Origin of the sequence: Clostridium fungisolvens, assembly GCF_014193895.1 — a bacterium.
GTDB lineage: Bacteria > Bacillota > Clostridia > Clostridiales > Clostridiaceae > Clostridium_AR > Clostridium_AR fungisolvens.
In genome coordinates, this window is the sequence record NZ_BLZR01000001.1 from 4,786,725 (window position 1) to 4,844,395 (window position 57,671).

47 protein-coding genes and 1 riboswitch (2 of these 48 cut by a window edge) are annotated in these 57,671 nt (G+C 31.6%); of the genes, 18 read left to right on the forward strand and 29 right to left on the reverse strand.

What is annotated here, in order from left to right:
* The 3 genes in view from bsdtw1_RS21200 to bsdtw1_RS21210 are tightly spaced (at most 5 nt apart) and all read right to left on the reverse strand, a layout consistent with a single transcriptional unit that may run on beyond the window.
* A protein-coding gene (locus tag bsdtw1_RS21200) for a Ger(x)C family spore germination protein (RefSeq protein ID WP_244638201.1) crosses the window boundary here: on the reverse strand, positions 1-765 show its 5' portion. Its footprint begins 363 nt before the window's first position; only the first 765 of its 1,128 coding nucleotides appear in the window; its start codon is at positions 763-765; the stop codon falls past the left edge of the window.
* A gap of 5 nt (positions 766-770) precedes the next feature.
* Positions 771-1,841, reverse strand: coding sequence for a GerAB/ArcD/ProY family transporter (locus bsdtw1_RS21205; protein ID WP_183279480.1), 1,071 nt, complete (start codon positions 1,839-1,841; stop codon positions 771-773).
* The gene (locus bsdtw1_RS21210; RefSeq protein WP_244638202.1) at positions 1,834-3,300 is read right to left on the reverse strand and encodes a spore germination protein; all 1,467 of its coding nucleotides are present in this window, start codon (positions 3,298-3,300) and stop codon (positions 1,834-1,836) included. The genes bsdtw1_RS21205 and bsdtw1_RS21210 overlap by 8 nt, the downstream gene beginning before the upstream one ends.
* Before the next feature lie 309 nt (positions 3,301-3,609).
* Between bsdtw1_RS21210 and bsdtw1_RS21215 the strand changes: the two genes are divergently transcribed.
* The gene (locus tag bsdtw1_RS21215; protein ID WP_183279481.1) at positions 3,610-4,086 is read left to right on the forward strand and encodes a Dps family protein; all 477 of its coding nucleotides are present in this window, start codon (positions 3,610-3,612) and stop codon (positions 4,084-4,086) included.
* 262 nt (positions 4,087-4,348) lie between these two features.
* Here the strand turns inward: bsdtw1_RS21215 and bsdtw1_RS21220 are convergent, their stop codons facing one another.
* Positions 4,349-4,906 carry a rubrerythrin family protein gene (locus bsdtw1_RS21220; protein WP_183279482.1) on the reverse strand — a complete coding sequence of 186 codons (558 nt, stop codon included), beginning with the start codon at positions 4,904-4,906 and terminating at the stop codon, positions 4,349-4,351.
* A 171-nt stretch (positions 4,907-5,077) separates the two neighbouring features.
* Here bsdtw1_RS21220 and bsdtw1_RS21225 point away from each other — a divergent pair, with 171 nt between their 5' ends.
* Positions 5,078-5,674: a superoxide dismutase gene (locus bsdtw1_RS21225; protein ID WP_183279483.1), complete on the forward strand. Its 597-nt coding sequence runs from the start codon at positions 5,078-5,080 to the stop codon at positions 5,672-5,674.
* A 310-nt stretch (positions 5,675-5,984) separates the two neighbouring features.
* On the opposite strand, the gene bsdtw1_RS21230 is transcribed toward bsdtw1_RS21225, so the two are convergent.
* The 6 genes from bsdtw1_RS21230 to bsdtw1_RS21255 form a co-directional block, all read right to left on the reverse strand.
* Positions 5,985-6,737: a nitroreductase family protein gene (locus tag bsdtw1_RS21230; protein ID WP_183279484.1), complete on the reverse strand. Its 753-nt coding sequence runs from the start codon at positions 6,735-6,737 to the stop codon at positions 5,985-5,987.
* Between the two features lie 62 nt (positions 6,738-6,799).
* A complete protein-coding gene (locus bsdtw1_RS21235; RefSeq protein WP_183279871.1) occupies positions 6,800-7,696 on the reverse strand; it encodes an MBL fold metallo-hydrolase in 897 nt (298 codons plus the stop codon).
* 193 nt (positions 7,697-7,889) lie between these two features.
* On the reverse strand, positions 7,890-8,864 hold the full coding sequence (locus bsdtw1_RS21240; RefSeq protein ID WP_183279485.1) for a 2-hydroxyacid dehydrogenase: 975 nt from the start codon (positions 8,862-8,864) through the stop codon (positions 7,890-7,892).
* 337 nt (positions 8,865-9,201) lie between these two features.
* Positions 9,202-11,442: an ABC transporter permease gene (locus tag bsdtw1_RS21245; protein ID WP_183279486.1), complete on the reverse strand. Its 2,241-nt coding sequence runs from the start codon at positions 11,440-11,442 to the stop codon at positions 9,202-9,204.
* On the reverse strand, positions 11,442-12,140 hold the full coding sequence (locus bsdtw1_RS21250) for an ABC transporter ATP-binding protein (RefSeq protein ID WP_183279487.1): 699 nt from the start codon (positions 12,138-12,140) through the stop codon (positions 11,442-11,444). The genes bsdtw1_RS21245 and bsdtw1_RS21250 overlap by 1 nt, the downstream gene beginning before the upstream one ends.
* Before the next feature lie 26 nt (positions 12,141-12,166).
* Entirely contained in the window at positions 12,167-12,814 is a 648-nt protein-coding gene (locus bsdtw1_RS21255) for a TetR/AcrR family transcriptional regulator (protein ID WP_183279488.1), read from the reverse strand.
* A 226-nt stretch (positions 12,815-13,040) separates the two neighbouring features.
* On the opposite strand from bsdtw1_RS21255, the gene bsdtw1_RS21260 reads away from it, so the two are divergent.
* A complete protein-coding gene (locus bsdtw1_RS21260) occupies positions 13,041-13,442 on the forward strand; it encodes an RrF2 family transcriptional regulator (protein WP_183279489.1) in 402 nt (133 codons plus the stop codon).
* 76 nt (positions 13,443-13,518) lie between these two features.
* On the opposite strand, the gene bsdtw1_RS21265 is transcribed toward bsdtw1_RS21260, so the two are convergent.
* From bsdtw1_RS21265 to bsdtw1_RS21300, 8 genes are all read right to left on the reverse strand, one after another.
* Entirely contained in the window at positions 13,519-14,178 is a 660-nt protein-coding gene (locus bsdtw1_RS21265; protein ID WP_183279490.1) for an HAD family hydrolase, read from the reverse strand.
* Positions 14,179-14,494: 316 nt separating this feature from the next.
* Positions 14,495-15,502 carry a hydrogenase expression/formation protein HypE gene (hypE, locus tag bsdtw1_RS21270; protein ID WP_183279491.1) on the reverse strand — a complete coding sequence of 336 codons (1,008 nt, stop codon included), beginning with the start codon at positions 15,500-15,502 and terminating at the stop codon, positions 14,495-14,497.
* Positions 15,503-15,593: 91 nt separating this feature from the next.
* Positions 15,594-16,676, reverse strand: a complete 1,083-nt coding sequence (gene hypD / locus bsdtw1_RS21275) for a hydrogenase formation protein HypD (RefSeq protein WP_183279492.1) — start codon at positions 16,674-16,676, stop codon at positions 15,594-15,596.
* Positions 16,663-16,887, reverse strand: coding sequence for a HypC/HybG/HupF family hydrogenase formation chaperone (locus bsdtw1_RS21280; RefSeq protein ID WP_183279493.1), 225 nt, complete (start codon positions 16,885-16,887; stop codon positions 16,663-16,665). Before bsdtw1_RS21280 ends, hypD begins: the two co-directional genes overlap by 14 nt.
* Before the next feature lie 129 nt (positions 16,888-17,016).
* Entirely contained in the window at positions 17,017-17,358 is a 342-nt protein-coding gene (gene hypA, locus bsdtw1_RS21285) for a hydrogenase maturation nickel metallochaperone HypA (RefSeq protein WP_183279494.1), read from the reverse strand.
* 38 nt (positions 17,359-17,396) lie between these two features.
* Positions 17,397-19,730 (reverse strand): carbamoyltransferase HypF, encoded by a 2,334-nt coding sequence (gene hypF / locus bsdtw1_RS21290; protein WP_183279495.1) that lies wholly within the window; start codon positions 19,728-19,730, stop codon positions 17,397-17,399.
* Between the two features lie 207 nt (positions 19,731-19,937).
* Entirely contained in the window at positions 19,938-21,299 is a 1,362-nt protein-coding gene (locus bsdtw1_RS21295) for an MATE family efflux transporter (RefSeq protein WP_183279496.1), read from the reverse strand.
* Between the two features lie 111 nt (positions 21,300-21,410).
* Positions 21,411-21,956, reverse strand: a complete 546-nt coding sequence (locus bsdtw1_RS21300) for a MarR family winged helix-turn-helix transcriptional regulator (RefSeq protein WP_183279497.1) — start codon at positions 21,954-21,956, stop codon at positions 21,411-21,413.
* 236 nt (positions 21,957-22,192) lie between these two features.
* On the opposite strand from bsdtw1_RS21300, the gene bsdtw1_RS21305 reads away from it, so the two are divergent.
* Both bsdtw1_RS21305 and bsdtw1_RS21310 read left to right on the forward strand, forming a co-directional pair.
* On the forward strand, positions 22,193-22,807 hold the full coding sequence (locus tag bsdtw1_RS21305; protein WP_183279498.1) for a TMEM175 family protein: 615 nt from the start codon (positions 22,193-22,195) through the stop codon (positions 22,805-22,807).
* Positions 22,808-22,893: 86 nt separating this feature from the next.
* A complete protein-coding gene (locus tag bsdtw1_RS21310; protein WP_183279499.1) occupies positions 22,894-23,775 on the forward strand; it encodes an SPL family radical SAM protein in 882 nt (293 codons plus the stop codon).
* Between the two features lie 70 nt (positions 23,776-23,845).
* Here bsdtw1_RS21310 and bsdtw1_RS21315 read toward each other — a convergent pair whose 3' ends face one another.
* From bsdtw1_RS21315 to bsdtw1_RS21330, 4 genes are all read right to left on the reverse strand, one after another.
* Entirely contained in the window at positions 23,846-24,712 is an 867-nt protein-coding gene (locus bsdtw1_RS21315; protein WP_183279500.1) for a DUF4179 domain-containing protein, read from the reverse strand.
* Between the two features lie 223 nt (positions 24,713-24,935).
* Positions 24,936-27,392, reverse strand: coding sequence for a GxGYxYP domain-containing protein (locus bsdtw1_RS21320; RefSeq protein WP_371874742.1), 2,457 nt, complete (start codon positions 27,390-27,392; stop codon positions 24,936-24,938).
* 201 nt (positions 27,393-27,593) lie between these two features.
* Positions 27,594-28,973 (reverse strand): HAMP domain-containing sensor histidine kinase, encoded by a 1,380-nt coding sequence (locus tag bsdtw1_RS21325; protein WP_183279501.1) that lies wholly within the window; start codon positions 28,971-28,973, stop codon positions 27,594-27,596.
* A 1-nt stretch (position 28,974) separates the two neighbouring features.
* Positions 28,975-29,655, reverse strand: a complete 681-nt coding sequence (locus tag bsdtw1_RS21330) for a response regulator transcription factor (RefSeq protein WP_183279502.1) — start codon at positions 29,653-29,655, stop codon at positions 28,975-28,977.
* 313 nt (positions 29,656-29,968) lie between these two features.
* Between bsdtw1_RS21330 and bsdtw1_RS21335 the strand changes: the two genes are divergently transcribed.
* Both bsdtw1_RS21335 and bsdtw1_RS21340 read left to right on the forward strand, forming a co-directional pair.
* On the forward strand, positions 29,969-30,397 hold the full coding sequence (locus bsdtw1_RS21335; RefSeq protein ID WP_183279503.1) for a helix-turn-helix domain-containing protein: 429 nt from the start codon (positions 29,969-29,971) through the stop codon (positions 30,395-30,397).
* A gap of 52 nt (positions 30,398-30,449) precedes the next feature.
* The gene (locus bsdtw1_RS21340) at positions 30,450-30,881 is read left to right on the forward strand and encodes an EamA family transporter (protein WP_183279504.1); all 432 of its coding nucleotides are present in this window, start codon (positions 30,450-30,452) and stop codon (positions 30,879-30,881) included.
* A 54-nt stretch (positions 30,882-30,935) separates the two neighbouring features.
* On the opposite strand, the gene lacZ is transcribed toward bsdtw1_RS21340, so the two are convergent.
* From lacZ to bsdtw1_RS21355, 3 genes are all read right to left on the reverse strand, one after another.
* A complete protein-coding gene (lacZ, locus tag bsdtw1_RS21345) occupies positions 30,936-33,959 on the reverse strand; it encodes a beta-galactosidase, LacZ type (RefSeq protein ID WP_183279505.1) in 3,024 nt (1,007 codons plus the stop codon).
* A 348-nt stretch (positions 33,960-34,307) separates the two neighbouring features.
* Complete coding sequence (locus bsdtw1_RS21350; protein ID WP_183279506.1) at positions 34,308-35,576, reverse strand: ferredoxin reductase family protein; 1,269 nt, start codon at positions 35,574-35,576, stop codon at positions 34,308-34,310.
* Between the two features lie 34 nt (positions 35,577-35,610).
* A complete protein-coding gene (locus tag bsdtw1_RS21355; protein ID WP_183279507.1) occupies positions 35,611-36,204 on the reverse strand; it encodes a CDP-alcohol phosphatidyltransferase family protein in 594 nt (197 codons plus the stop codon).
* A 214-nt stretch (positions 36,205-36,418) separates the two neighbouring features.
* Between bsdtw1_RS21355 and bsdtw1_RS21360 the strand changes: the two genes are divergently transcribed.
* A complete protein-coding gene (locus bsdtw1_RS21360) occupies positions 36,419-37,189 on the forward strand; it encodes a carbonic anhydrase (RefSeq protein ID WP_280514158.1) in 771 nt (256 codons plus the stop codon).
* A gap of 56 nt (positions 37,190-37,245) precedes the next feature.
* On the opposite strand, the gene bsdtw1_RS21365 is transcribed toward bsdtw1_RS21360, so the two are convergent.
* The gene (locus bsdtw1_RS21365; protein ID WP_183279508.1) at positions 37,246-37,572 is read right to left on the reverse strand and encodes a DUF6054 family protein; all 327 of its coding nucleotides are present in this window, start codon (positions 37,570-37,572) and stop codon (positions 37,246-37,248) included.
* Positions 37,573-37,879: 307 nt separating this feature from the next.
* Positions 37,880-37,970: riboswitch (cyclic di-GMP riboswitch) on the forward strand.
* 85 nt (positions 37,971-38,055) lie between these two features.
* On the opposite strand from bsdtw1_RS21365, the gene bsdtw1_RS21370 reads away from it, so the two are divergent.
* A complete protein-coding gene (locus bsdtw1_RS21370) occupies positions 38,056-43,422 on the forward strand; it encodes an OmpL47-type beta-barrel domain-containing protein (protein WP_183279509.1) in 5,367 nt (1,788 codons plus the stop codon).
* Positions 43,423-43,598: 176 nt separating this feature from the next.
* Here bsdtw1_RS21370 and bsdtw1_RS21375 read toward each other — a convergent pair whose 3' ends face one another.
* Together bsdtw1_RS21375 and polC are read right to left on the reverse strand one after the other, a co-directional pair.
* Entirely contained in the window at positions 43,599-44,213 is a 615-nt protein-coding gene (locus bsdtw1_RS21375; RefSeq protein ID WP_183279510.1) for a DivIVA domain-containing protein, read from the reverse strand.
* Positions 44,214-44,605: 392 nt separating this feature from the next.
* Positions 44,606-48,949 carry a DNA polymerase III subunit alpha gene (gene polC, locus bsdtw1_RS21380; RefSeq protein WP_183279511.1) on the reverse strand — a complete coding sequence of 1,448 codons (4,344 nt, stop codon included), beginning with the start codon at positions 48,947-48,949 and terminating at the stop codon, positions 44,606-44,608.
* Between the two features lie 421 nt (positions 48,950-49,370).
* Between polC and ahpC the strand changes: the two genes are divergently transcribed.
* A complete protein-coding gene (ahpC, locus tag bsdtw1_RS21385; RefSeq protein WP_183279512.1) occupies positions 49,371-49,934 on the forward strand; it encodes an alkyl hydroperoxide reductase subunit C in 564 nt (187 codons plus the stop codon).
* A gap of 9 nt (positions 49,935-49,943) precedes the next feature.
* A complete protein-coding gene (gene ahpF / locus bsdtw1_RS21390; protein WP_183279874.1) occupies positions 49,944-51,473 on the forward strand; it encodes an alkyl hydroperoxide reductase subunit F in 1,530 nt (509 codons plus the stop codon).
* A 176-nt stretch (positions 51,474-51,649) separates the two neighbouring features.
* Here ahpF and bsdtw1_RS21395 read toward each other — a convergent pair whose 3' ends face one another.
* Positions 51,650-52,156: a sterol desaturase family protein gene (locus bsdtw1_RS21395; RefSeq protein ID WP_183279513.1), complete on the reverse strand. Its 507-nt coding sequence runs from the start codon at positions 52,154-52,156 to the stop codon at positions 51,650-51,652.
* A gap of 260 nt (positions 52,157-52,416) precedes the next feature.
* On the opposite strand from bsdtw1_RS21395, the gene bsdtw1_RS21400 reads away from it, so the two are divergent.
* The 7 genes from bsdtw1_RS21400 to bsdtw1_RS21430 all read left to right on the forward strand — a co-directional run.
* A complete protein-coding gene (locus tag bsdtw1_RS21400; protein WP_183279514.1) occupies positions 52,417-53,970 on the forward strand; it encodes a glycosyltransferase family 39 protein in 1,554 nt (517 codons plus the stop codon).
* A gap of 24 nt (positions 53,971-53,994) precedes the next feature.
* The gene (locus bsdtw1_RS21405) at positions 53,995-54,180 is read left to right on the forward strand and encodes a hypothetical protein (protein WP_183279515.1); all 186 of its coding nucleotides are present in this window, start codon (positions 53,995-53,997) and stop codon (positions 54,178-54,180) included.
* A gap of 212 nt (positions 54,181-54,392) precedes the next feature.
* Positions 54,393-56,096, forward strand: coding sequence for an AMP-binding protein (locus bsdtw1_RS21410; RefSeq protein ID WP_183279516.1), 1,704 nt, complete (start codon positions 54,393-54,395; stop codon positions 56,094-56,096).
* Positions 56,089-56,316 (forward strand): acyl carrier protein, encoded by a 228-nt coding sequence (locus bsdtw1_RS21415; RefSeq protein WP_183279517.1) that lies wholly within the window; start codon positions 56,089-56,091, stop codon positions 56,314-56,316. Before bsdtw1_RS21410 ends, bsdtw1_RS21415 begins: the two co-directional genes overlap by 8 nt.
* A gap of 59 nt (positions 56,317-56,375) precedes the next feature.
* Positions 56,376-56,855 carry a 4'-phosphopantetheinyl transferase family protein gene (locus bsdtw1_RS21420; RefSeq protein WP_183279518.1) on the forward strand — a complete coding sequence of 160 codons (480 nt, stop codon included), beginning with the start codon at positions 56,376-56,378 and terminating at the stop codon, positions 56,853-56,855.
* Between the two features lie 15 nt (positions 56,856-56,870).
* Positions 56,871-57,575: an ABC transporter ATP-binding protein gene (locus bsdtw1_RS21425; protein ID WP_183279519.1), complete on the forward strand. Its 705-nt coding sequence runs from the start codon at positions 56,871-56,873 to the stop codon at positions 57,573-57,575.
* 1 nt (position 57,576) lies between these two features.
* A protein-coding gene (locus bsdtw1_RS21430) for an ABC transporter permease (protein WP_183279520.1) crosses the window boundary here: on the forward strand, positions 57,577-57,671 show its start. 3,160 nt of this gene lie beyond the right edge of the window; 95 of the gene's 3,255 nt are visible here — the first part of the coding sequence; its start codon is at positions 57,577-57,579; its stop codon lies off the right edge, out of view.

Genomic DNA, 57,671 nt, shown 5'->3' on the forward strand with positions numbered 1-57,671 from the left:
TCCACTTTTATTATTTTCACCTTTTGGGTTTAATGCATTCTTTGAAATAAATACAGATTTTTTCGCTTTCCCCATCATTGCTAATAATAAGGCTGTTTGCTCAGTGTCAATCTTTCCCACCATCTTATCATCTAAAAAAAGAGCAGAACCAATAATTGCAATCCCTTTGCCCTTTTTGCGTTCAATTTTTATAATAGGCGTTATTGGATCTATACCTGGCGCAAAATAATCAGTAGTAAAACGAAAAATTCTTGTTTCTGGTATATTTGATGATTTAATATTGCTTCTAATTAATTGATGAAGATATATTGAAGGCAAAGGTGGCTTATCACCAAATGTTTGTGCCTGTTCAAATAAATCCTTGGGACTTCCTTCTACTACCACTACATGCGCAATAGTTGGATCTGTTGGTTCACGTTCAAGTATTTCTAATAAACTATGAACTCCTCTTTCAGCCAGTGAATCAGATATGAGAACTTGTTGAATTTTTCCGCCTTCAATATATTTAGATGATGTCTTTCTTGCTTCTTCTCTAAATTCCCTCAATAAATTAGCAGTACCATATATTAGTTCTGTTTTTTCTGTTGCCCTTTCATCAAGTACAGGTATAGTAAAACACATTAGCAGCTCATCTTCATCTGCTATTTCAAAACCTACTTGTAATGCAAAACCAGATTCCTCATATATCTTTTGATCCCAGCATCCAGTAGTATTCAATAGCATTATTACTATTAATATAAGGCAAATCATATTTCTTATTTTCAATAAATTCACCGCTTTCTTAAATGAGATATAAAAAATGTTACTATAGTCATAACTATAAAAATCATACCCATTATTCCCGAATATGCTGAGTATCTATATGTAGCTTCAAAACTTTTTGGTATTCTACTTGCTATTATTTCTAATAAAATTATAAAAGTAATTAACCATCCTTGTCTTTTTATTTTAAATAGCATGGATGCACTATAATATGTTGCATAAAGGTAAGCTCTTGCTGCTCCGCCCATCGTTGGAAGCCAAAATAGCATATATACTGTATCTAACCTTTCAATAACAGGCATGGCTATTGATTGTTCTATATTATAGATAGGAAATACTAACATACCTAACTTTACTTCTCCGAAAAACATAGTTGATATCATTACTATTCCAGTATAATATGCTATAGTAAATAGCATACCTATTACTATTTTCTTGCTGATATTTTCCTTATCCTTTATTTTCGGATAAAATAATGTTACTAATTCAAAACCAAGGTACGCATATATGGTTAGATTTACATTTTTTATTATGGGAATTAACCCCGCTTTACCAATTGGCATTATATAAGTAAATCTTAAATCCTTAATTATTAGAAAAAGAGTCATAACTAATATCAAATATGCAATAAACAGCAAAGTAGCAAACCTGCATATTAATTTTAGACCCTTTATCATAGCATAAATCGTTGGAATTAAAATTACTATTGTTGTTACAAGCTGCGGAGTAAACCTAAGAATAATAATACTAACTGTTTCAGTGAAAATTCTTATAGTTATTGCGGTAATAAACATTAAGTATAATTCAGTAAAAATATTTAATGCATAGCCAAGAATATTGCCGTATACTAGTATATTTATTTCAAAAATCGTCTTATTTTTATATTTTTTCAATAGGGAAACAATTAATAAAGCTAAAATTAAACATAGAATTCCACCAAAAAGCACTGAAATCCAACCATCATGCCCTACTTCAGCTACAATGGTGGATGGCAAAGACAAAATTCCTATACCAATTTGCGCAGATATTATAAAGGCTGCTAATTGTTTGGATGTAATATCTAGTCTTGTATCACTCATCTTTATTTCCTCTTTTTTTATCTATAGGATTTGGCATATGTGGTCTTCTTTTCATAAATTGAACTGGTAATCTTATAAAACTATCTTTTAAATCACTTAGTTTGAAAGGTAATATTGGCATAAAATATGGCTGGCCTAAAGATTCTAAAGATAATAAATGCATAAGTAACACTACTAAACATACTATTAGTCCAATTATTCCAAATAAAGATGACATAAACAATATGCCAATTCTAAGTACTAAAGTGCCTAACCCAAACTCATAGCTCGGAATAATAAAAGAAGCTATTGTAGTTATCCCAATGATAATAATAAATAGATTGCTAACTATACCTGCTTCTACTGCTGCCTGACCAATTATAATACCACCAACTACTCCTATTGTTGATCCTATATAAGTTGGTAACCTAATAGCTGCCTCCTTCAACATTTGAATTGTAAGTTCCATCAAAATGGCCTCTACAATTGGAGGAAAGGCAACTTTTGACCTTGATTGTCCAAGTTGCACCAGCAGGTTTAGAGGAACTAGATAATAATGAAATGAAGTAATTGCAATATATAAACCTGGCAATATTAAAGTTATTATTAATCCTAATATTCGGACTAGTCGTATCAATGTAGATGATATCCAATTACTACTATAATCATCAGGGCTTTGTAAAAAAGAAAAAAATGAAACTGGTGCTATTAATGCATGGGGAGTTCCATCAAGTAATATTACAATTCGCCCTTCCAAGAGAGCTGCTAAAGTTTTATCAACCCTCTGAGTCGATAAATATTGTGGAAATATTGAGTATTTTGAATCTGTTATAAATTGCTGAACACTACCTGATGACAGTACCCCATCAGTATCAATACTAGTAATTTTATTATATAATGTATTTATTAACTCTGGGTTTGCTATTCCTTTAATATACACGATCGATATACTTTGATTAGTAATAGTTCCTAATACAATAGTTTTAATCTTCAAATTATGATTTTTTATGTTTCGTCTTAAAAGTGTTATGTTAGTATCCAAAGATTCAATAAAACCATCATGAGGGCTGCGAACATTTTTTTCTCCAATTGGCTCGCTTATAGCTCTATCCTTAATCTCTATCATATTGCATATAACTGCAAAACTAGCACCTTCCACAAGGAACACAGTCTTTCCGTCCATAATTGCTTTAACTACAGTATTAATATCATCGCCTAGTGAAAGATTTGATGATGGCAGATAGTCAATAATTTCTTTACTACATAATATAGAGTAGTCCATAGCCATCAATGGCTTTATAAAATCTCTTTGAAGTAAATCATTATTAACAAAATCTTTAATAAATATAAAACATCCTTTTTTCATCTCTTTTAACATTATTGTTTTCTTTACAATATCTGGACAGTCATCTATATATCTATCTATTGTGTTTAAGTTATCGAATAGGTTAAGTGATATACTTGTTTTGGGAAACATCATTACTCACATCCTCAAATAAGTAAATTAGGGCATTAATATTATATTTTCTCAATTACATGAATTTATTCTAAATTCTATTACGCCATTATAAACCTTACTTGATTTAAACACTTTAACGATACTCTCTCTCATTTCATTAATTTTATCCTATCCCAGCGTATTCAAATTAAAATTATTATAAAGTTATAATTAACATAAAATAGTGTTAGCTTTAATTTACTACTATATTACGCAAATATTACGAGTGCTAAATGGTTATACTTTATTATGTCTTCATATAAAAAATAGTAATTAATAAGGAGGGTTTTTATGGGTAAAAATTATATTGGTTTAGAAAAAGATGGTATAGAAACTGTTGTTAGAGAATTGAATAAGTATCTTTCGAACTTAAATATTATATATACTAAACTTCACAATCTTCATTGGAATATAAAAGGTGCTGCTTTCTTTGAACTTCACACAAAGTTTGAAGAATATTACGATAAAGTAAATACAGATCTAGATGCCGTTGCAGAAAGAATATTAACTTTAGGTCATACTCCAGCTGCTTCTTTAAAAGAGTATCTAAGTCTATCCACAATAGCTGAAAGAGAAAGCAAAGATGTTACACCTGAAGATTCGATAGAAGTTATAAGAAAAGATTTTTCATTATTATTAGAAGCTTCAAGAAATATACTTAAACTTGCAGAGGATGCAAATGACCAAGGTACAGTTGATCTTATGTCAGGATTTATATCTAAATATGAGAAGAATTTATGGATGTTAACCGCATTTACTAAAAGTTAGACTTCGGATTAAAGTGTTTCATCTTTAGATGAACCACTTCATAATTAAATTTATATTTTCAAATTCTCCTCTCAGAACCCAGAGGAGTTTTGAAAATAAGCTTCAGATTAAAGTGTTTCATCTTTAATAAAAGCACTGCTATATCTTTAAAAGATTTAGTAGTGCTTTTTACTGCATAGCTTTAAAATCTAGATTCATTCTCAAAGATATCTAGCTTATTAATATACAATTTTGTTCAAATTATGAATACTTATTATCTTATTTATTCAAAAGCCTTAAACACATCTCTACCAGCACCACAAATTGGGCACTTTTCAACATTATCACCAATTTCAGTATAGCCACAGATTGGGCAAACATACATTGTAGCTATATCTAAATCTTTGCCTTGTTTTGCAGTTTCTTGCGCAAATTCAAATATCTTTGCATGAACTTTTTCTGCTTCTAATGCATAATTGAAGGATCTTTGCGCATCTTTCTCTTCTTGATATCTTGCTGTTTCAAGATAAACAGGATACATTTGCTTTATTTCATGCAATTCTCCATCAATAGCACCTTGTAGATTCTCAATAATATTTGTGTGACCAAACACTGCTCCTGCTACGACAGTATTATCTCCCACTTGTTCTTTTAATACATTAAAGTGATTCTTTGCATGAGCCCATTCTGCATAAGCAACAGCTCTAAATAGCTTACCTATATTAGGATACCCGTCCTTTTCAGCTGAATCTCCCCATATAAGATATCTCATATGAGCCATACTTTCTCCACCATACGCTGAACGTAAAAAGTCAGCAGTCATTGCATTGTTTACTGCCAATATAGACACATCCTCTCAAATTATAATTACATTGGTATTATTAACTACGACAAAAAATATATACCTGATTATGTAAACCTAATTTGTAATATCCAAAGTTATAATTTTGCTTATAACTTTCTATATAGTGGGTAATATATTAGGGACTAAATTTTATTAAGAGGTGATATTATGCCATATACTTTACCAGATCTACCTTATGCCTATGATGCACTAGAACCACATTATGATCAAGAAACTGTTAAAATTCATCACGATATACATCATAAGGCTTATGTAGATGGATTAAACAACGCAGAAACAAAACTAGCTGAGGCTAGAGAAAAAGGAGATTTTGCTTTAATAAAACATTGGGAAAGAGAATATGCCTTCCATGGTTCTGGTCATATTCTACATACAATGTTTTGGCAAAACATGAGTCCAAATGGCGGTGGAGAGCCTACTGGAAATCTTGCAGACCAAATTAAGAAAGACTTTGGCAGTTATGATGCTTTCAAAAAACAATTTAGTGCTGCAGCAGTAGCTGTAGAAGGTTCTGGTTGGACTGTTCTTTGCTGGAACAAACTATTTAGCAAACTAGTTATTCTGCAAGTAGAAAAGCATCAAAACTTGACTCAATGGGAAGTATGCCCTCTTCTTATTGTTGATGTATGGGAACATGCTTATTACTTAAAATACCAAAACAAGAGAGCAGGCTTCGTAGAGGCTTGGTGGAATATAGTTAATTGGGAAGATGTTAATAGCAGACTTCAAGCTGCATTAAAGTAATAAAGATGAGCCACTTCGATCCGAAATCTATTTTTAAAACTCTCACGGTTTCTGGTGAGAGAATTTAAAAATATAAATTTTATTACGAAGTGGCTCATCTATAAAAAGGAGTTATTACAATATAAACAATGTTAGTTTATACGTAGTAACTCCCTTTTTCGTGCTTTCATTATTAACATAAATAGCCCAGTTCCATTGAATACTATACGTTTGAAGATATATTAATTATTAATAGCAAATTAACTATCAAGTTTTGATTTTATTCTGAACTGGCTTATCTATAGAAAACCTTTTTCACATTGCTATATATCTATATTTCTACACTTCCAATACTAAAGTATCCCTTTGGAACATTATCTTTTGCAGATTCATTTAGCAAAAACTTAAATTCTTTACCTGAATGCTTAGCTGCTATTGATAGATGACATAATCCTATTCCCATATCAATTTTATTCATCTTTTCCATAATGAGCGCTTTGATAGGATTAAGCTTTATGCAATTAACATATAACTTGGTTCCTTCTATATCAAAATGCCATGGCTGACTATTTGTAGCAGATGGTGCTATTCTTACAGATTCTAATAACTCATCAAAATCAGCTTTATCTCTTATAGTTTCTATCGAGTTTCTTTTGAACTCTGATATGTCACTTCTATATAAACTCTCAGCTGGTTTTCCAAAAGCTAGCATTATAACAAACTCTAGATCCGATTTACTTACTATATCTTTTGCTGGTTTAGCCATTCCTTGCCAACAAGCACCTAACCCGTTAGCTGACAAGTATAAATCTAGTTGTTGAAGCATAAAACCTATATTGGTTAAATATCCATCTTTGTTCTCAGAAAATACTACCACATAATGAGGCGCTTTTATAGACATAAAGCTTTTAACATCATTTTGAGATATAACCTGTAAATCAGTCTTAATTCCAGATACTAAAGGATTAATCTCACTTATAAAGCTTTTAATATCATTTAAAGTCTTATCATCTAAAGAACCCATATCATATTTTCTTATAGATTTTCTTTTGTACATGGTCTCATAAAACTTTTCATTATTCATTCATATTACCTCTCAATAAAATATTTCTATATTCATAATAAGCTTTCTATTTAACACACTAATTAATCATTAACACTATAGTAATATAATCTTCCATTCTCTACAGAGGAATTGATCTTTCCTTTGTTGTAGAGGTACGATAAAAATGCTGACATTGATGAATAGTTTAAATGATATTGCCTAAAATCAATATCTAAATCATTAAGTATTGTTAGATTTTCTAACAACTCCTCTTTTGTTAAAGGCTTTTCTAACAGCTCTATGATCTGGTTGCAATAATCTTTGATATTATCAATATTTTTATCTACTAATTCTATAATGTCATCTTTCTTAACAATGTCTTCTGCATGGCTTATAACAAAGTAGTCTGCATCTATTTCTTTTATCTTTTCTAAAGAAATAAGTGCACTACCTACATCAAACAAGTATGGGAAAGAATATTTTTCTAATATTGTTCCACTATACAAAGCATCTCCTAAGAAACATACCTTATCTGAAGTAACTATTGCTATACTTTGTGGAGAATGTCCTTTTAAATCAAAAACCTCAAATTTATCATCATTTATCTTGGTATTGCCTTGATCTAAAACATAGTCTACATTTGAGTCTTTGCAGTCATCTGAAAGATTCTTAGGACTAGTAGCTGTATACAACATATTTGCCCTTAGTTCTATGTTTTCCATATATAATTTTTCTTTTTCTGAGGTATAGACTATGCATCCAGTATAATTATTTTTGAAATAATTGTTACCCCCACAATGATCAGGATGACTGTGGGTATTTACTATATACTTAACATGAAGATTATTTTCTTTTAATACTTCTTCAATTTTTCTTGCTGCAGAATTATTTATTCCAGTATCAATAAGAAGACAATTTTTATTTTTATAACTATAAACTCCGATATTAGTTGGAGCATTAATATAATAAGTATTTCCGTTTATTTTGGTAAGCTCCATATATAAATTCATTCCTTCCTGCGTTTAAAAGTACATTTAGTTCTCTAAATAGTCATTTAATTATTAAATTAAATAATTATAAAAACATATAATCATATAAATATATAGTAAACATGCCGATTTACATATATACTTACTCAATTATATTGTTATAAAACCTATTAAATAAAATTTTTAATATCTTAATTAAATCTTACTCTTTTAACTCTGGAACAATATTAGGTGCAGTTCCTTCAGTTAACGCCTTTACAAGATTCTTAGCGGCTAATCTAGCCATATCAAGTCTTGTGTCTTCATTAGCAGACCCTATATGCGGAAGCGTAACTACATTATCCATCTTTAATAATGGGTTATCAGCTTGCACTGGCTCCACATCAAATACATCCAATCCAGCTGCTTTTATTTTTTTATTTTGAAGCGCTTTAATCAGTGCTTTCTCATTTATAGTTTTTCCTCTTGAAGCATTAATAAATATTGCACTAGGCTTCATTAAATTGAATTGGTCCTCATCTATAAGATTGAAAGTTTCTTCTGTCAATGGAGTCATGATAACTACAAAGTCCGATTTCTTTAAAAGCTCTTCCATGGTGCAATACTCTGCTCCTAGTTTTTCTTCAACCTCTTTCTTTCTGCTTCTGTTGTAATAAAGTACATTCATATCGAATCCTAAACTTGCTCTTTTGGCTACAGCTTCACCTATTCTTCCCATTCCAATAATCCCAAGGGTTTTATGATGAACATTTGCACCGTAAAGCTCAAGATCATCATCTTTATTCCATCTTCCTGCTTTTACATATCTATCTAATTCAGTTATTCTTCTTGCACAAGCAAGCATAAGTCCAAATATTAAATCAGCAACAGTATCATCAAGTGCACCAGCTACATTGGTACCTATTATATTTCTACTTTTCATTGCTTTTAAATCAAAATTATTATAACCTACAGACATATTGCTAACTACTTTAAGGTTTGGGGCTTTTTCTAATAACTCTTCATCTATCTTAGTGCCAGATGTTAAAAGCCCATCCATATCCTTCAACTTTTCTAAAAGTTCTTCCCTAGTTATGTCTTCATCTGAACCACATTTTTCTAAATCACAATACTGTGATATATACTCCTCAACCTCTTGTGGAATTGACTTTGCTATATATACTTTTGGTCTACTCATAATATACCCCCAATTTACTTTACATAAATTATTTATAGATCTAGTTATTATCTAAAAAAATACTTTACAATATCATCAAATAATCCCAGAGGATTATAACATTATTTTATAATACCCAAATCTCCACTGGAATTGAATTGGTATAATCATAATTATACTCTTATTTAAAGTTAGTTAACAACAAAACTAAAGTTATATGGCACATTTTTCTTAAAATGAAAACCAGTCTCCACGCTTTGAGACTGGTTTATAATTAATAATTAAGTTTTCAACTTACATCTCGGTTAAAGATCTTATTGAAATTAAGTGGTTATACAGTAGAGGCTCTATGATATTCTTACTCTACTCTAGATTTTAGTGCCTCTGTCATAGAAACTCTATTAACCTTTCTTCTGCTAAAGGCTTTTGATACTTCATAGGTTAAGTAGATTACTATAAATCCTATTAAAACATAAATATAATTAATTCTTATAGGCATTACTAGATTCATACTTTTTGTAGCTGAGCTTATCATTTGATTAACCGAAGCTAAAAGCAGCGGTATTCCTATTAGATAACCTAGCACCACAATAAAGGAAGAACTGTTTAATATAAGTGAGTAAACTTCTTTTTTTCTATAACCTAGTACCTTCATTAGAGATATATTTTCCTTATTTTCTTCTATTATCAAAGAAGTAACTACATATATAACTATAAGCCCTATAATAAATGCCATGAAGGATATTGCTCCAACATAAGCCTGCATTGGCTTTGTTAAGGCATCAAAGGCATTTTTGATTTCATCAAGAGTAGCAGTACTTAGGAGTTTCTCTTTAGGTATATTTAATGCTTCCTTACTCATAAGTCCCATGTAACTATCTTTAGGATAACTTAACATAGAGTTAAAATTACTTATTGGCATATAAATATACTCACCAATATAGGTATCTGCAATACTATCCACGGTTATATCATACTCTTTTGAATCAAGCTTATTGATAAGTTTCACCTTATCACCTATCTTAAGCTTTAGGTTATCAGCTAGAGGTTTTGTGAAAACAACCTTGTTTGTATCAAGTTTACTACCTTTCGAATCCTTAAGAACTATATACCTAGAATTTCCTTCTATCCCATATATATTAAAACTGTGTTTTTCATCTGATTTTAAACTAAATGGTGATATAGAAAATCTTTCTGCATTATCGTTTTTACCACTCTGGAGTGAATTGAACAAGTACTGATATTGATATTTATATGTGCTCTCGTAAGTGTCCTTTATAAGGTAATCCATAGAACTCTTCATTACAAAACCCATCAAGAGAAGCATAGTTGCAAAAGCTATTCCAAGTAGCAGAAAGATGCTTCTAGGTATACTTCTAAGTTGCTCTCTTATTTTAAACTTTGTAGAAAATCCTAGTTTATCGAGCTTTAATCTCTTTTCAATGAATCCAACCTTATTCTTCTCTCTCCCACCTCTAATTAAATCTAACGGAGAATTTTTCAGAGCCTTATTAATTACAAAATATCCACATAGTCCTAAGAATGCTATTGGGAGTAGTAAGCTTATAATAATATATTTAGGATCGTACTTCATTGGCCCCATAGGCATATTAAAATAAGCTAACATTACCTTAAGCATTGGTTTAACTGTAAGTGTTCCTAAAAAGGTACCGATGATTCCACCTACAACTGCAACTGATAGCGGATAAGTTATATAATGCTTCATTATTTCTTTCTTTCTATACCCAAAGGAATAAAGAGTTCCTATTAATCCAAACTCCTTTTTTAACATTCTCCATATAACTATACCTGTAAGTATACATGTTAAAAGTAATACAAATATAGGCATTGAAGTACTCATTTGCTCTATTCCATCTACCTTTGCAGTTTCATACGTTACTCTTGGATTCTCAGTGACATTACTCCATTTGAGAACTATTATATTTTGTTCCTTCAAATAATTCTTAAATTTTGCTATATTATCATCTATATTTCCTCTATTATTAAATCTTATTGCGTAGGAAATATTTCCTTCACCGATACTCTTTAAGTCTTCTTTACTAATAACTGCTATTCCAAAACTCTTTGGATCATTTAATATGTCACTTTCTTGCTTTATAACATATATATAGTTAGGTATAGACATAAAACCAGAAACCTTAAAACTTTTAGAAGCAATAGTTACGTTATCTCCTATCTTAATAGAATTAGCTTTTGCATATGATGGATCTATAATTATATCTCCACCTTTTAAGGTAGTTCCTTCAATAGCGGCAGGCACATTAACCTTTTTGTTTTCGCTAAATATTCTAAGAGTCTTTCCTTCAGAAACGTTATAATCAAAAGTCTTTACTTCTTCCATACGGAGGTTAAATTTTGATTCTAATTCATCTATGTTTTTGATTTGTTTGTCAGCAATAAAGCTAGCATCTTCTTGATAATAATTACTTTCAAAAGCTGCTGAAGTATTCTTCATACTTACAGTTAGCTGATTAAACATCGTATAAAGCATACAACTTATAATAATTAATAATAATGATCCAATATATTGAGATTTGTTTTCTAGCATGGTTCTCTTTATCTTATTATTTATAACCATTACCACTCAATCCTTTCTGCTGGTAAGATCACTTTATTTTCAAGCTGTTCCACTATCTCGCCGTTTCTAACCTTGTATACCTTATTTGCCATATCACTTATTGCATTATTATGAGTAATCATAAGTATTGTAGTGCCAAACTCTTTGTTTACCTTTTGCAATAGCTTCAATATATCTCTTGAAGTACTGAAGTCTAGAGCACCTGTTGGTTCATCACATAAAAGAAGCTTTGGATTTTTCACTACTGCTCTAGCTATAGCTACCCTTTGCTGCTCGCCTCCGCTTAACTCCTTTGGAAATCTGTACTTTTTCTCAAACATCCCCACAGCTTTAAGTACCTCATCTGTATTTAGAGGATTCTTGCTTATATTAGAAACAACCTCAATATTTTCTCCAACAGTCAAATTAGGAATTAGATTATAAAATTGAAATACGAAACCTATCTTTTCTCGCCTATAATCTGTAAGCTTGTCATCATTAAGAGCTATAATATCTTCATCGTCTACTATAACTCTTCCAGAATCACTACGATCTATACCTCCGATTATATTAAGTAGGGTTGATTTTCCTGAACCAGAAGGCCCAAGGATAACCCCTATCTCTCCTTTATTTAACCCCATACTAACACCTTTAAGTACCTGCGTTACAATATCTCCAGTTACATAACTCTTTTTTAACTTAGAAATCTCTATAAACATAATCTATCTCATGCCTCCCTATCTATTTAAGACTTAGTTCCTAGTCCATTTTTTAATAACTCAATCATACTTTTAATATCTTTTTCTATGACCTCAAAGCCTTCATCCACAATATCTTCTCCAGCTTCCCTTGCTCTATTCATCATGCGCTCTTTAATCTTCATTGATACACCAGTAATGAATAAAGCTATTATTTCATCTTCTATATCTGTTCTTATACTCCCATTTCTCTTTCCATCCTGAACAATCTTTAATATATACTCATCCGAAACCTTCATCATATATTTCATCGATTCGTTAGTTAAATGATTATACTTTCCTAAAAAAACATCCTGAATGAAGATAATCACTTCTCTTTCATCATTTATCTGAGACCACATATCCTTAGAACTTTGATATAAATAATCAAAAATATTTATATTGTCATCTGCTAATACTAAGTATTTACCATATTTATTCATGACAAGTTCTAAAGACCATTGTAGTGAAAATAAGAATAACTCCTTTTTGTTCTCAAAATATTGATACATACTACCTTTTGCTACAGAGGCATTCTTTGCAATATTTCCTATATTGGCATTTTCAAAACCATTATTAGAGAACTCACTTACAGCCGTTCTCATTATCTTTTCTTGTTTTTCTTCATTTAGATTAAAAAAAGTATCCTTCGGCATATAATCCCACCTTAAATTTAAGATAAAAATCATGACTCTTAAGTCATGTGACTCTTTAGTCATATCATATGACTAAAGAGTCACTTTGTCAATATATTAATATTAAGTATTTTATCTCATCATGATTGAAATTACCTTCTACTAGCTAAAGCATTGACAGACGCAAGTATTAAATTTAAAATTATAGACAAACGAGGTCTGCGATACCTTTTAAAGGAGGTATATTTTGAAATATACGAAGGCAACAAACTATGCATTACATACAATTGCATTCATGATGAAACACGATAAAACTGACAACTTAGGCTTACAAACACTAGCAAAACATTTCAATATATCTTCTACTTATCTTTCGAAAATTTTAACTCAGTTAGTGAAAGCAGATTTAATTCAATCAACTCCAGGTGTTAACGGTGGTTATATCCTACGTAAAAAGAAAGAAGAGATTTCATTTATGGATGTAATCAAAGCGATCGAAGGAACCGGAGCACTGTTTAACTGTGATTTACAAGAGGAAGGTATATGTTCCATTCTCAAAGTAATGGAAGAAGCAGAAAATGTAATGGAAGCTTATCTGAAGAATAAAAAAATCTATGAAGTAATTCAAAATCATTCAACAAATGAATAAGTGAAAAGGGATGTAAAATCACAAACGTGATCTTACATCCCTTACTTAAACTGCATAAATATTATATTTAAGGGATTTAAACATTTTTTATTATATCTATAATTTCATTTGGAGTATCAATTATATATTTTGGGTTATACTCTTCCAGTTCCTCACGAGTTCTAAATCCCCAAGTAACTCCAACTACATCCATTCCGGCTCCAATACCAGTCTTCATATCTGTATTAGTATCTCCTATATACAAACATTCTTTAGGTGTCAGCCCAAGATTAATAGCTGTATTAATTGCTCCTTCAGGATCTGGTTTTCTTCTAACTCCATCTTTTTCTCCAGAAATGCTATCAAAATACCCTGTTCCAAATATTCCCTCAATGTTATCAATAGTCCTATCATGAGGTTTATTCGATAAAACTGCAATTTTGACATTATTTAATTTTAAATAATCTAACATTTCTTTAATTCCATCATACGCCCTGACTTCATACATACAATGAATTTTAAAATATTCAGTATAAGTGATAAGTGCATCCTCGTAATTTATTAAATCTTTATCACCACAATAAATTAAAACACGCTCTATTAGTTTCTTGTACCCATCACCAACAAATATCTTATAATGATCTTCATCCACAGGACCTAGTCCATATTTTTTCAAAGTTAAATTTGTAGTATAGGCTATGGCTTTAATTGAATTTATTAAAGTACCATCTAAGTCAAAAACACAGCATTTATACATTCTTAACACTCTCCTAACATCAATAATTAAAACTTGAATTTTATTTAAATAGGTAAATAAGTGCCCATTTGTTTCTACTTTCATTTAATAAGCAAGTAACTCATTCTTAAGATGGTATTATGCTTAACTCTTATTCTAGGTTAACTATATTGTTATAGAATAATTTTGTCAACAATCGAAAAGCAAAAGGATCGCTGAAGCAAACTTCCTCAGCGATCCTTTTAAATATCTATCTTTAATCTACAAAGTAGTTAATTTGCACAAAAAAACACTTTTCCTTTAGCATTAGTACTTTTCTTATATCCACACATTACATCTAACATATCCTAGGCAACTGCTCTCCTGATGGCATATCTAAAATTCTCTTGCTTCCAATCATGGTCTCAACAAAAACTCTATTTTTTATATCATCAGTTACCCTGCCTATAATATAGGCATCTTGCCCTAGCGGATGCTTTTTCATTACTGACAGTACCTCTTCAGCATGCTCCTCTGGAACAAATATACAAACCTTACCTTCATTAGCAACATAAAGTGGATCAAGTCCAAGCATTTCGCAAACGCCTCTAATTTCTTCTTTAACGAGAATACTTTCTTCCTTAAGAATTATTGAAACCTTACTAGCTTCAGCAATTTCATTAAGCACAGCTGCAACACCGCCTCTTGTAGCATCTCTCATCACATGAATATCTTTGCATACATTGAGGACTTCATATATTAAGGAATTTAACGATGCACAATCGCTCGAGATATCCCCTTCTATTCCAAGGTTGTGTCTTTTACACATTATTGTTATTCCATGGTCAGCAAGGGTTCCATTAACTATAACAACATCTCCAGGTTTAGCATTACTTGCACTTATATAGATTTCTTCATATATTACGCCTATTCCCGTAGTGTTAATATATATGCCATCTACACTTCCTCTTTCTACTACCTTAGTATCTCCTGCTACAATTTTCATTCCAGCCTTTTCAGCTTCTAAAGCCATAGATTTAACTATTTCCTCTAGTTTTTCTAACTCAAAGCCCTCCTCTATAATAAATGCAGAACTTAGATATAAAGGTCTAGCTCCGCTTACTGCTAGATCATTTACTGTTCCGCAGACAGCCAACTTTCCAATGTTTCCGCCATTAAAAAAGATAGGATTAACTACAAAAGAATCTGTGGTAAAAGCAACTCTATTGCCTTCCAGTGTCAGTTGTGCCGCGTCATTCATTTGACTTAATACAGAATTATTAAAGTGTTTTATAAAAATTTCACTTATTAGTCCGTTGGTCTGTCTTCCGCCACTGCCATGACTAAGAAGTACCTTTCCAATCATCCAAAAACACCTCCACCCTTGATATACATTTTATTTTTCCAATATATCTCATAAGACACCAAAGAAGCTTTAAGTTTAAATTTATATGTTCTTAACTATGATATTTAAAATAAGCCGCACAGGTACCTTCTGAGGATACCATGCAGGATCCAACTGGATTTTCTGGAGTACAACATTTCTTAAAAAGAGGACATTCTATTGGAGTAATCTTTCCCTTTAATATTTCTCCACATCTACAGCCAGCACTCCCATCATAGTCTTTGTACTTAATTTTGAAATGCTTCAAAGCATCATACTGCTCAAATTCCTGTTTAAACACATACCCACTGTTTGGTACATTCCCGATACCTCTCCAGCGAGTCTCTACTATATCAAACACCTGATTTAGCTGTTTTATAGCTCTTTGATTTCCTTCTGTTTTCACAATTCTTGTGTAATTATTAACTATCTTGGATTCTTTTTTATCTATAAGTTCTAGTAAAGTATCTATTCCATGTAGTAAGTCTATAGGTTCAAAGCCTGTTATTACCGCTGGTATATGATATCTTTCACTTAAAAATTCATAAGGCTTGCTTCCTATAATTGCACTTACATGACCTGGGAGTAAAAAGCCATGAATCTTCAACTCTTTATCCTTAACCAATTCCTCCATTATAGGAGGAACAATCTTGTGGGCTGTAAGAAAGAACAGATTATTTACTTTAGCTTTCTTAGCTTCAAGTACTGTTATTGCTGTCATTGGAGTGGTTGTCTCAAATCCTACAGAAAGAAATACAACTTTTTTCTCTTTATTATTTTGAGCTACTTTTATAGCATCCATTGGTGAGTATACAACTCTGATGTCAGCACCCTCAGATTTTTCACTTAACAAAGAGGCACTTTTACCTGGTACCCTCAGCATGTCTCCAAAGGTGGTTATGATAACATTGTCCATTGAAGCAAGTTCAATAGCTGTATCTATGTAGCTTTGTGGAGTTACACATACGGGACATCCAGGTCCAGAGATAAGGTTAACATTCCCTGGAAGTATATCTCTTATACCATACTTAAAAATCGCCATGGTATGGGTACCACATACCTCCATAATGTTAATAGGTTCACAGCTATTAATCCCTATCTTTTTTGCCAGCTTTCTGGCTAGTTCCCCATCTCTGAATTCATCAATAAACTTCATCCTCTATCAGCTCCTTAATTATCTCCAAGGTTTGCTTTGCTTCTTCCTCATCTACAATCTGAATGGCACACCCAGCATGAACTAATACATATTGTCCTAAGGAAACCTCAGGTACAAGATGTATATAAATTTCTCTTCTTACATTTCCCACTTCTATGATTGCCTTATTACCATCAGTTTCTATCACTTTTCCAGGCACAGCAACACACATCTATTCCACCTCCTTAATCTTCTTACTTAAAGATTTTTCCTACTCTACAAGATAAGTTATCTTAATATCATAATCAATCTCATCACTTACTTGATATATATTGGTTACTACTTTAATTTGTCTCGTACTCTATTCTCCTTCTATTGTCTCTATATAGAGTTCATATCCACTTATGACATTATTGCTAAATTCATTACAAGTTGGACACAACCTATTGAAATGATCAATTTTAAAAATAATGTCACAGTTATCGCATTTTGCTTTAGCTTCAACCTTAATAAATTCTAATTCTGAAGTTTCCACTAAAGTTCCTTGGCGAATGATATTAAATGCAAACACTAGTGAATCTATCATTGCACCTGAAAGTTCACCTATCTTCAAGGTTATTTTATCTACTCTTTTCATGTTGTTTTCAGCTGCCGTATTTTGTGTTATATTAATCACTTCCTGTATAATTGAAACTTCATGCATAATATTTCTCACCTCAAGTTTCCATTACTTTATATACATTATAATCTTAGGCTATGTTTAAGATTATTATTGAAATTACTGCTTTTTATTATCTCATTTGCTATACATAATTGACCTACCGATATCCCTCCATCATTACATGGTATAGAACTTTGAGTATAAACTTTAAAATTATTCTCCTTAAGCCTTCTTATGATGTTTCTTAAAAGGTAGGAGTTTTGAAAGACTCCGCCACTAAGAGCTACTTCTTTAAGCCCAGATGCGGTACTTACTTTCATGCACATATCAACTGTAAGCTTTATTATTGTATTGTGAAACTTAGCAGAAATAACACCTTTTGAAATCCCAGAGTGCATATCTTCTAATATTTCAGTGATAATCGAATAGGGTTTTATGATATTTACGTCCTCATCTACTACCTCATAGCTATAAAAACCTTCTACACCTTCTTCTATACAAGCCTCTAGTTCCATGGATGCTTGCCCTTCGTAAGTAACAATATCCCTTATTCCAAGTAGGCTTGCTACTGCATCGAAAAGTCTCCCCATACTTGAGGTTATAGGAAAGTTAAACCCTGAGTTCAAAATTCTTATCAAGGTTAACCCTTTCTCTTTAAAAATCTTATATACTGCAGACTCTACGCTATCATTAGAAGTTGTATAGTTACTTTTGTTTTGAGAATTGAAGCTATCAATCAAGGACTTATGAACATAAGCCACACCCATTCGCCAAGGTTCCTTAATGGCTTTATCTCCTCCAGGTAGTTTTATATAATTTAGATGTCCTACTCTTTTAAATTCTTTCATATCACATATTAAGAATTCTCCTCCCCAAATTGCTCCATCTTCTCCATATCCAGTTCCGTCATAACAAACCCCAATAATCTTGTTTTTTATGTCATTCTCCATCATGCAGCTAGCAATGTGCGCATGATGGTGCTGTACTGCGATTTTTTGCACTGAATAATTCAAAGCATATTGAGTAGATAGATAGGCAGGATGCAGATCATGTGCTATATAACTGGGCTTAAAAGCGAAGATTCTGTTAAAATGTTTTATATTATTTTCATAATGGTTAAGAGTTTGAATATTTTCCAGATCGCCATTGTATTGGCTAACAAATAAAAACTTTTCCTTAGTAAAACTAAAGGTATTTTTCATATCAGAACCACAAGCCAATATGCTTTCTATACCATTGAACTTAAAAGGTTCTGGCACATACCCTCGTGCTCGCCTTATCATACGAACTTTTCCACCTATAAATCGCACAACTGAATCATCTACTGGAACATATATTTCTCTATCATGCATTAAAAAATAATCTACAACATCCTTAAGACTATCTCTTGCATTTTGATCCTTGTACTCAATAGGAAGACCATTAACGTTGGCACTAGTCATTATAAGCATATCTAGTTCATCATCAAAAAGAAGTATATGTAGTGGTGTATATGGCAGCATTACTCCAAGAGTCTTTTGAAATGGTGCTATATTTTCAGGTAAGTTAAATTGATCGCTTCTATTTAAAATTACTATAGGCTTAGTTATTCCTTCTAATATTTCTTGCTCAACTTCATCAACCTTACAGTACTTACTTATGGTTTTCATATCTTTTGCCATTGTGGCTAGAGGCTTATGTGGCCTTCTTTTTCTATCTCTTAATTCTTTAATAGCTTCACCATTCTTTGCATCACATGCAATATGAAACCCTCCAAGTCCCTTTATAGCAAATACATTACCTTCCTTTAACTTATTGCGAGTCCACTCTATAGGATCATTTACAGATATGGTATGTCCACATTTATCCTCTATCCATAGTCTAGGCCCGCAATCATAGCAGGCATTAGGTTGGGCATGAAACCTTCTATCTTTTACATTCCTATACTCTTGCTCACATTGAGAGCACATTCTGAAACTTTTCATGGTTGTTTTATCTCTGTCATAGGGAATATCCTTAATTATGCTAAATCTAGGACCACAGTTAGTGCAGTTAGTAAAAGGATATCCATACCTTCTGTTTCCTTTATCAAGAAGCTCATCAGTACACTCCTTACATATTGAAACATCTGGAGAAATTAAAGTGATTTTTTCTTTTACTTTTTCACTTTCCCTTACATTAAAAACTTCGTAGCCTATTAAAGGCTTTTCCTGTATATCTATACCCTGAACTTTTGATAATGCAGGCGGGTTGGTTCTTAATTCCTTAAGAAACTGATAGATTGAGTCAGCATCACCTTCAACATCTATATATACTCCTTCTGAATTGTTGTTAACCCAACCTTTGAGCCCTAAGTCTATGGCTTTTTTATAAATGAAAGGTCTAAACCCCACTCCTTGAACAATACCATCTACCTTAATAAATAATCTTTTCATTTTTTACTTACTCCCAATTTCTTTTACAGTAAAAAAGCTGTCTTTAACATTTATGCTAAAGACAGCTTTACTATAACTAAGGGATGGATTTTACACCTTAAGTTTTCCTCTTTTTTAAGTTTATAGATGAACCACTTCATAATAACTAATATCTTATATCCACTTAACAACATATATCGCGTATAAATATCAAATAGGATACAATTATTAAACTGAAACCTTCATTGAAGGATCTTTCTTAAAATGTAACCATAACAGTGCACCTACTAAGCAAGCTAAAACTTCTGATGCAGTTAAAGACCATATTAATCCATGGAGTCCCCAAAAAGTATTAGATAAAATCATTATTGGGATTACAATCAATCCTTTTGCTACCGACATAATTGCAGCTTCTTTTTCTCTTCCAACACCTTGAAATATCCCTACAATCAAACCAGAAAGACTTGTAAATAAAGAAGATAAAAGCATTGCCACAAAAATCAAAGTCCCAATTACAAGAACTTCATTATCTTTACTAAACAACTGGAAAACCTCAGTTCTAAATATCAGTAAGGTTCCAGAAATACCTCCAATTAAAATCATAATATACGATGCTGTAGTACGAATTATTTCTTGCATCCTTTTTATATTCTTTGCTGAATATGAATATGCTACGAGAGGTATTACTCCCATAAATAACCCCATACCTATAAAATCTGATAACTGTACAACTCTTTGTGATATACCAAAGCCTGCAACCACATAATCTCCATACCTGATAGAGAGGTTATTAAATAGTAGTCCTGAAATAATTAAAAATACATCCATTAGTAAAGATGTTACCCCTATTTTGAAAATGTCCTTAGTTATTAATGAAGTTGGCATAAATTCCTTAAAAGAAATACTTAGTGCAGAGCTTTTCCTCTGTATATAATAAATGAAATACAACACAGCACAAAGATTTCCTAAAACAGTTCCTAAGGCTGCACCCATAATGTTCAAATGACAAGTGAATATTAAGATTGGGTCAAGTATAATATTTGCTATAACACTAATACCCATTCCATACATGGATACTGTAGAAGCTCCTTCTGCACGGACAAGCTGCTCTAATACAAAATTTGCGATTATTATAGGACTTCCAATGGTGAAAATTAAAATTATACTTTTAGTAAACTCTATATTGTTTCCTTCTGCTCCTAACAACTTCAATATTGGCTGAATCATTGGTATAGAAAGCATTATAAGTATCAAACCTGTGATTATACTAAAATAAAAGGATACTGAAGCAACCTTTTTAGATTCCTGAAGATTCTTTTCTCCCAGAAGTCTAGAGATAAAGGTTCCTCCTCCTGTTCCAAATAAATTTCCTAGTGCCATTAAAACTGTAATAAATGGTAATGCTAGAGTAATTGCTGACATCATCTCTGTATTGTTTAACTTCCCAATAAAATAAGCATCAATAATGTTATAAATTAGATTCAGCGACATACCAAGCATCATCGGTAATGACATATGTGCTATTGCTTTCCAAATAGGTGACTTTTCAAAATAATATGAGTCAATTTGATCTATTTCAACTTGTTCCATTTCCTTATCCTCCTTTAAAGTGCCCATAAATCAATAATCGATAAAACAACAAACTTTACTACTTTTAGTTATAAGGAATGGTTGTAAAACTCAATTTATATTAATATACTTTTAACGTTCACGCTGATGATCTCTAAAGAAATTAGCTCCTCCAGGAAAATCCTGATCTCCTCTAATGCCGTGATGCTCTTTACGTAATTTCTCAATATTTTCACCTGAACTTTGTTCAATTGAGTCAATTAACTTACTCATTAGACTAGAAAGTTGATTCATTTCTTCTTCTGATAAACCTGAAAAAACATTATCAACTAGCTGCATTCTAGCCTGCATTACTTCATTGGCTGAATTTCTGCCATGCTCTGTGAGATATACGTTGGAAACTCTTTTATCCTTTTCATTTAACCGTCTCTCCACATAACCATTTTGTTGTAATTTATCAACCAATTCGCCAAGAGAAGCAGGTCTTATCTGCAACTGTGAACTTAATTCCTTTTGAGTTAAACCATCTTTCATTAATAATAATCCTAATAGATGGCCCTGAGCCCTACTAACCATGATTTCATTATCTTTAGAATTGGAATTATGCTGTTGTCGATTAACAAGATTAGTAAAATAATTTATTTGTTGCAACAATTTTTCTGAAGTTATATTATACATGTATTTATCTCCTTCAAAACTAATAAGGTACCTTAATATATTCATCATATACCCAGCTATTTTTATTGTCAACAATTTTATTAAGGTACCTTAATTTATTTTTGTTTAGTCATTTCTTTTCTTGTATTTGCTAAATTTATAGAATATAATCTTTGTATTTCCCGATATGAAATGATTTTAATACAGTTATAACTCGATTATAAATAGATTTAGGTAAAAAGAAAGTGAGGTTACAAATGAAAATTTCAAAAAATAGACTTGAAGCCTTTAGCGACGGAGTAATTGCAATTATTGTTACTATAATAGTTTTAAATATCCCTACACCAAATACCTTTGACACTGCTTCAATTTATGGATTAATTAATTCAATTGTTGTATATCTAGTCAGCTTCTTGGTTGTAGGAAACTTTTGGAACCAGCATAGAAGACTTTTTGATGAATTAGAACATGTTACTAATAGAGTTGTGTGGATAAACATAATATTCCTATTTTTCTTATCACTAGTGCCACTGTTTACAAAATGGGTTATTCAGAACCCTAATGCAGTTGCACCAGCAGTTGGGTATGCAATAGTTTTTTTATGTGTCAATTTTAGCATGACTTTTATGTTTTTACTTATAATACCTACTACACTATTTGAACATAAATATAAATTATATTCACGCATATTTATGATGCCAGTTATAAGCTCAATTATAATCCTAATTGCTTTCTATTATCCAAGGATATCAATAATACTGTTTATAGGCCTACCAGTTGCATCTTCTGTTTTAAATCTATTGTTTGAGGTAGACCCACAACATCATGAAAGACAAAAAAGAAGAAGACCTCATTTTCACGATAAACATTAAGTTTATTTATAATATGACATGCTTATGTCTTATTGGATGATGTACAATCAAGTATAAGATTAAGGATTTAAATGGAGGTTAATAAAATGCCGAAAGAAATAGATGCGAAGATGCTGCTCTCTACAAGTAAAAATCCTAGCAGTTGGTTTGGTACTAATTATACCTTCAATACTTATAGAGGTTGTGAACATCATTGTATATATTGCGACTCAAGAAGTTTATGCTACAGAATAGATAACTTTGATGAGCTAATAGTCAAAAGAAATGCTGTAGAACTTTTAAATAAGGAACTTAAAAATAAAAGAAAAAAAGGGGTAATCGGCACTGGTGCTATGAGTGATCCTTATACTAGATCAGAAAAACACTATCAGTTAACCCGTGGATGTCTTGAAGCAATTGCGCAATATAGATTTCCAATTCACATTACAACCAAAAGTAATCTTATACTCAGAGATATAGATATTCTTCAAGAAATAAATAAGATTTATGCTTCAGTAGCTATAACTATAACAACTACTGATGATAAACTTGCAAAGATAGTGGAACCTGGTGCTTCTTCTTCTACAGACCGACTTAAGGCACTGGGAATTCTATCTGAGCTTGGAATTCACACAAGTATTACAATGATGCCTATTTTACCTTTTCTTGAAGATACCGAGGAAAACATTTTAGACATAGTAAATAAAGCGAATTACTACGGAGTTAAAAACATTGTTCCTTGGCTTGGAATGTCACTTAGAGACAGGCAGCGAGATTACTATTATAAAAAACTAGATAAACATTTCCCAGGAATTCGTGAAAAATATGAGAAAAGTTATGGCGATATATATAGCTGTTCTACTAAAAATATGAAAAAGTTAAGTTATGCTCTATCAAATGCATGCAGTAAGTATGGCATAAGCCTTAAGATGCCTACTTATCAAAGCGAGGTAACTGCTGTGCAGCTGAGCTTTTTTAATAACAAATAAAAAAACACTAGAATTAAAAGATGCTATTCTTGGAATTTTTGTAGTTTATCTTTTAATTCTAGTGTTTAATCTATTTATCTACATTAATATCAGTCGAAAGTATCACTTTAGTCTGGTCGGCAGTTTTTATAACTAAATTAAATTTATCTGTCTTCGTCAAAGGAGGATAATAGAGTTTAAAATCCTTGTTTAGTTCCATTTCTCCAGAAATTTGTCCAACTTTATCACCATTACTATTTGAAAGAACTGAATAAATATCAATATTGCTTCCCTTCATGTTCCCTTCCAGAATCGTATACGTTCCCGTAATCTTTACATTTGTTATAGAGAGTGTTATTTTACCATCATCATAAACTCCACTTGCTTTATAACTTTCAATGGAACTAGGATTAATATCCAAGTCAAAATTCCAACTTCCATTAATATTATTTATACTACCTATATTAAGCTTAGCAGTTGTCTTTTTAGAAGGAGAGCCCTTGAACTCAATTGCAGTTTCAAAACTATATTGCCCTTTCTTAGTTATACCTTGACCATACTGAGATATTTCGTATTTTTTTCCGTCACCATCTACTAGAGATACCTTAGCCAATTTAAAATCTTCGAAATTAACATTTTTACTATCAAATCTTATGCTTAACACGGTTCTAATTCCATCTGATACAACACCTTTTAAGGTTACTTTCACTCCACTTTTTTCACAGATCTTTTCAACAGAACTAACCTTACCATCAGCCTCTGCTTTGATTACTCCTTTATCTACAAATGAACTATTAAAAATACTTCCAGCTGGTTCTGATTTAACTCCCCCTTCATCTGCAAAAACACTTCCAGCGGGCTTAGATAAAGCTATTAATGATCCAATTACAATAATTATTAAGAAAAATGCTGCTATTATTGCAACTTTATGTTTATTGATTATTTTATTTTTATCCATATTACATTCCTCCCTGTAATATTTTCTTATATATAAACTACTTGATATTTATTAGAGAAAACTCTACTTCCTAACTATAGATACTGTACCTTGTAATCTTGTTATATTAAAATTATTAAGGTTTTCTATATAATACTTATACTACCATAGAGATCTATATTGATTTGTCGAACTAAATATAAATAACACATAACTTTTCGACATCATTAATCTTTAAAATTAATTATCGTTCAATATTTTTATTAATTAGCTCCATAAATACTTTTGGAGCTACTACTCTAACTCTTGGATTTTTCTCAAGCATACTTATAACATTTTTGACATCATTTAAATCCTTACTCCAAACATGAACATATACAAATGTATATGCTTCGGCTTTTTTTACATCTGTCTGTCCTTGCTCTATTCTAAAATTAATAGTTTTAGCAAGCTGTTCTTCATCTTCTAATCCACTCCACAGCAAATCTCTACAGGATACTATTGGCTTACCATTAGACCAAACTATTTCTCCTTTATAGTTATCATGTTTGTGGTAGTCCAAATAAAACAATCCCTTTATATTAGCTTTGCTTGTAAATTGACCCCAAAGCTCAGCATCATGAAAGCTTGAATCATCAATTACTGCTAAGTATCTTTCATCAGTTTGTTTCATATAATCATTCAATCGACTTATATATGGTGAAAGTTTTTCTTTATCAAACTTACTTGGATATATATAACCACTACCTGAAGGAGGTACTATAAAATAATCACTATACTTTCCTTTAGATGCACTTTCGTAATATCTATTAAAAACTGTTGGAGCTAAATAATACATAGATGGAGTTATTCCCCAACCTAAATTAAAATCTCCTCTATAACTTGATCCATACCACTTCTTCGAGCTGTAGTTTGTACCAAGATTCCATTGCTGATTATCTCCATCGGACATAATAAAAGTTACATAATGCACATTCTCTTCATTAGGTATATCTTTAGGTATGTATCCTTGTTTAATAGGTGTTGTGTCAAATGCACTTAAAACTGTAAGATTATAAGACCAATCAGCAGCTACCATACTTACACCATGTTTTGATGAAGTACTTACATTAGTAAATTCATCAGATCCCCACCCCATGCACACACTGCTTCCATCCATTGATGAGAATATCTTATCTCTAAGAGAAGTGTTTTTCATATCATTTTCGTAAAATACTAGAGCTTTACTCATAATTGCATAGTCTCTAAGTGGAGAACTTTTATTAGGTTCTAATTGTATTACAATAGAATGGTTTAGTCCTTTGTTCCATAAGTTTTCGTATGCCCAACTTTCTTCTGTATTTCTACAGTCTCCTATTATTTTCGTTATGCCATGAAGCTTTACTTTATATTCAATGCTAGTATCTACTGCTATTGAATTTTTCAAAGAACAAAGAGAACAAGCATTATTTATTGACGGATTATTTCTTTCATCATACAGAACATATCCGTCTACATAATCTTTAAAACTATAAACTAACTCCCACGGATCTGAAACATTTTTATAAGTCACTCCATAATTCTTCTTTAAATCCTCTAACCATATTTGATAATCTGGTTGATTAGAATTTAGTGTATATATCTGATGATAGGATTTATTATTGACTACTCCTTGAAGTGTAGCTATTAATGTTTTTTCACTTTCACTCATAGTATCTTCTGAAATGACATATAGAAAAGTTGGTCTTATCTTATTTTTTATATACATGGAAAAAGGACTATTACTTGCGGTAATAGTCTTCTTCCACTCAATCCAGCTAGTATTAAAATTATCTTTATTTTCATTACAATACTTATAGAAATTTTGTAAGAAACTAATTCTTTCATTGTTATAGAATGATTTAATTTCTTGTTCATTAAATCCAGCTAGTGCTAGTTGTCTCTTTATAATATTATCAAAAGTAACCTGCTTAGAATTTTTAACCATATCATACATTATCATAAATGTAGTAGTTCTTCCTATTCCCTCTTTGCAGTGAAAGTGTAGCCATGTATTTTTAGACTGTTTTTTAACTATCTGCATAAAATAATCAACCATTTCATCTGTAGGTATCTTTCCATCAGTAACAGGAATACGTATATATCCAAGTTTATTTTCCTTAACTAACTGTTCTTCATCCTGAACTTTAGTCGGAGTTATTGTCTCATTTGGATGATTTGCAAGGATGATAGGAACATTCAACTTAATGCTTTTAAGCTTACTCTGTTCATCAGCCAATACTTGTTCTTTTGTTAGTCCTATGTTAGCATCATTTTTCTCATTCTTCCAACTTACTGGAATGTTATTTATAAATCCATGAGCTTCTTGTCTCAAGTCTATTACTGTTATAGGCATCTTAGTATTTATACTATTTATTACAAGTGGTAGATTAAAACCTGAGAACTGCTGAGTTCCAGATATATTTAAATCATTTAACCCCTTTAAATCTAGGGTTTTATCTTTCTCAACATTGCCTAAATCAGAAGACTTTCTAAAATTTTTAGGCATGCCTTCATAATTTGATGTATCCATAACTAAAGACACAACACTGTTATCAACATTGGTTCTAGCTAAGCTTACAAACTTATTCTTATCACGCATTGTGCAGGAACAAAACACACTTAATATTATTATTACTAGAAAGCTAACCATATATTTTTTTAAACTTCTTGCCAATCTCATCACCTCACAACTTAATAGCGTTTATTAAACATATAAGACCAACATTACTATATTTATAAATATAGTTTCCTTATATACTCTCTGCTATTAAAGCTATATTTATGATATTTACATACTGGCTTTAATTGATTAATTTACCAAAACATTATAAATAAAGGTGAGATTGTCGTATTGACCTTCCCACCTCATTCTTGAAACTTCCTATTCGTTTATGTTTATTTTAACAATAACACTTGTTCCTTTTCCTTCTTCACTTTCAACTTCAATTATTCCATCATGAACCTCTGCAATCCATTTTGCAATTGATAAACCAAGCCCAGTTCCTCCTTTTTCTTTGGATCTAGACTTATCTACTGTATAAAATCTATCAAATATATTTTGAATATCATCCTTTGGTATACCTATTCCTGTATCTGAAACACTTATATATATTGATTTATTTCTCAATATAGAATTTATAGTTATTACGCCTTTATCCGGTGTGAATTTAATACTATTCTCAATAAATATTCTTAGCATTTGTTTTATAAGCTTATAATCCCCATATATATCAATATCTTCATTCTCATCACTAAATATATTATGTTTTTTATCTATTAATTTTGTTTCCGCCAACACTTCATCTATCAGTTCATTTAAATGAAATTCTTTTTTTTCTACTACTTGGGTTAGCGCATCTCCTTTGGCTAGAAATAATAGCTTTTCTACTAAATTGGCCATATTTTCAGCTTCAAGCTTTATACCATATATTGATTTTTCTAAAGCTTCCTTATCATTTTTCCCCCATCTATCTAAAAGGTTTGCGTATCCTTGAATAACTGCAATTGGAGTTCTAAGTTCATGGGATGCATCTGATACAAACTGACTCTGGCTATCGAAAGCTTTCTGTAATCTATCTATCATATTGTTAAGAGTACCCGCTAGTCTCTTTAACTCATCATCAGCATCATTAACTTCAATTCTTTCTTTAAGATTGTTAACACTAATGTTTTCAGCAGTTCTAGTTATATTATCTATAGGATTGAGCATCTTTTTACTTATGATATATCCTACTACGATTGATGCTACCATTCCAATAAAATCAGCAATAGCCAAGAATACAAATAGTATCTTTATGAAACTGTATTCACTTTCTAAATCTTTTACTACCTGTATATATACTACTCCATAGTTTTTACTATTTAGTTTGGTATTTAAATACATTAGATGCTTTTCTCTTTGCTCTAAGTGTTTTGTCCTACCGTTAGTCTCCTTAAGCTTTATATCATAATTAAAGTCACGTGATTGACCTATGACATTATCATTATTATCTAATATCCTTATATACATATTCTCTTTTGAGGGCAAATCTGCTAAGAAATCCTTATTATATAGACTTACCTCTCCTGCTTCATCATTAATCTTATCTATTAACACCGTGCTTATATCATTAACCTGTTTATCAGCTTGCTTATATAAAAAATACTTAGTACCGTATAGAGTTACCGTACTCAATATAAGCAATACTAGAGAAAACATAAAAGCATATATCAAAGTTAGCTTTACAGATATTTTAGCATTTTTAATTATCGATAGATTCATTTTATTCACCTTTTATTACATAACCAACGCCTCTTACTGTTGCTATGAGCTTTTGATTAAAGCCTTCATCAATTTTGCTTCTTAAATATCTTATAAATACATCTACAACATTCGTATCTCCCAGATAATCGTAACCCCATACACTCTCAATTAATTGTTCTCTTGTAAGCACCACATTCTTGTTAATCAATAACATCTCTAGAAGCTGGTATTCTTTCTTTGTTAACTCTATTTCTTGACCAGCCCTCAAAACTCTATGTGCTTTCCTATCCATTACAATATCAGCTACTTTTATGTCGCTAATATCTTTAGCTAAGTCATTACTTCTTGTATATACCCTTATTCTCGCTAAAAGTTCTTCTATTGCGAATGGCTTAGTTAGATAGTCATTTGCTCCAGCATCTAGTCCTAAAACTTTATCGGAAACTTCGCTTTTTGCTGTCAGCATGATTATTGGAATACTTGAAAATTGTCTAATTCTCCTGCAAACTTCAGTTCCGTTAATTCCAGGAATCATTAAATCTAAGAGAATAAGATTATAGTCATTATTGTCAATTTTGTTTAATGCATCTATTCCATCATAGGCAACATCTACTTTATATCCTTCATGAGAAAGTTCCATCTCAATAAACATCGACATCTGTTTTTCATCTTCAACTAAAAGTATCTTAAATTCCTTCAAGGTATCATCTCCCAAAAAATAGTGGTATATAACCCATCTTAATATTAATATATAATATTTTTTTAGTCATCATTATTATTGTTTGTACCGCCCTTTTTATTTACGCTTTTATCTTGGTTTGAATACTATTTTTATATTTATGCTACTTCATTTTAATTAAAAATAACATTAAAATCAGATTAAATTTATTTAATAAGAATATATTTATATACATCTAAATATCTATTAAATAATGTTAAAATACTATTAAGTACATTTAAGTATTTATTTTTCTATCATTTAGTATTAAGATAAATATATAGGAGGTGTTGTTTTGGACAATAACATATTAAACATAGAACAAGCAGTTGAATTCCTAGGTGTGAGTGAAAAAACATTAATAAAACTTCTAAGAGAAGAACATATCCCAGCAAGAAAAATAGGTAGAGAATGGCGATTTAGTAAAGAGGCTCTTATCAATTGGTTATCTACTGGAGATTCTACTAACTACATTAACAAAAACGAGCTTTATCAAGTTTCTAAAGATGAGTCAGGAACTAAGCAGGATATATTGGATAGTATCTGCGAAAAGATATCAAATTTAAAAGAGTCAAATAGTGTAGAAAAGTTTTTAACACTTGAAAAAAACATCAGCATACCAGACAATGCTAATCTAAGAGTTAGCTATAAACAACAAAGAGATGTAGAAAAACTTGAATTTAAGATTTATTGGACCCAAAGAGATGAATATAAGATTTTATAAAAGATTGAGATAATATTTATTTTTTTATGAAATAATAAGGGGATGTTAATTAATGAATAGTGTATGGTTTTTATGTGCTATGCTTTCAGCAATATTTGCTGCACTAGTAGGTATCTTTGGTAAGGTAGGTTTAAAATCAGTGGATGCTAATACTGCAACCGCTGTAAGGGCTGTAATAATGGCCTTATTTCTTTTTTTAGTTGTAGTTTTCCAAGGGAAGCTAAGCAAGATACCTGAAGTTATTGCCGACAAAAAAACTTTTTCCTTTATAATATTTAGTGGTTTAGCAGGAGCTCTTTCTTGGCTATTTTACTTCTTAGCTTTGAAATATGGAAAGGTATCTCAAGTTGCTCCTATAGACAAGTTTAGTGTAGTTCTCGCAACTATCTTAGCCGTTGCATTTTTAGGGGAAAAGATAAGCAAAATGAATGGAATAGGTGTGGGCCTAATAGCCGTTGGCGCTATTATAGTTGCTTTAAGCTAAGTGAAAATAAAGGAACCATGAAATCTTACATTTCCATGGCTCCTTTTGTTATTTTTACTTACATGGTTTTATAACAAACTCAAAGTGCATATCTTCAGAAGAATCTATTAGGTATTCTTTATGAACAGGTGCACCCCAGCTATCATCGCCTCCTACTCCCATTTGTTTTGCTGCTATTGTTACAATGGTGTAGTTAACTGGTGGAAGTTCATAGTAATGCAGTGCATTTTGAAGTTCAAAGGCTGTATATGGTGATACCCCAAGTTCAAAAGGATTATCAATAGCTGCAAACTCTATTCCGAAGCCATTTTTATCTTTTATTTTTGCCCATCTTACACCAGTGTGATTGCCACTTTCTTGAGGTACTAAGTATCTTGAAACATTATCCTTAACTAACTTTTCATAAATACCCAATCTAGCACCATGTACTCTATCTATATAATTTTCTTCAGGTCCCATTCCATAGAAATTAAAACTATCATAATCCGCTGATAATCTAAAAGCTAATCCGAATATAGGCATTTCAGGGAGTCCTTCTATACCTTTATAATCGCATTTAACTTTGATCTCTCCATTTTCATAAGCAGTATAAGCTACTTTGACCTCAGCTGGAACACTTAAAGGAAGGGCGTAAGTATATTCAACTGTGACGCTAAATTCATGCTCAAAAACTTGTACATCCTTGCACTTTTGGAACAAACTTGCTTCATGCCACTGTGAACATCTAAAGCCATGTTTATTTCCATTATCATTATCTGTTGTTGCCCTCCAGTATATAGGCATTGGAGTTCTTGTTATAAATTCTTTTCCATTATACCTTAGTGATACAATTCCACCTTCTTGCTTTGAAAATAATACGCTAAAATCTCTGTTCTTAACTCCTATATTTACATCTCCATGAATAACTCTAACTTTATTTAATACTCTTACCTCTTCTTTTTCTTCAATAGAATACACATATTGATCAAAAGCTATCTCATGACCAGCCTTTGCCCAAGTAGTATCATTCTTGAGTTTGAAGGCAACATTTACAGCATACTCTCCACTATTATTTACTTCAGGTAAATCAAACTCATAGTATTCTTCTTCACCTGCTTTTACTATAGCATCAATATTGCCTTTATATTGTTCTTCTCCGTTACAGATCAAGCTATACTCTAGTACATAACTGGAGGTATCTATAAATAAATTTTCATTTTTAACCTTAACACCATTTTTATCAGCATATAACTTTAGATTTTGATATAGTTTTTTAACTTCTTGTACTTTTGGAGATATGGTTCTATCAGCATATACAATACCATCACCACAGAAATTGTAATCTGTAGCTCTATCATCAAAATCTCCACCGTATGCAAAAAATTCATTGCCATATCTATCTTTCTTCACAACTGCTTGATCTATATAATCCCAGATGAAACCACCTTGATAAAGCTCATACTTATCTTCTAATTCTGTATACTTGTGCATTGCTCCACAGGAATTACCCATAGCATGCATATATTCACAACTTATATAAGGTTTTTGTGGATTATTATTTAAATACTCCTTAATTTCATGAGGCTTTGCATACATCCTACTTTCCATATCACTAGTTTCATTAAAACGTCTATCATGGAAAATACCTTCATAATGTACTAATCTTGATGGGTCTTTCTTTCTATAGTACTCAGACATCTTATAGATATTTTCCCCTCCAAAAGATTCATTCCCACATGACCATATCAGAATAGATGGATGATTTTTATCTCTCTCTACCATTGACTTAGCTCTATCCAATACAATATCAAGCCACTCTGGTTTACTGTCTGGAATAACCCAATCAGGAATCACTTGCCCCATCTTCATCCAAGATCCGTGAGTTTCTAGATTGGCTTCATCTATTAAGTAAATTCCATATTCATCACAAAGCTCATACCAAAGGCTTTGATTAGGATAGTGAGAAGTTCTCACAGCATTTATATTGTTCTGTTTAAAAAATCTTATATCCCAAAGCATATCCTCTTTAGTTATAGCCCTTCCTCTACGGCAATTAAACTCATGGCGATTAATGCCTTTGAAAACTATACGCTTTCCATTTATATGCATAACCTTATCTATCATTTGAAAGCTTCTAAAACCTACCTTTTGGGGCACAAGCTCTACTACATTATCATCTTCATCTCTTACAGTAATATAAAGAGTATATAAATATGGATCTTCAGCACTCCAAAGCCTTACGTCACTTATATCCAGCTTTAAAGTTAGTTCATTTTTTAACTTATTACCCTTAACACTAGTTAAGACTAATCCTTTACTATCTTTTAGCTCTAAATCTATAGTTCCAGTGGTGGACCCTACAATTTTAATTTCAGATTCTAGGACTGCATCTTTGTACTCACTATCTAGCATAGTTTTAACAAAGAGATCTTGAACATGAATCTTAGGAATTGAATATAGATATACTTCTCTAAAAATTCCTGAAAATCTCCAAAAATCCTGATCTTCGAGCCAGCTCCCGGTAGATCTCTTATAAACTTCAACTGAAAGCTTATTCTCCCCTTCTCTTATATATTGAGTTAGTTCAAACTCTGATGGAGTAAAACTATCTTCACTATATCCAACAAAATTTCCATTTAACCAAACATAGAAAGCGCTCTCCACCCCTTGAAAGGATATATATAATGAACCATTTTTCATAGTTTCATCTAAACTAAAATACTTTACATAGCTCCCAACTGGATTATATTCTTCAGATACCTGCGGCGGCCTCAATTCACTATGTCCATCCCAAGGATACATAGTATTTATATATTGAAGCTTATCGTATCCTTGCAGCTGTATATGTCCAGGAACCTCTATGTCCTTCCATGAATTACAATCAAAGTCTAGATTATAAAAATCCTTAATTCTTGAACTAGGATTTATAGCAAAACTAAACTTCCAACTTCCATTTAAGCTTTGTCTTAGTCTCATATCTCCAGAGTTCATTTCTTTCTCTGTTCTATAGTATTTGTGGTCTGAATGCGCTTCAATTCTATTTACTGCAAAAATTGAAGTATCAGAAAGCCAATCTGTGCTAGGAACCTTAAACCCCATAGTAATTCCTCCAACCCTTTTATTATAAAAATTAATGTAAACCTATACTTATATTTTCTACTATTTATAGAGCATTTTCAATATATTTTTAGTAAAAAAGTTAATATTTTTACTAAGCTTTTACTTATCAAAACTATATCAGCGAATAAATTTTATTTTTTACTGTATATACATAAAAATCTTCTAAAACCATTGAAATATATAGCTTTAATACCATAAAAGTTTTATATTTTTCTTTACATAGAAAAAGAAACCCAAGTTCTTAGAATGAACACAGGCTCCTTTTTACAATATATATTATAGATTAACTACCTTAAGCTATTATAAAAGCTACTTGTAAATATATCTCTATTTGAATTGAAATTGCTCATAATGCATATTTATATTTTCAAAATTGCTCTTTTTAAATTGGTTCTTTAGACTCTCTCTCATTCCCTTAGGTCCGCAAAAGTACACATCTTCAACCATACTAAGTTCTGCATAATTCTTCATTTGCTCTACCGATAGAAAACCTTTGTCTTTGAAGTTAAATAAATGCAACCTGACATTTGAACCAGATGCCAACTTTTCTAATTCCTCTAAATATGCTCCATCTTGCTCACTATTGTAGGCATAAAAGAAGTCTATAGAATACTCTTCTGTTACCTTTGCTTGTAGAAAACTCCTGAAGGGTGTAACCCCTATGCCTCCAGCAATCCAAATCTGATTCTTACTTCCTTCTCTATAATCAAATTTGCCGTGAGGTCCTTCTACTACAAATTCATCTCCAAGCTTTAATGTTTCTAATAAAACCTTTGTATCATCACCAAGTGACTTAATTGTAAATTGAATTTCTCCTTTCTTAGGAGCCGCACTTATGGTAAATGGATGTGAGGAAAACTTACTACTCTTTCCAGGAAGCTTAATGAATGCAAATTGTCCTGGTTTAAATTTTATACTATGCCCTAAAGCCTCTCCTGTAATCTCTAGTGTACCATCTGATACAATTTTAAGTTTACTAACCTTAAATTTAAACTTAAATGCTGCTTTTTCATAAATAAAGACACTATAAAATATTGAAATAATTCCTATGAAGTTAATTATATTTAGCCATATACTAAATGGATCAAAAGAAAATACCGGGTAGGTAGAACTTCCGTAATAATGATATACTCCCATCATATACGCCACAATCATAAATTTATGGATAGCCTTCCATCTTTCATAATTTAACTTTTTCGCTACAATTGCAGTTATTATGAGTATTACGAACAGATATAGACTAAAGCTACCATACATCGCATATGGATCTCTAGGTATTGGTATTCCGGCTTTAATCTCAGCTCTCTTTCCCATTTCAATTGTTATATTGTGAATAACAACTAAGAGCAACGCTGATATACTTAAGTATTTATGATATACATACGACTTATCAAGCCCATTGAATATATAGTCTAAAATCTTATTCCGTGTAGAGATAAAGTTTACTAAAGCAAAAGCAACCAAGGCAAATGCGGCTATCAACTGCGAATATTCACTCATTGTAGATATCTCCCTAGTTGAGCTTACAAATAGCCATGTTACAAAAGTTATTAACATACTAAATATAATAAATAAAAAACCTAACTTCTTTTTCATATTAACACCTCTCAAATAAATTCTATTACCATCTCTATTTTCTAGCTTTACTATATTTTAATGAGGCTATAGTAAAACAACTCTTAATTCTCTCATAGGAAGAATATATTCCTGCTAAAAATGTAGAATAAAGCAATATACTAACAATGTAAATTTTATTACTTGAATTAAATAAACTTAAAATGCAGATTATACCTGGAATTAAGAAAAATATAGCTGAAACTGTTCTCCCAACTCTATCAAAAATAAATGGATGTTCCGATGAAGTTTTATAAAGCTTAATAAAATTAGAAGTTGCAACGAATTCTAAAAACTTAATACAAACAAACACTAAATACCATAAAGGTAATACATGAGTACTTATTAGTGCTGCATAAGAAGAAACTATATATAACAAATCTGCTAATACGTCTAATTTAGCACCAAGAATGGTAGCTGCTCCTAATCTTCTTGCAATCTTACCATCAAAGAAATCCGAAACACATATCATTATAAATAAACTTATTAATGTCGAGTTATAATCTTGTCCATATAGAAATTGCTTAAAAATAAGAAAATCAAATAAAATTGTCATAATTATTCTTGCTATAGTCATACCATTAGGTATACTTCTTAAAACTCTATCCATATCCATCTCCCCTAAACTCTCTTAATTCCTTATCTATCTTAAATATAAACTAGTTAAATTAACAAAACCTTAAAACTAGCTGAGAATTAGCTGAGAATTATGTAAAAACTATACTTTTTTTGTACTGTATCTTACAGCGGATAAAAGACCTAGTTATAAGCAAAAATATAACCTATCTACATTAAATCTAAAATTATAATTAGGAGGTTCATAAATGCTTAAGAAATCATCTAACATCTTTACATTAATAACTGCTAATATTCTTATAGCAACTTTTTTATTAATAGGATGTGCAAGTACTGGAAATAGTAGCATTTTATCAATTAATAAAATTTCAAGCAGAACAACGTTTGAGAATAAAACTGCTGATTCTCAAATGTACATAAGACCAGACAATGTTAGTATAGATCGGGCAAAACAACTTTTGATAGAAGGCAATAAAAGATATGTTGATAATAAAGTACTAACACATGATATAAGCGATGCTAGACGTAAGAAACTATCTACAGATGGTCAGAAGCCTTTTGCAGTTGTGTTAAGTTGCTCAGACTCTAGAGTTCCACCTGAATTAGTGTTTGATCAAGGACTAGGTGATTTATTTGTTGTTAGAAATGCTGGAAATGTAATTGATCCTATTGCATTAGGAAGCATAGAATATGGAGCCGAACATCTAGGTGCCCCATTAATAATTGTTTTAGGTCATGAAAAATGTGGTGCAGTAAAAGCTGCAATTGAAGGTGGTACAACATCTGAAAATATTACAGCTATAATAGATCAAATAAAACCATCTTATAATAAAACTAAAAATAATAGTCAAAATGCAGATGAAATTTATAATCTAACAATTGATGAAAATATAAAAAATTCTATGAATTTGATTAATAAAAGCTTAGTTATTCAAAAGTTAACTGCCGAAAGGAAGATAAATGTAATTGGAGCCAAGTATCATATGGATACAGGTAAAGTAACCTTTGATATACAGTAGCATTTTTGACAAAAAAGTGCAGCCTTTTAATTAATAAAGGCTGCTAAAAATTTTAATTATATAATATACTCCTTTAATATTTTCTCAATACTGGCTGCAAAATTATCCGCAGCGCCCCAATCAAACTTAAAAAGCCAGCCTTCTGAGCTGCCTGTAGCTATAGCTCTTACATCTGTGTATCCTTTAATATTATCTATTATTACAACTAGTGCAGCCCTATTGCTAGTTCTCATGTAGTATTTTTCATAAACTAATGTTCCTGTACACACTCCATTTTCTAACTCAAAGAACTCTTCGTGTACTAAATCTGCACTTTGGCTATTCTTTACTAACGAAAATGCTTTATTTGGGGTAATATTAACCTTAAAATTATATTTACTCATAAATCTCCCTCCTTTATTAAAAACAATATATCTATTACCTTATATAAATAGTACTAATATATGTACTCTATAATAATCACTTGTCACTAACACATAATTTTACACATCAATATCAATATGCCTTATTAAACCAGGTTTTAACAATACCCTTCTGTATTGTTTATTTACGCTCTATATAGTAAAATTATCATATTAGATATAAAAGAGTAAACTTATTAGTATATATGCTATATTATATTACTTTAAAGTTAAATTTATATAGTTATATTTTTAGTGGTTTTCTAACTATATATCTAAAAAAATTAAAAAGTGAAAAAGGCAAACCATGGGAAACCATGAGACGCAAAGCCAAGGGCCTGTACCACATTTTATCTTGTGGATGGCAGCCGGTTACCACAGGGAATACTAATTTCAATTCTATAGACCTACTTAAGGTCTGTCTTTTCCCTATTTCCCTTTTTCACAAAGAAAGGTAGGGTCAAAATGAAAAAACTTTTATGCAGCAGTTTTCTATTTTTAGCATCACTGCTACTATTCTTCCAACTGGCACCACCAGTGGAAAAAGTCTATGCATTAACAAATAACAATGTGTTACCGCCAAGCAACCTGTCAGTCCAACTTACTACCCCAAGTGATGCGAAACTCTCTTGGAGCTCTGTTTATGGAGCTACTGGTTATAATGTTTATGGAATAACTGATGGTCAACTTAAGTTAGTTGGTACAACAACATCAACCTCTTATTCTTTTAATAACATTCCTGAAGGAGATTATAGTTATGTTGTATCAACATTAAGTACAGATGGAGAGTCAGGACCTTGTGCCCCTGTTACTTTTAATGTTACTTATCCAAATATGACAGCTCCAACTGCATTAACCAGTAAAATTCAAAATGGTAATGATATAGTTTTAACTTGGACAAGCTCTCAATATGCTAAAACTTATAACATTTATCAGATTGGTGCTGATAGCCAAAAGACATTAGTTTCTACATCAAGCACACCGACTTATACTATAACTAATGCACCTGCTGGAAGCTATACTTATGCAGTTTCAGCAGTAAATCCACTTTATGGTGAATCTTCAATATCAGCCTCAACTAATGTAAATATGGTTTTACCAACTATGACAGCCCCAGGTAATTTTGCTTATTCAATATTAAACGGAAATGATATATCTCTGAAGTGGAACGCTGTTAGTTACGCTACAGGCTATAAGGTTTATCAAATTATTGATGGACAAAAAACTTTAAAAAGTACCACTACTGGTACTAGTATTTCATATACTAATATGACTGCTGGTGACTATACGTATGAAGTTCACTCTTATAGCGACAGATTTGGTGAATCTCAAGATGGATCTCAACTGACATTTACTCTGATACTTCCAGTAATGCAGACACCAGGCAGCTTAACTTATAGTATTGCAAATGGTAATGATATTACCTTAAAATGGGCAGCTGTTCCATATGCAACTAATTATACAGTTTATCAAATAATTGATGGAGTAAAGGTTTTAAAAAGTACGTTAACAGGAACAACTGTTACCTACTCTAATATGCCTGGAAATGACTATATTTATGAAGTTCATTCTTATTCAACTCGTTTTGGAGAATCACAGGATGGAAGCCAAATAAGCTTTAATTTAACTTTGCCATCAATGGAAGCTCCAAGTTCCTTAACATATTCTATAGCAAATGGTAATGATATAACTTTAAAGTGGGCCTCAGTTCCATATGCAACCAATTATAGAGTGTACCAAATAGTTAATGGCCAAAAAGTTTTAAAAAGCACATTAACTGGAACTAGTATAACTTATACTAATATGAATGGTGGAGATTATACTTACGAAGTCCACTCCTATAGTGATAGATTCAGCGAGTCAACTGAAGGAAGCAGTCTTTCATTTACACTGACACTTCCGGTGATGACACCGCCAACAGACGTAGTTCAAACTATTAAAAGTGCTACGGATTTCACCTTGAATTGGACAGCATCTCCTTATGCTACGAGTTATAAGGTATATCAAATAGTTAATGGCCAGAAAGTATTAAAAAGTACAGTTACAAGTACTACTGTTTCTTATACAAATATGACTTCAGGTGATTATAGCTTTGAAATTCATTCTTATTCAACCCGTTTTGGAGAGTCTTCAGATGGAAGTACTATAATTGTTACACTGAATGGACAAACAATGCAGGCTCCAACTAACTTAACATATAGTATTACAAATGGAAATGATATAACTTTAAAATGGACCGCTTCACCATATGCAACAAGCTACAAAATATATCAAGTAATTGACGGACAAGCAGTTTTGCAAAAAACTGTAACTACTACTAGTGCTAGTTTTACCAACATGGCTGGTGGTAATTATGATTACCTCATAAATTCTGTATCTACAATTTTAGGTGAATCTCCGGTAGGAGCAGAAACTGCCTTTACTTTAGTTTTACCAACAATGGCCGCTCCAGGTAACTTAACTTATAAGATACAGAATGGAAATGACGTAGTATTGACGTGGTCGGCAGTAACATATGCTAATAACTACAAGGTTTATGAATTAATTGATGGTCAATTAGTGTTAAAGACTACAGTATCAGCTACAACAGCAACATTAACTAATGTACCAGAAGGTGATCATACTTATGTAGTTAATTCAGTAAGTACACGTTTTGGTGAATCACTAGAAGGAAGCAATGTATCATTTTCACTAACTTTCCCTACAATGCTTGCACCTGGAAACCTTACTTATAGCATTGCAAATGGAAATGATATAACTTTAAAATGGAATTCAGTAACCTACTCAACTGGGTATAACATCTATCAACTAATTAATGGTCAAAGGGTATTAAAACAAACAGTTACTGGTACAAGCGTTACATTTACTAATATGCCTGAAGGTGACTATAACTTTGAGATTCATTCTTATAGTACACGTTTTGGTGAATCTCAAGATAGTAGCCAAACTAACTTCACTTTAGTTTTCCCAGTAATGCAGGCTCCAAGTAACTTCACTTACACTATTGTAAATGGTAACGACATAACTTTAAAATGGGGAAGTACATTATATACAACAAACTATAGAATCTATCAGATTATAAATGGACAAAAAACTTTAAAACAAACAGTTACTGGTACTAGCATTACATTTACTAACATGCCTGAAGGTGACTATAATTTCGAGATTCACTCATACAGCACTCGTTTCGGTGAATCACAAGATGGTAGTCAAACTAGCTTCACTTTAGTCTTCCCAGTAATGCAAGCACCTGCTAACTTAACTAATACAATCGTTAACGGGAATGATATCACTTTAAAGTGGAATGCATCTTCTTATGCAACAGCTTATAGAGTATATCAAATTGTAAACGGACAAAGAGTATTAAAACAAACAGTTACCACTACTAGTGCTACATTTACGAATATGCCTGAAGGTGATTATAGCTATGAAGTTAATTCTTATAGCAGCCGTTTTGGAGAATCACCAGTAGCAAGTCCAATAAATCTTTCATTAATCTGGCCTGTAGTACAGCCTCCAAGTTTAGTTGGAACTATATCAAACATTAATAATATAACTTTTTCTTGGCAGTCAGTAAGCTGGGCAAATGAATATAGAATATATGAAACTACTGATGGCAATAAACAACTATTATACAAAGGAACTGCTTTAAGTTATAAAGTGTTCAATTTATCAGAAGGTACACATAGTTATCAAATCACGGCATATAGTACAAGATTTGGTGAATCACAACTTTCTACAGCATTAACAGAAACTATTGTTTATCCTGATATGCAGTCACCAGTTGCCACTTTAAAGGTTTTAGATCAATCAAGTGCTCTAATATCTTGGAACTTTGTCACTTATGCTAATGGATATAACATATATGAAATTATAGATGGTAATGCAGTATTAGTAGCAAAAAATATAAATAATTTATCTTATACACTAACTAATCTTCCATATGCAAACCATCTATACTATGTTACATCATACAGTAATTCATTTGGTGAATCATCTCCATCTAATACTGTTTTAGCGAAACTTATAGTTGATACTGAAGCACCTATTACTAATATTGATGCTTCAAGTAATTGGACAAATCAATCACAGGTATTGGTTAATTTATCTGCAACTGACAAAGATACTGGTGTTGCAGCAACTTATTATTCTATAGATGATGGAGCCTTTGTAACTGGAACATCATTTACAATAAGTAAAGAAGGTATTACTAAGATTTCCTTCTATTCTGTTGATAAGGTAGGTAATATTGAATCTGTTAAGACAGCTTATATAAAAATTGATAAAACTGCACCAGTTACTACTTCTAATATATCTGACATTTGGTCAAATAATGATGTAACTGTAAACTTAAATGCTACTGACTCACAAAGTGGAGTTGTTAAGACCTTCTACTCAATTGATGGTTCTGATTATATCGAAGGTTCTTCATTCACAATACAAACTGAAGGAATTCATACAGTTTCCTTCTACTCAGTAGATGCAGCTGGAAACATTGAATCAGCTAAAACTGCTTATGTAAAAATTGATAAAACTGCACCAGTTACTACTTCTAATATATCTGACATTTGGTCAAATAATGATGTAACTGTAAACTTAAATGCTACTGACTCACAAAGTGGGGTTGCTAGAACTTTCTACTCAATTGATGGTTCTGAATACATCGAAGGTACTTCATTTACAATACAAACCGAAGGAATTCATACAGTTTCCTTCTACTCAGTAGATGCAGCAGGAAACATTGAATCAGCTAAAACAGCTTATGTAAAGATTGACAAAACTGCATCAGTTACTACTTCTAATATATCTGATAATTGGTCAAATAATGATGTAACTGTAAACTTAAATGCTACTGACTCACAAAGTGGCGTTGTTAGAACTTTCTACTCAATTGATGGTTCTGGTTATGTTGAAGGTACTTCATTTACAATACAAACTGAAGGAATTCATACAGTTTCCTTCTACTCAGTAGATGCAGCAGGAAACATTGAATCAGCTAAAACAGCTTATGTAAAGATTGATAAAACTGCATCAGTTACTACTTCTAATATATCTGATAATTGGTCAAATAATGATGTAACTGTAAACTTAAATGCTACTGACTCACAAAGTGGCGTTGTTAGAACTTTCTACTCAATTGATGGTTCTGGTTATGTTGAAGGTACTTCATTTACAATACAAACTGAAGGAATTCACACTATTTCCTTCTACTCAGTAGATGCATCAGGAAACATTGAATCAACTAAAACTGCTTATGTAAAAATTGATAAAACTATGCCAACATTATCGATGTTACTAAATGGAGAATATAAGCTTGGTACATTACTTCAGCTAAATTATAATGTATCAGATAATCTTTCTGGTATAGCTAGTGAAAAAATGGTAGTTTTCGCACCAAATCAAACTACTGGGGAAATCATGAATAATGGTTCCACTCTTAACCTCGATAAACCTGGAGTTTATAAGGTTGTTATCACTGCAACCGATGCGGCTGGCAATAGCTACACAATAGAAAGACAATTTGTAGTTTACATTCCAGCAAACATTGAAGTAACATCTAAAGTCATTAAAGGAAATAATGGAGTATTTACTGTTCGTGTTGATCTTCCAACAGGATATTCCACTAACGGTTTAGACCTTAATACTGCAAAAGCTAACGGTGTAAGCGCACTTAATAGCAATAACGGATACTACAATCAAGCAAAAATCGGTCAATTTAAATTTGAACGCTCTGATTTTTCTTGGTCTTCTTCAGAAGTTGTTATTGAATTCCGTTGCTATATTAATGGTTATTTGGTAGTAGGTCAAACTACTGTTAAAGTTCAAGTATAATTATATTTAAAATTATTAATCCCTCTGCAAATAGCAGGGGGATTTTAATTTTATGCAAGTTGACTATAAATTAAATTGATCATTTCATAATAATTCCTTTTTCTAATAAAACACTTCCATCTGAATCTTTCAAATCAACCTCAAGCCCTTTTCCTCATAAAATAATCTCTTCCTTTTCATTCCACATAATATCCATCTGTTCTAAGTCCGCATCTTTTCCCAATACTACCCAAGTTATCAATACTACTTTCCACAATTACTTCTAATTCGGTAATATCACCTGTTTTATAATTAGCATCAGGCAAATTATATTTTTTATAATCCTCATCATATCTAGCTATCATATTCTCAATCTCTTTTGATATTTCATTTTGAACTTCTTCCATGTTATGTTTTGCTTTTGAGTAAAAACCTTCAATAATTCTCTTTAATTTATATTCATGTCCATTAAATATTTCATATATATCTTGCTTGTATTTATTTGATTCCATTAATGTACTATGAATAATTTCTTCAGCTTCAAGCTTGGCCCTTTCTACAATTTCAGCAGCTTTTCTTTCTGCAGAAGACTTTGTTTCTAAAGCAGCTTGTTCAGCATTAATCAATACAGATTTAATTAAATCCTCTTCATCTTTATACTCATTTATCTTAATTTTTAATTCTGATATTTCCTCAATTAATCTATCCTTCTCCTCCACCAATTTTTCAATATATCCATCAACTTGATTTGTGTCATATCCTTTAATAACCTTTGTAAATTTCCTTAATTGATTTACTCTTTTATCACCCATAATATTTGCTCCTCTATTTAAAATTTAAGCTATTTTATTCAATATTTCTTCATTCAAAATTCCATTCATAAAACTATATGCTGAATATTTAATTATAGGAGATGTATTTTCTTTACTTACAATTATCCTTAATATACTTAATGACTTAGAATAATTACCTTAATAATCTTATCCTTAATTGAATTTAGCATGATTTTCTGCTTTCATATCTATCCCATTATTCTAGTAATTTTGTACTAAATACATATGTGAAAAAGTTTAAAAAAATTCTGTTTGTTAATTATAAATATGAAACCTTAAAGAAATATTCTAATAATGAAAGGTCTCAGGAAAAACCTGAGACCTCTTTTACTTATAACAGCTTTATAAAAACAACTTAAAGCTACCGTCTATTAAATTAAATCGAAAAAGCTCAACTGATCTTTTTCAGGAAGACCGTTTAAACATCCAAACTTTCTAAGTGAATCTATAGCTGAATTACCTATTTTAGCACGTTTTTTCAGATCTTCTATAGAATTTATAGGTGTATCATCCTTTATAGCCTCTTGTATTGCATTGTATATTCCTTCTGCTGCCACATTTCCCATACCAGAAATACTATTTATTGGAGGTCTTATGCCTTCCTCTTCTACAAGAAAGTTTGTAGAGTGGGATTTATATAAATCAATTGGAAGGAACTTAAGGCCTCTCTCATACATTTCCAAAACTAATTCTAAATCATCATACATATCCTTATCTTTCGGAGCAGCCTGAATTCCTTGCATTTCAATTTCCTTCATCTTGGATTTAACTTTTTCTTTGCCAAAAATCATGAATTCTGCATCAAAAGCCTTTGCTCTGATAGTAAAAAATGCTGCATAGTAAGCCTTAGGTATATGAACCTTAAACCAAGCTATTCTGAAAGCCATCATTACATAAGCTGCTGCGTGGGCCTTAGGGAACATGTATTTTATCTTTCTACAAGAATCTATATACCACTCAGGAACTTGACATTCCCTCATGAGTGCTTCATATTCTGGCCACTTTGAATCCTTTAGAGCCTTACCCTTACGCACCGTTTCCATTATCTTAAAAGCAGTGTTTGGAGGAAGTCCTTTTTTAATAAGATAAATCATGATATCATCTCTAGTACATACTGCTTCACTTAAGGTTACTACCCCTTGGTCAATTAAGTCTTTAGCATTTCCAAGCCATACGTCAGTACCATGGGATAGTCCTGATATACATATCAAATCTGTAAAAGCCTTTGGCATAGTATCTAAAAGCATTCCTCTTACGAACTTGGTACCAAATTCAGGAATACCAAAAGTCCCAACCTTAGAATTTATCTGCTGTGGTGTTACTCCCAAAGCTTCAGTAGATGAGAATATGGACATGGTCTTCTTCTCATCCATAGGTATAGTCTTTGGATCTACTCCAGTTATATCTTGAAGCATTCTTATAACTGTAGGATCATCGTGACCAAGTATATCTAGTTTCAATAGATTCTGATCAATAGAGTGATAATCAAAGTGTGTTGTTATTATATCTGAATTCGGGTCATCCGCAGGATGTTGAACTGGGCAGAACTCAAAAATCTCTCTTCCCTTAGGCACAACAATAATTCCTCCTGGATGCTGTCCTGAAGTCCTTTTTATTCCAGTACAACCTTTTGATATTCTCATAATTTCAGCCTTACTTACTGTCATGTTCTTTTCATCAAAATACTTTTTTACGTATCCAAAAGCTGTCTTTTCAGCGATAGTACCAATAGTTCCAGCTTTAAATGTTGTTCCTTTTCCGAATATAACCTCAGTATATTTATGAGCTTTTGCCTGATATTCACCTGAAAAGTTTAAGTCTATATCTGGCTCTTTATCTCCATTAAATCCAAGGAAAGTTTCAAAGGGAATATCAATTCCATCCTTAGCGAGCGGTTCTCCACAAACAGGACAAGCTTTATCTGGTAAGTCAAAACCATTCTTAAATCCATGATCCTCAAAATCTGAATACTTGCACTTTGGGCACCTATAGTGAGGCGGTAGTGCATTTACTTCTGTTATACCAGTCATGTATGCAACAACAGAAGAACCAACAGAGCCTCTGGAACCAACCAAATACCCATCTTCATTGGATTTCCAAACTAGCTTTTGAGCTATTATATACATTACAGAGAAACCATTTTTTATGATTGAGTCTAACTCTCTCTCCAGTCTGTCCTGAACTAATTGTGGAAGTGGATCCCCATATAGTTCGTGAGCCTTCCCATAAGTAATATCTTTTATAGTCTGCTCGCAACCATCTATATGTGGTGTTGCTTTATCTGGAGATATAGGGCTTATTGGTTCACACATATCTGCTATTTTATTAGTATTTGTAACTACGACTTCATAAGCCTTTACTCTTCCTAAATAGTCGAATTCCTTAAGCATCTCTTCAGTTGTTCTCAAGTATAGGGGTGCTTGCTCATCTGCATCCTTAAACCCTTGACCTGCTTCAAGAATACGTCTATATATCTCATCTTCAGGATCCATAAAATGAACGTCCCCTGTAGCTACTACAAGCTTATTGAGCTTTTCTCCAAGAGCTACAATTTTTCTATTTATATCCTTTAGATAATCTCTATCAGGTACCTGACCATTTCTCACTAAATAGTCATTGTTTCCTATAGGCTGAATTTCTAAATAGTCATATTCTTCTGCAATTGCTTCAATTTCCTCATCAGATTTTCCAAGAAGTATTGCTTGATACAATTCTCCATCACTGCAGGCACTTCCAATAATTAAGCCCTCTGAATATTTTTTGTACATACTTTTTAATATACGAGGCTTTTTATAAAAATAATCTAAACTAGAGTAGGATACAAGTCTATATAAATTCTTCAGACCTACATAATCTTTTGCAAATATTATTGCATGATGTGTTCTGAGCTTTTTATACTCTTCTTTTTTAGATTCTTCATCAGAGCCATATAAGTCTACATCCTCAATAGTGGTTGCGCCTCTTTCTCTTAACATTTCAAGCATTACTTCAAAGACCTTAACAGTAGTATCTACATCATCCAATGCTCTGTGGGCAACTTCTACCTTTATACCAAGATTCTTGGCAATCCTCCCTAGTTTATAACTCTTATACTCAGGGAAAAGCGCTTGAGCAAGAGATAAGGTATCTAAATATGTAAAATCAAAGTCATACCCCAATACCTTTGCATTATGCTTTAGGAAGCCAACATCAAATCCAGCATTATGAGCAACCAAAACACTTCCTTCAATAAACTCCAACAACTTAGGAAAAACCTTCTCTATGGTTTCTGCATCTTTTACCATATCATCAGTTATGTTGGTAACCTCAACAACCCTTTCAGGAATCGGTTTTTCAGGGTTTACAAAGCAGCTGAACTGGTCTATTACCTTACCATCTTGATATTTCATTACCCCTATTTCAGTGATTTTTTCAGTTACTGGTGAAAAACCTGTAGTTTCTAAATCTAACACACAATAGGTGGTATCAATACTCTGTCCCTTTGGATTTGTAACAGATGGCTTTTTATCTGGAGCAAGATATGCCTCTACCCCATATAAAACTTTCATATCAGGATTGTTTCTTCCTAAAAGCTTATGAGCTTCTGGAAAAGCCTGCACCACTCCATGATCAGTTATGGCAATTGACTTCATACCCCAGCTCATAGCTCTCTTTATTAAATCAGTGGCACTGGTCATAGCATCCATTTGGCTCATCTGTGTATGCATATGAAGTTCTACTCTCTTGACCTCTGCATTATCCATCCTCTTCGCCCTTTTAATGCCTTGGGTTTCTATTATAATATTAGCAATCATCTCAACTTCGCCAGAGAACTTACTAAAGCTTGCACTTCCAACCAGTCTGACACCCTTTGCTTTTTTAAGTCTTGATAGTACAATGTCATATTCCCCTGGCTTTAAAAAGGACTTACAAGTCATAGAACTGGAGCCATCATATAAATCAAAAGACACTAATGTCTTCCCGCTTCTCAGTTCCTTTGCTTCTATATTAGATATTTCACCTTCTAAAGCTATTCTTCCCTCATCAGGTGTAATATCAGTAATCTTTATAACAGTATCCTTAATCTTAGAGCTTCTTCCTAAGATTACAAATGGATCACCTTTCTTGCCATCTGATTCTTCCTTTACTTCCTCCTTTTTAACTGGAGCTTCTTTAGGCACATTATTGCTTTGTTCAGTTTTGATTTGCTTTATAGCAGCAAGCATCTCTTTTTCACGTGCTTCCTCATGACGAACTAACTCTTCATTATTTACCTTATCAACAAACTTTATATTATATGTAGTACCGTAAAGAGACCTTATTGCTTCACGAAGCTGCTTATCATAACTCATCGCTTTTAAAAAACCGGATGCTGCAATTTTAAAATCAAAGTGTATGGTATTATCATCCACATTGTATTCGCTGTTATTTATAATTGTCTTTAGCATAGGATGTTTATCTGCCATAAGAAGAATAATATTTCTAATTTCCTGTTCTATTGGCTTTTTATCCGTTCCATCAGCATACTTAACAGAAATTATAGAATCATTCAAAGAGAATCTTTTCTTTATAAATGTATTAAGTCTTTCAAACTCATTTACTTCAATATATTTATCTGAGCTGATTTTCATCTCCAGCCGTTTACTTTTTTTACTTAAGACTACCGATTCTACAATAGCAGTATTTATATTACCACTTGTTTCATAGTCACTAAAAATTTCATTTATTCTTTTCATGGTATACTTTAACCCCTCTTCAAAATTTTTAGTACCTTACTATTATATAAAAAGACTCATTCCCTGTCATGTAGAAATAATATCTATATGCAAATTCCTTATTTAAAACTTTCCATCCTTATACTCTATATCTTTAATTATAAGCAATATATAACAGAAACAATCTTTATAAAAATTTATTGCCTATAACAAATCTCTAACTGTCTTACTTTAGTAGTTAGTTTTTGATAATGGGTATACTAACCCTATATTAAATAGTTACTGGAATAAATTTAAAAAGTTTATATAAAACTATTGACAAATAATTCTTTAGTTTTATAATTAATATCAAGTAATAATTATTATTAATTAGAACCGACTACAATATGTATATAAAATCCAATTAATATTATAAAACTAAATTTTAGGAGGTATTTTTATTATGTCACTAATAGGAACAGAAGTAAAACCATTCAAAGCATCAGCTTATCAAAACGGTAAATTTTTAGACCTTACTGAAGCAGATTTTAAAGGAAAGTGGAGTGTAGTTTGTTTCTACCCTGCGGACTTTACATTCGTATGTCCAACTGAACTAGAAGATTTGCAAGACAACTATGAAACTTTAAAGTCTCTAGGAGTTGAAGTATATTCAGTTTCAACTGATACTCATTATACCCACAAAGCATGGCACGATACTTCAGAGACTATTAAGAAAATTACTTATACTATGATAGGAGATCCTTCTCATATTATATCACGTAATTTTGATGTATTAATCGAAGCAGATGGTTTAGCTGATCGTGGTACTTTTATAATAGATCCAGATGGTGTTATTCAAGCTGTTGAGATAAACGCTGGTGGTATAGGTCGTGATGCAAGCATTCTTGTTAATAAGATAAAAGCTGCTCAATACGTTAGAAATAATCCTGGTGAAGTTTGTCCTGCTAAATGGAAAGAAGGTTCTGAAACACTTAAGCCAAGTCTTGATCTTGTAGGAAAGATCTAAGGAGAAGCTATTATGCTTGATTCAGATATAAAAGGTCAATTAGCCCAATATCTTCAATTGATGGAGGGCGATGTCCTTATTAAAATCAGTGCAGGATCTGATAACATATCAAACGATATGATTTCATTAGTAGATGAACTAGCATCTATGTCACCAAGAATTAAAGTAGAGAGAGCCACATTATCAAAAACACCTAGCTTTAGTGTCAATCGTATTGATGAAGACACAGGAGTAACTTTTGCCGGAATTCCTTTAGGCCATGAGTTTACTTCATTGGTGTTAGCTTTGCTACAGGTTAGTGGAAGACCGCCAAAGGTTGATCAAAAAATAATTGATCAAATTAAAAATCTTAAAGGTCAATATAATTTTCAATCCTATATTAGTTTAACCTGTCACAACTGTCCAGAAGTGGTTCAGTCATTAAATCTGATGAGTATTCTTAACACTAACATTACTCATACAATGATTGATGGCGGCACTTTCAAAGAGGAAGTTGAAAGCAAAAATATAATGGCTGTTCCATCAGTTTTCCTAAATGGTGAATTCTTTGGCAGTGGACGTATGACTGTGGAAGAGATTCTTGCAAAGCTTGGTACTACTCAAGATCCATCAGAATTCAGTAATAAAGAGCCTTATGATGTTCTTGTTGTTGGAGGTGGCCCAGCAGGAGCAAGTGCAGCCATTTATGCAGCACGTAAAGGAATTCGTACCGGAATCGTTGCTGAACGTTTTGGTGGTCAAGTAATGGATACTGTAGGAATTGAAAACTTTATAAGTGTAAAATATACCGAAGGTCCTAAGCTTGCAGCAAGCCTTGAAGAGCATGTAAAGGAATATGATGTTGATATCATGAATTTACAGCGGGTAAAAGGATTAACAAAAAATGATTTAATAGAAGTAGAACTTGAAAATGGTGCTGTTTTGAAAAGTAAGGCTGTAATAATTTCAACAGGTGCCCGTTGGCGTAATGTTAATGTTCTTGGAGAAAATGAGTTCAAAACAAAAGGTGTAGCATATTGCCCTCATTGTGACGCTCCTTTATTCAAGGGAAAACATGTTGCAGTAATTGGAGGAGGTAATTCTGGTATCGAAGCAGCTATTGATCTTGCAGGAGTTGTAAATCACGTAACTGTTTTAGAGTTCCTTCCAGAACTAAAAGCTGATGCTGTACTTCAAGAGCGCCTTTATAGTTTGAAAAATGTAACTGTTATAAAGAATGCTCAGACAAAAGAAATAACTGGTACCGATAAAGTAAATGGTATTACCTACATTGAACGTGATACTCAAGAAGTTAAACATATTGAATTGCAAGGAGTATTTGTTCAAATTGGTCTTGTACCTAATACAGATTGGTTAGGTGATACAATTGAACGTAACCGTATAGGTGAGATAATTGTTGATAATCATGGTGCTACAAATGTACCTGGAATCTTTGCCGCCGGTGATTGCACAAACAGTGCTTATAAGCAGATAATCATTTCTATGGGCTCAGGCGCAAATGCTGCTCTAGGCGCATTCGATTATCTGATAAGAAATTAATACTAGTAGAAAAAGAAGGAGAATCCAAATCATCGTGGACTTCTCCTTCTTTTAGATTTGCTAAATATCTCTTTTGGCTAATTTATATAACTGCACCGCTTAGTACTAGAATCTATATGTTTAAAGACTCTACTCGGAAGCCAGCAGAGTCTTTAAAATAGTTTTCCTATCTTTATCTATACTTTTTTTATAGTCCTAAATATAACATCCCAGAGGCTAGTTCCAATCCCAAAATTATATCTATACATATAATGATGTATCCTATGATGCTCCTTTAATTTCTTAAACAGTTTAAGTTTAAATACAAATAACTGTTTATTTTTTTTATGAAAATAGTAATGAACAAATTCCTCCCATAGGTTGTAAATAATACATACTATAAGAAACAAAATCCCAAGAAACCTACTTTTCATAAATATTGCAATGGCTAATGGAAGGTACAATACTATATTTCTTAAAATTTCACCAAAGCTTGATAGAACTGTTTCCTTATCTATCACTTCAAGTTCATAAGAATCTATTCCATGAAATACTTTATGATGAACTTTCACATGTTCTTGCTCATAAGAATTATGAAGCAGAAACCTATGGAGACAATATTCAATTAAAGAAGAATATAGCAAGCCTGACATTATAGTCATTACTAATATAATTAAACCAGATAGTTCTCTTATCCCGTACAAAATCAAGCCTCCTTTTTAAATAGTAAAATATTTAATCACTTTTAAATGATAATAATTCTCACAAACTTTATTATAAACCATTTTTATAAATTTGTTAATAGCAATTACTTACCAAGTGCTCTCTTTATATTTATACTATAAGTTATAGCTATAATATTTATGAATAAATATAAATAGTATATATTTAATAAATTTTTTAAGCTTTATTTAAGGTATTCACTTTATACTATAGATAAATGATGTTTAAGAGGAGGTTTAATATGACAGTATTTTTTAAAAAGGGATTATATTTAATACTTACTTTCTTTGTAGGACTATTTATAATATCTTCATTTTTTATTAGAGCAAAATATAGTTTTTCTGTATATGGCGATAACCCTATTTTAGAAAGACAGACCATTGGAATCTTTATTTTCGTTATAATAGGGCTAATTCTATTAAATATAGCATTATATAAGCTGTGCTTAAAACTCAATAAGTATAGTAAAAAAGTAGTAATTCCAATTACCTTATTACTATCCTTTCTTATGCAACTAGGTATTATATTTGCATTTACAGTTTTGCCTACAGCCGATTCTCAAACAGTGCTTTCCTTAGCGTTAAACATGCTATATAACAATGATTATTCTTCATTCCAAACTGGTGGGTATCTTTATATGTTTCCATTTAACTACTCCATAGTATTATACTTAAAAACCTTATTAGCTATATTTCCAGATAATTATCTTGTTATAAAGATATTTAATATATTATTTACTCTTGTTACGACTTTAATGATTTACTTAATATATAAGCAGATTAATTATAAATCCAAAGAAAATGACTATGGTGTTTTAGTGTTTGGTGCTACTTATATTCCTGTATTGCTAATGAGTAACTTCATATATAATGACATTATAGGAACAGCCTTATTAACTAGTGCTATATATTTTATCATTAGATTTGTAAAAGAAAAAACTATTAAGCACATCATTATTTCCTCTATACTTTTATCTATGGGTAACTATTTCAGAGGGATAGGAGTGCTTTATCTCATAGCTGCAATTATCTATATTTTACTGAGTTTTAAAAAAGTAGGCCTTAAAAAAGTTGCAACAGCCATATTGATAGTGGTTTCATTATTCAACATACCAAATTGGACTCAAAACATAGCTCTTCAATTAACAAATAAGGTTAGTGAATCTATTACTATAAATTCTGCACCAGTATATATGTGGCTAAACATGGGAATCAACATGGATAGGTTTGGTTTCTGGGATAATATGCAAAGTTACAATATATATCAACGACAAGCAGGTTATAACAAAGAGGAAAGTATCGAGTTATATAAACAATCAATTGAAAATAAATTATCCAATGCAACCTTTAGTGATTTAGTAACCATGTATTATAAGAAAATTGTATGGACTTGGACGGAAGGAACCTATCAAATTGATAGATATGGCATTGGTGATGGAGGAACTACAAACCAAAGAATGAGTATGTTGAGTGGTTATAGCTATACTACTTTTGCAACAGACTTATTTAAAGGTGATTCACCTTACAGAAGCTCCTTACTTTTAATACTGTATGTAATGAATTTTTTAATGTACTGCTTTATCCTTATTAGATTAATAAGTTCAATGAAAATTAAAAGATATGACGAAGCATTCTTAGTTTTAGTGATATTAGGATTTATTGGATTCTATATATTATGGGAGATAAAGTCCAGATATATATACCCAGTTTATCCATTATTGATAGTTCTATCTTATATGGGATTTAAAGATACTTACGACTTTTTCTTAGAAAACAAAATGGCAAAACGTATTTAATCAATTAAAAGGAGACCGTAAAATATGAGAAAGAGAATATATAGTTTTATATTTAAGATTATCCTTTTACTTATTTGTTCCTTACCGCTTATATCTTGTGAAGCGATAAATGCTCAAAAAATAACAAATACCAGTACTAATCCAGGATTGAATGGTGGAAATGGATTTAATAATAACCCATCCTCTAAATTTAACGGTCCCCGTAACTAAATCCAAAGACTCTAGCAAAAAATGCTAGAGTCTTTTTAGTTTTATACTACGATTTACATTAATCAAGTATTATAAAATGATGTAATTAAAATAACTTTATCATCATATATATCTTTATCTACCACATAAAATGATTTACTATTTTACACCACTTAGAAATATTAAAGATTATCTCTTGCCCTAAAATCAATAAAACTAGGAGGATACTATGTATGCCCAAAAGATTTTACAAATCTGAACCCTTAAGGGATATTAGGGTACTCATGAGAAGATCTAGCAAGCTTTATTCAGATCAAATTGCTTATGAAGAAATTAAGCCTCATAAACAAATTGCAAAATACTCTTTCCGCCAATTAGAAAGTGATGTAAATGCTCTAGGCACTAAGCTTTTGCATATGAACATGTATGGCTATCATTTTGCTATTTTATCAGAAAACTCATATGCTTGGGTAGTCAGCTATCTTTCTATACTAAATGGTGTAGGCATTGTCATTCCTCTAGATAAAGAATTAACAGATGAAGATATTGTTAAACTACTTATCAAAAGTGATGCTGATGTAATCATATGTTCAGATACCTTTGCTTCGTCTATGCCATATATACTGGACGAATGCCCAAATATAAAGAAATGCATAATAATTAATCCCAAATATGATTATCCTGAATTTCTTTCTCTTAGTAAACTCATTGAAAAAGGTAATGACTTACTTGAAGGTGGCAACAGAGAGTATTTAGATATTCCTATTGACACAGATTCTATGTGTGAAATAGTTTTCACCTCTGGAACTACTGGCGCAAACAAAGGTGTCATGCTAAGCCATAAGAGTATTATGGCTGTAGTATATGGTTCACTTTCTCTTATTGAACCAAAAGGGGTTAGCTTTTCAGTACTGCCAATCAACCATACCTACGAATGCAGTTGTCATATCCTAGGTGGACTTTATAGCGGAATAACCATATGCTTTAATGATAGTTTAAAAAGGGTGATGGATAATATGAAACTCTTTAAACCAAGTATGAGTTTAATGGTTCCTTTATTTTTAGAATCCATGCATAAGAATATTTGGAAAGAGGCTAAAAGAACCGGTTTAGAAGCACATTTAAAATATGGTGTAAAATTTAGTAATGTTATTAGAAAACTTGGTATTGATTTAAGAAGAACACTGTTTAAGCCCATTTTAGATAACTTTGGCGGGAATCTATGTCAAATAGTATGTGGAGGGGCCCCTTTACGCTTAGACATCATTAAGTCTTTTGACTCTATTGGTATAGAAATTTTTAATGGCTATGGCATAACTGAATGTGGTCCTCTTGTTGCCACCAACTCTTATATGTGGAAAAAGCTAGGATCTGTAGGCCGTGTTATGCCTGGTTGCAAAGTTAGAATTAGTACTCCTAATGAAAATGGTTATGGCGAAATTCAGGTAAAAGGCGATAACGTAATGTTAGGATATTATAAGGATCCAGAAAGCACAAAGCTTTCCTTCACTGAAGATGGCTGGTTCAAAACAGGCGACCTAGGTTATCTTGATAATTCAAACTTTTTATATATATGTGGAAGAGAGAAAAATCTAATTATTCTACCAAACGGTAAAAATGTACATCCTGAAGAGATAGAAGATATCATTAGTAAAAATCTATCTTATGTTAAGGAAGTAGTAGTTTTTTCGTCAACTGTCTCTGAAAGCAATGAAGAATGCATCACAGCTTGTGTATATGTTGATGAAGATCTTATAAAATTAGATGCTATCGATATAAAAGATAAATTGAATCAAGACATCAGGCTTCTAAATAAAAATCTTCCAGTATATAAAAGAATAACAAATATTTTAGTTAGTGAATCTGAATTTGAAAAAACAACTACAAGAAAAATAAAAAGATCTTTAGTTTTAGAGAGGAGTGCTGAAAATGCTTAACTTAATCATAAAGATTATTCAAGAATTTGCAGAAATCGATGAAAATTCTATTACAAAAGATACTAATTTCATTAATGATCTTCATTTAACCTCCTATGACATTGTAGGAATAATCGGAAAAATAGAAAGTGATTTCGGTATAGAAATTCCAGATAGAGAAATTAGAAACCTAGACACTGTAGGAGAATTAATTAAATACTTAAATAACAAATTACTATGATATATACATGCACCTTAAAAAGCCAAACCTATCAAATTCACTCTAATATATCTCATCTTTTGGGACAAAAACTACTAACCTATGCCTTGCAAGAGGAAAAAGCAATCAACTACAGAGATGAACCTTTAATCTTAAATCCATGGGGCAAACCTAGCCTTAAAAACCATCCTAATATTCATTTTAATATCAGTCATAGTTTTAACTGCATAGCCTGCGTAATTTCTGATACTTATACAGTTGGAATTGATGTGGAAAAGATTCGCATATTCAACCTTTATGCTGCTAAAAGAGTATGTACTACTAAAGAACTTGATAAAATCTGTTCTTCATCAAATCCAAACAGATTGTTTTTTAAGTTTTGGACTTTAAAAGAAAGCTATATTAAAGCTATAGGTAAAGGCCTTTCTCATCCTATGAAAGATATCAACTTTGAAATTTATCCTGATGGACAAATATTGTCCAATTTATCAGAGTGTACATTTCATTTAATTGACGATAACAATGAGTTTATAACAGCAGTTTGTTATTTAAACATATAGGAAAGGAAGTGAAATATGGATAATTTTATTGAATTTAAAAATGTTAAAAAGGTATACAAAATGGGCGAAGTAGAAATTGAGGCCCTGTCAGGAGTAGATTTTTCAATAAGTAAAGGTGAGTTTGTAATTATTGCAGGTGCAAGTGGTGCAGGAAAAAGTACCATTCTTAATATTCTAGGTGGAATGGATAGCCTTTCTTCTGGAGAGATTTTTGTTGATGGTGCTAATATAAGTCGTTATTCTACAAAGGAATTAATAACTTATAGGAGACATGATGTAGGATTTGTATTTCAATTCTATAACTTAGTCCCTAATCTTACTGCTAAAGAAAATGTAGAATTAGCTTCTCAAATAAGTAAAAACCCTTTGGATATTGATAAAGTTATTTCCGATGTAGGCCTTGATGATCGTAAAATTAATTTCCCCGCACAACTTTCTGGTGGTGAACAGCAAAGAGTTGCAATTGCAAGAGCCTTAGCTAAAAACCCAAAACTAATGCTTTGTGACGAACCAACAGGAGCACTTGACTACAAAACTGGTAAATCCATCTTAAAACTACTTCAAGATACCTGCAGAAATACTGGAATGACAGTAGTGATTATTACACATAACCTTGCACTTACCGCTGTTGGGGATAAGGTTATTAAAATAAAAAGTGGGAAGGTCGAATCAATCACACAAAATGAATTACCTATGGATGTAGAAAAGGTGGAATGGTAATATGAAGACTGCATTATGGAAAGATTTCTTTCGTGAAGTCCGAAAATCACTAAGTAGATTTATTTCTATTTTTGCTATAGTATTTATCGGAGTTGC

Coding starts and splice junctions, on each gene's coding strand:
- bsdtw1_RS21205 (WP_183279480.1), bottom strand. CDS start 1,841: ATGAGTGATACAAGACTAGATATTACATCCAAACAATTAGCAGCCTTT.
- bsdtw1_RS21210 (WP_244638202.1), bottom strand. CDS start 3,300: ATGATGTTTCCCAAAACAAGTATATCACTTAACCTATTCGATAACTTA.
- bsdtw1_RS21215 (WP_183279481.1), top strand. CDS start 3,610: ATGGGTAAAAATTATATTGGTTTAGAAAAAGATGGTATAGAAACTGTT.
- bsdtw1_RS21225 (WP_183279483.1), top strand. CDS start 5,078: ATGCCATATACTTTACCAGATCTACCTTATGCCTATGATGCACTAGAA.
- bsdtw1_RS21230 (WP_183279484.1), bottom strand. CDS start 6,737: ATGAATAATGAAAAGTTTTATGAGACCATGTACAAAAGAAAATCTATA.
- bsdtw1_RS21235 (WP_183279871.1), bottom strand. CDS start 7,696: ATGGAGCTTACCAAAATAAACGGAAATACTTATTATATTAATGCTCCA.
- bsdtw1_RS21240 (WP_183279485.1), bottom strand. CDS start 8,864: ATGAGTAGACCAAAAGTATATATAGCAAAGTCAATTCCACAAGAGGTT.
- bsdtw1_RS21245 (WP_183279486.1), bottom strand. CDS start 11,442: ATGGTTATAAATAATAAGATAAAGAGAACCATGCTAGAAAACAAATCT.
- bsdtw1_RS21250 (WP_183279487.1), bottom strand. CDS start 12,140: ATGTTTATAGAGATTTCTAAGTTAAAAAAGAGTTATGTAACTGGAGAT.
- bsdtw1_RS21255 (WP_183279488.1), bottom strand. CDS start 12,814: ATGCCGAAGGATACTTTTTTTAATCTAAATGAAGAAAAACAAGAAAAG.
- bsdtw1_RS21265 (WP_183279490.1), bottom strand. CDS start 14,178: ATGTATAAATGCTGTGTTTTTGACTTAGATGGTACTTTAATAAATTCA.
- hypE (WP_183279491.1), bottom strand. CDS start 15,502: ATGATTGGAAAGGTACTTCTTAGTCATGGCAGTGGCGGAAGACAGACC.
- hypD (WP_183279492.1), bottom strand. CDS start 16,676: ATGAAGTTTATTGATGAATTCAGAGATGGGGAACTAGCCAGAAAGCTG.
- bsdtw1_RS21280 (WP_183279493.1), bottom strand. CDS start 16,887: ATGTGTGTTGCTGTGCCTGGAAAAGTGATAGAAACTGATGGTAATAAG.
- hypA (WP_183279494.1), bottom strand. CDS start 17,358: ATGCATGAAGTTTCAATTATACAGGAAGTGATTAATATAACACAAAAT.
- hypF (WP_183279495.1), bottom strand. CDS start 19,730: ATGAAAAGATTATTTATTAAGGTAGATGGTATTGTTCAAGGAGTGGGG.
- bsdtw1_RS21295 (WP_183279496.1), bottom strand. CDS start 21,299: ATGGAACAAGTTGAAATAGATCAAATTGACTCATATTATTTTGAAAAG.
- bsdtw1_RS21300 (WP_183279497.1), bottom strand. CDS start 21,956: ATGTATAATATAACTTCAGAAAAATTGTTGCAACAAATAAATTATTTT.
- bsdtw1_RS21305 (WP_183279498.1), top strand. CDS start 22,193: ATGAAAATTTCAAAAAATAGACTTGAAGCCTTTAGCGACGGAGTAATT.
- bsdtw1_RS21310 (WP_183279499.1), top strand. CDS start 22,894: ATGCCGAAAGAAATAGATGCGAAGATGCTGCTCTCTACAAGTAAAAAT.
- bsdtw1_RS21315 (WP_183279500.1), bottom strand. CDS start 24,712: ATGGATAAAAATAAAATAATCAATAAACATAAAGTTGCAATAATAGCA.
- bsdtw1_RS21320 (WP_371874742.1), bottom strand. CDS start 27,392: ATGAGATTGGCAAGAAGTTTAAAAAAATATATGGTTAGCTTTCTAGTA.
- bsdtw1_RS21325 (WP_183279501.1), bottom strand. CDS start 28,973: ATGAATCTATCGATAATTAAAAATGCTAAAATATCTGTAAAGCTAACT.
- bsdtw1_RS21340 (WP_183279504.1), top strand. CDS start 30,450: ATGAATAGTGTATGGTTTTTATGTGCTATGCTTTCAGCAATATTTGCT.
- lacZ (WP_183279505.1), bottom strand. CDS start 33,959: ATGGGGTTTAAGGTTCCTAGCACAGATTGGCTTTCTGATACTTCAATT.
- bsdtw1_RS21350 (WP_183279506.1), bottom strand. CDS start 35,576: ATGAAAAAGAAGTTAGGTTTTTTATTTATTATATTTAGTATGTTAATA.
- bsdtw1_RS21355 (WP_183279507.1), bottom strand. CDS start 36,204: ATGGATAGAGTTTTAAGAAGTATACCTAATGGTATGACTATAGCAAGA.
- bsdtw1_RS21360 (WP_280514158.1), top strand. CDS start 36,419: ATGCTTAAGAAATCATCTAACATCTTTACATTAATAACTGCTAATATT.
- bsdtw1_RS21365 (WP_183279508.1), bottom strand. CDS start 37,572: ATGAGTAAATATAATTTTAAGGTTAATATTACCCCAAATAAAGCATTT.
- bsdtw1_RS21370 (WP_183279509.1), top strand. CDS start 38,056: ATGAAAAAACTTTTATGCAGCAGTTTTCTATTTTTAGCATCACTGCTA.
- bsdtw1_RS21375 (WP_183279510.1), bottom strand. CDS start 44,213: ATGGGTGATAAAAGAGTAAATCAATTAAGGAAATTTACAAAGGTTATT.
- polC (WP_183279511.1), bottom strand. CDS start 48,949: ATGAAAAGAATAAATGAAATTTTTAGTGACTATGAAACAAGTGGTAAT.
- ahpC (WP_183279512.1), top strand. CDS start 49,371: ATGTCACTAATAGGAACAGAAGTAAAACCATTCAAAGCATCAGCTTAT.
- bsdtw1_RS21400 (WP_183279514.1), top strand. CDS start 52,417: ATGACAGTATTTTTTAAAAAGGGATTATATTTAATACTTACTTTCTTT.
- bsdtw1_RS21405 (WP_183279515.1), top strand. CDS start 53,995: ATGAGAAAGAGAATATATAGTTTTATATTTAAGATTATCCTTTTACTT.
- bsdtw1_RS21410 (WP_183279516.1), top strand. CDS start 54,393: ATGCCCAAAAGATTTTACAAATCTGAACCCTTAAGGGATATTAGGGTA.
- bsdtw1_RS21415 (WP_183279517.1), top strand. CDS start 56,089: ATGCTTAACTTAATCATAAAGATTATTCAAGAATTTGCAGAAATCGAT.
- bsdtw1_RS21425 (WP_183279519.1), top strand. CDS start 56,871: ATGGATAATTTTATTGAATTTAAAAATGTTAAAAAGGTATACAAAATG.